General features: G+C 34.5%; 50 protein-coding genes. 23 read left to right on the top strand and 27 right to left on the bottom strand.

The window, feature by feature from the left end:
• Positions 1-494: 494 nt before the first annotated feature.
• On the top strand, positions 495-1,415 hold the full coding sequence (locus O9307_RS05115) for a mechanosensitive ion channel domain-containing protein (RefSeq protein ID WP_298295990.1): 921 nt from the start codon (positions 495-497) through the stop codon (positions 1,413-1,415).
• Between the two features lie 251 nt (positions 1,416-1,666).
• Positions 1,667-1,963 carry a hypothetical protein gene (locus O9307_RS05120; RefSeq protein WP_298295991.1) on the top strand — a complete coding sequence of 99 codons (297 nt, stop codon included), beginning with the start codon at positions 1,667-1,669 and terminating at the stop codon, positions 1,961-1,963.
• Positions 1,964-2,055: 92 nt separating this feature from the next.
• Here O9307_RS05120 and uvrA read toward each other — a convergent pair whose 3' ends face one another.
• Entirely contained in the window at positions 2,056-4,866 is a 2,811-nt protein-coding gene (uvrA, locus tag O9307_RS05125; protein WP_298295992.1) for an excinuclease ABC subunit UvrA, read from the bottom strand.
• Between the two features lie 191 nt (positions 4,867-5,057).
• On the opposite strand from uvrA, the gene O9307_RS05130 reads away from it, so the two are divergent.
• The 8 genes from O9307_RS05130 (at position 5,058) to O9307_RS05165 (ending at position 20,068) form a co-directional block, all read left to right on the top strand.
• On the top strand, positions 5,058-7,865 hold the full coding sequence (locus O9307_RS05130; protein ID WP_298295993.1) for a triple tyrosine motif-containing protein: 2,808 nt from the start codon (positions 5,058-5,060) through the stop codon (positions 7,863-7,865).
• 241 nt (positions 7,866-8,106) lie between these two features.
• Entirely contained in the window at positions 8,107-11,151 is a 3,045-nt protein-coding gene (locus O9307_RS05135) for a TonB-dependent receptor (protein ID WP_298295995.1), read from the top strand.
• A gap of 11 nt (positions 11,152-11,162) precedes the next feature.
• Positions 11,163-12,641, top strand: a complete 1,479-nt coding sequence (locus O9307_RS05140) for a RagB/SusD family nutrient uptake outer membrane protein (RefSeq protein ID WP_298295997.1) — start codon at positions 11,163-11,165, stop codon at positions 12,639-12,641.
• A 12-nt stretch (positions 12,642-12,653) separates the two neighbouring features.
• Positions 12,654-14,243 (top strand): hypothetical protein, encoded by a 1,590-nt coding sequence (locus O9307_RS05145; RefSeq protein WP_298295999.1) that lies wholly within the window; start codon positions 12,654-12,656, stop codon positions 14,241-14,243.
• A 13-nt stretch (positions 14,244-14,256) separates the two neighbouring features.
• Positions 14,257-15,897: a family 16 glycosylhydrolase gene (locus O9307_RS05150; RefSeq protein ID WP_298296001.1), complete on the top strand. Its 1,641-nt coding sequence runs from the start codon at positions 14,257-14,259 to the stop codon at positions 15,895-15,897.
• Between the two features lie 95 nt (positions 15,898-15,992).
• Complete coding sequence (bglX, locus tag O9307_RS05155) at positions 15,993-18,257, top strand: beta-glucosidase BglX (protein ID WP_298296003.1); 2,265 nt, start codon at positions 15,993-15,995, stop codon at positions 18,255-18,257.
• A gap of 206 nt (positions 18,258-18,463) precedes the next feature.
• Entirely contained in the window at positions 18,464-19,222 is a 759-nt protein-coding gene (locus O9307_RS05160) for a glycoside hydrolase family 16 protein (protein ID WP_298296005.1), read from the top strand.
• A gap of 261 nt (positions 19,223-19,483) precedes the next feature.
• Positions 19,484-20,068 (top strand): sigma-70 family RNA polymerase sigma factor, encoded by a 585-nt coding sequence (locus O9307_RS05165; RefSeq protein ID WP_298296007.1) that lies wholly within the window; start codon positions 19,484-19,486, stop codon positions 20,066-20,068.
• Positions 20,069-20,374: 306 nt separating this feature from the next.
• Here the strand turns inward: O9307_RS05165 and nth are convergent, their stop codons facing one another.
• Positions 20,375-21,028, bottom strand: coding sequence for an endonuclease III (gene nth, locus O9307_RS05170; RefSeq protein WP_159683440.1), 654 nt, complete (start codon positions 21,026-21,028; stop codon positions 20,375-20,377).
• A 393-nt stretch (positions 21,029-21,421) separates the two neighbouring features.
• Between nth and bcp the strand changes: the two genes are divergently transcribed.
• On the top strand, positions 21,422-21,874 hold the full coding sequence (gene bcp, locus O9307_RS05175) for a thioredoxin-dependent thiol peroxidase (RefSeq protein WP_298296011.1): 453 nt from the start codon (positions 21,422-21,424) through the stop codon (positions 21,872-21,874).
• A 151-nt stretch (positions 21,875-22,025) separates the two neighbouring features.
• On the top strand, positions 22,026-22,484 hold the full coding sequence (locus O9307_RS05180) for a YciI family protein (protein WP_298296013.1): 459 nt from the start codon (positions 22,026-22,028) through the stop codon (positions 22,482-22,484).
• A 42-nt stretch (positions 22,485-22,526) separates the two neighbouring features.
• Here the strand turns inward: O9307_RS05180 and O9307_RS05185 are convergent, their stop codons facing one another.
• A complete protein-coding gene (locus tag O9307_RS05185; RefSeq protein ID WP_298296015.1) occupies positions 22,527-23,984 on the bottom strand; it encodes a TonB-dependent receptor in 1,458 nt (485 codons plus the stop codon).
• 97 nt (positions 23,985-24,081) lie between these two features.
• Here O9307_RS05185 and O9307_RS05190 point away from each other — a divergent pair, with 97 nt between their 5' ends.
• The 3 genes from O9307_RS05190 to O9307_RS05200 are packed head-to-tail and all read left to right on the top strand — an operon-like array spanning position 24,082 to position 25,848.
• The gene (locus O9307_RS05190) at positions 24,082-24,846 is read left to right on the top strand and encodes an MBL fold metallo-hydrolase (RefSeq protein WP_298296017.1); all 765 of its coding nucleotides are present in this window, start codon (positions 24,082-24,084) and stop codon (positions 24,844-24,846) included.
• 15 nt (positions 24,847-24,861) lie between these two features.
• Positions 24,862-25,362, top strand: a complete 501-nt coding sequence (locus tag O9307_RS05195) for a hypothetical protein (protein ID WP_298296019.1) — start codon at positions 24,862-24,864, stop codon at positions 25,360-25,362.
• Positions 25,363-25,380: 18 nt separating this feature from the next.
• The gene (locus tag O9307_RS05200) at positions 25,381-25,848 is read left to right on the top strand and encodes a GNAT family N-acetyltransferase (RefSeq protein WP_298296021.1); all 468 of its coding nucleotides are present in this window, start codon (positions 25,381-25,383) and stop codon (positions 25,846-25,848) included.
• 52 nt (positions 25,849-25,900) lie between these two features.
• On the opposite strand, the gene O9307_RS05205 is transcribed toward O9307_RS05200, so the two are convergent.
• From O9307_RS05205 to O9307_RS05220, 4 genes are read right to left on the bottom strand one after another with little or no spacing between them, the layout of a single operon-like run.
• A complete protein-coding gene (locus tag O9307_RS05205) occupies positions 25,901-26,542 on the bottom strand; it encodes an alpha/beta fold hydrolase (RefSeq protein WP_298296023.1) in 642 nt (213 codons plus the stop codon).
• A 17-nt stretch (positions 26,543-26,559) separates the two neighbouring features.
• Positions 26,560-26,883, bottom strand: a complete 324-nt coding sequence (locus tag O9307_RS05210) for a hypothetical protein (RefSeq protein WP_298296025.1) — start codon at positions 26,881-26,883, stop codon at positions 26,560-26,562.
• 22 nt (positions 26,884-26,905) lie between these two features.
• A complete protein-coding gene (locus O9307_RS05215; protein WP_298296027.1) occupies positions 26,906-28,159 on the bottom strand; it encodes a dihydroorotase in 1,254 nt (417 codons plus the stop codon).
• Positions 28,160-28,190: 31 nt separating this feature from the next.
• Positions 28,191-30,119: a BatA and WFA domain-containing protein gene (locus tag O9307_RS05220; RefSeq protein ID WP_298296029.1), complete on the bottom strand. Its 1,929-nt coding sequence runs from the start codon at positions 30,117-30,119 to the stop codon at positions 28,191-28,193.
• Between the two features lie 361 nt (positions 30,120-30,480).
• Between O9307_RS05220 and O9307_RS05225 the strand changes: the two genes are divergently transcribed.
• Positions 30,481-31,596, top strand: coding sequence for a lactonase family protein (locus O9307_RS05225; protein WP_298296031.1), 1,116 nt, complete (start codon positions 30,481-30,483; stop codon positions 31,594-31,596).
• A gap of 79 nt (positions 31,597-31,675) precedes the next feature.
• On the opposite strand, the gene O9307_RS05230 is transcribed toward O9307_RS05225, so the two are convergent.
• The 4 genes from O9307_RS05230 to O9307_RS05245 form a co-directional block, all read right to left on the bottom strand.
• Positions 31,676-33,028, bottom strand: a complete 1,353-nt coding sequence (locus tag O9307_RS05230; protein ID WP_298296033.1) for a DEAD/DEAH box helicase — start codon at positions 33,026-33,028, stop codon at positions 31,676-31,678.
• Between the two features lie 64 nt (positions 33,029-33,092).
• Positions 33,093-34,130 (bottom strand): hypothetical protein, encoded by a 1,038-nt coding sequence (locus tag O9307_RS05235; protein ID WP_298296034.1) that lies wholly within the window; start codon positions 34,128-34,130, stop codon positions 33,093-33,095.
• A gap of 69 nt (positions 34,131-34,199) precedes the next feature.
• Positions 34,200-34,964, bottom strand: a complete 765-nt coding sequence (locus O9307_RS05240; RefSeq protein ID WP_298296036.1) for a TIGR02757 family protein — start codon at positions 34,962-34,964, stop codon at positions 34,200-34,202.
• A 29-nt stretch (positions 34,965-34,993) separates the two neighbouring features.
• Complete coding sequence (locus O9307_RS05245; protein ID WP_298296038.1) at positions 34,994-35,659, bottom strand: ABC transporter ATP-binding protein; 666 nt, start codon at positions 35,657-35,659, stop codon at positions 34,994-34,996.
• 156 nt (positions 35,660-35,815) lie between these two features.
• Between O9307_RS05245 and msrA the strand changes: the two genes are divergently transcribed.
• From msrA to O9307_RS05260, 3 genes are read left to right on the top strand one after another with little or no spacing between them, the layout of a single operon-like run.
• Positions 35,816-36,343, top strand: a complete 528-nt coding sequence (gene msrA / locus O9307_RS05250) for a peptide-methionine (S)-S-oxide reductase MsrA (protein ID WP_298296040.1) — start codon at positions 35,816-35,818, stop codon at positions 36,341-36,343.
• Between the two features lie 13 nt (positions 36,344-36,356).
• A complete protein-coding gene (folE, locus tag O9307_RS05255) occupies positions 36,357-37,025 on the top strand; it encodes a GTP cyclohydrolase I FolE (protein WP_298296042.1) in 669 nt (222 codons plus the stop codon).
• A 40-nt stretch (positions 37,026-37,065) separates the two neighbouring features.
• Positions 37,066-37,368: a hypothetical protein gene (locus O9307_RS05260; RefSeq protein WP_298296044.1), complete on the top strand. Its 303-nt coding sequence runs from the start codon at positions 37,066-37,068 to the stop codon at positions 37,366-37,368.
• A gap of 40 nt (positions 37,369-37,408) precedes the next feature.
• On the opposite strand, the gene O9307_RS05265 is transcribed toward O9307_RS05260, so the two are convergent.
• From O9307_RS05265 to O9307_RS05290, 6 genes are all read right to left on the bottom strand, one after another.
• Positions 37,409-37,711 (bottom strand): DUF6787 family protein, encoded by a 303-nt coding sequence (locus tag O9307_RS05265; protein WP_298296046.1) that lies wholly within the window; start codon positions 37,709-37,711, stop codon positions 37,409-37,411.
• 32 nt (positions 37,712-37,743) lie between these two features.
• Positions 37,744-38,175 carry a DUF6146 family protein gene (locus O9307_RS05270; RefSeq protein ID WP_298296048.1) on the bottom strand — a complete coding sequence of 144 codons (432 nt, stop codon included), beginning with the start codon at positions 38,173-38,175 and terminating at the stop codon, positions 37,744-37,746.
• A 359-nt stretch (positions 38,176-38,534) separates the two neighbouring features.
• Positions 38,535-39,092 carry a DUF937 domain-containing protein gene (locus O9307_RS05275; protein WP_298296050.1) on the bottom strand — a complete coding sequence of 186 codons (558 nt, stop codon included), beginning with the start codon at positions 39,090-39,092 and terminating at the stop codon, positions 38,535-38,537.
• Between the two features lie 98 nt (positions 39,093-39,190).
• Entirely contained in the window at positions 39,191-40,141 is a 951-nt protein-coding gene (locus tag O9307_RS05280) for a D-2-hydroxyacid dehydrogenase (RefSeq protein ID WP_298296052.1), read from the bottom strand.
• 191 nt (positions 40,142-40,332) lie between these two features.
• On the bottom strand, positions 40,333-41,403 hold the full coding sequence (serC, locus tag O9307_RS05285; RefSeq protein WP_298296054.1) for a 3-phosphoserine/phosphohydroxythreonine transaminase: 1,071 nt from the start codon (positions 41,401-41,403) through the stop codon (positions 40,333-40,335).
• A 90-nt stretch (positions 41,404-41,493) separates the two neighbouring features.
• Positions 41,494-42,555 carry an acyl-CoA reductase gene (locus O9307_RS05290; protein WP_298296056.1) on the bottom strand — a complete coding sequence of 354 codons (1,062 nt, stop codon included), beginning with the start codon at positions 42,553-42,555 and terminating at the stop codon, positions 41,494-41,496.
• A 142-nt stretch (positions 42,556-42,697) separates the two neighbouring features.
• Between O9307_RS05290 and O9307_RS05295 the strand changes: the two genes are divergently transcribed.
• A complete protein-coding gene (locus O9307_RS05295) occupies positions 42,698-43,048 on the top strand; it encodes a 4Fe-4S dicluster domain-containing protein (protein WP_298296058.1) in 351 nt (116 codons plus the stop codon).
• Positions 43,049-43,280: 232 nt separating this feature from the next.
• On the top strand, positions 43,281-44,444 hold the full coding sequence (locus O9307_RS05300) for a hypothetical protein (RefSeq protein ID WP_298296059.1): 1,164 nt from the start codon (positions 43,281-43,283) through the stop codon (positions 44,442-44,444).
• Positions 44,445-44,464: 20 nt separating this feature from the next.
• Here the strand turns inward: O9307_RS05300 and O9307_RS05305 are convergent, their stop codons facing one another.
• A complete protein-coding gene (locus tag O9307_RS05305) occupies positions 44,465-45,211 on the bottom strand; it encodes a class I SAM-dependent methyltransferase (protein ID WP_298296061.1) in 747 nt (248 codons plus the stop codon).
• Between the two features lie 91 nt (positions 45,212-45,302).
• Positions 45,303-47,957 carry a TonB-dependent receptor gene (locus tag O9307_RS05310; protein ID WP_298296063.1) on the bottom strand — a complete coding sequence of 885 codons (2,655 nt, stop codon included), beginning with the start codon at positions 47,955-47,957 and terminating at the stop codon, positions 45,303-45,305.
• 223 nt (positions 47,958-48,180) lie between these two features.
• On the opposite strand from O9307_RS05310, the gene ychF reads away from it, so the two are divergent.
• The gene (gene ychF / locus O9307_RS05315; protein ID WP_298296065.1) at positions 48,181-49,275 is read left to right on the top strand and encodes a redox-regulated ATPase YchF; all 1,095 of its coding nucleotides are present in this window, start codon (positions 48,181-48,183) and stop codon (positions 49,273-49,275) included.
• 164 nt (positions 49,276-49,439) lie between these two features.
• Entirely contained in the window at positions 49,440-50,138 is a 699-nt protein-coding gene (locus O9307_RS05320) for a DUF1826 domain-containing protein (RefSeq protein WP_298296068.1), read from the top strand.
• A 229-nt stretch (positions 50,139-50,367) separates the two neighbouring features.
• Here O9307_RS05320 and O9307_RS05325 read toward each other — a convergent pair whose 3' ends face one another.
• The 8 genes from O9307_RS05325 to O9307_RS05360 all read right to left on the bottom strand — a co-directional run bounded on the left by O9307_RS05325 (position 50,368) and on the right by O9307_RS05360 (position 57,638).
• Positions 50,368-51,123 (bottom strand): LytTR family DNA-binding domain-containing protein, encoded by a 756-nt coding sequence (locus tag O9307_RS05325; protein ID WP_298296070.1) that lies wholly within the window; start codon positions 51,121-51,123, stop codon positions 50,368-50,370.
• On the bottom strand, positions 51,120-52,130 hold the full coding sequence (locus O9307_RS05330; RefSeq protein WP_298296072.1) for a sensor histidine kinase: 1,011 nt from the start codon (positions 52,128-52,130) through the stop codon (positions 51,120-51,122). The genes O9307_RS05325 and O9307_RS05330 overlap by 4 nt, the downstream gene beginning before the upstream one ends.
• Positions 52,131-52,178: 48 nt before the next feature.
• Positions 52,179-53,279: a HupE/UreJ family protein gene (locus O9307_RS05335; protein ID WP_298296074.1), complete on the bottom strand. Its 1,101-nt coding sequence runs from the start codon at positions 53,277-53,279 to the stop codon at positions 52,179-52,181.
• Positions 53,280-53,291: 12 nt separating this feature from the next.
• Positions 53,292-54,275, bottom strand: coding sequence for a YHYH protein (locus tag O9307_RS05340; protein ID WP_298296075.1), 984 nt, complete (start codon positions 54,273-54,275; stop codon positions 53,292-53,294).
• 145 nt (positions 54,276-54,420) lie between these two features.
• Positions 54,421-54,813, bottom strand: coding sequence for a hypothetical protein (locus O9307_RS05345; RefSeq protein ID WP_298296077.1), 393 nt, complete (start codon positions 54,811-54,813; stop codon positions 54,421-54,423).
• 889 nt (positions 54,814-55,702) lie between these two features.
• Positions 55,703-56,335 (bottom strand): SCO family protein, encoded by a 633-nt coding sequence (locus tag O9307_RS05350; RefSeq protein ID WP_298296079.1) that lies wholly within the window; start codon positions 56,333-56,335, stop codon positions 55,703-55,705.
• Positions 56,304-56,873 carry a toxin-antitoxin system YwqK family antitoxin gene (locus O9307_RS05355; RefSeq protein ID WP_298296081.1) on the bottom strand — a complete coding sequence of 190 codons (570 nt, stop codon included), beginning with the start codon at positions 56,871-56,873 and terminating at the stop codon, positions 56,304-56,306. The genes O9307_RS05350 and O9307_RS05355 overlap by 32 nt, the downstream gene beginning before the upstream one ends.
• The gene (locus tag O9307_RS05360) at positions 56,874-57,638 is read right to left on the bottom strand and encodes a YHYH protein (RefSeq protein WP_298296083.1); all 765 of its coding nucleotides are present in this window, start codon (positions 57,636-57,638) and stop codon (positions 56,874-56,876) included.
• Between the last annotated feature and the right edge of the window lie 33 nt (positions 57,639-57,671).

The following is a 57,671-nucleotide window of genomic DNA, read 5'->3' on the forward strand; positions in this document are numbered from 1 at the left end:
TATTAGGGCTATTTTGATGAAGGTGTTCTAACACTTCAATCTCTTCTTTTTTTAGGTTTACATATCTCATAATGAGATAAATATACAAATTTAACTACATATAAACAATAAAATACGACATTATTTTATTCTGATTACTTAATTGCTGAATCTATTCTAAAAGCCAAAGAGAACAACGCCCCTATTAAGTGGATGAAACGCATTGCGCTAGAATTACTATTTATAGGATGTATTTGTTTGCTCTTGTTTGGTATAAACGTAGTTTTTAGAAAGGTTAAAAATTTTTAAACCGCAATGAGAATAAATATTTCAAAGGCATTTTAATCAAGAATTTTCACATTTTATCACCATCAAACCAGCTTAATTTTACCTTACGTATTATTGGAATCATTCGTTTCATAGTTTTTATTTTTATTATTTACCTCTCTCTTCCTTTGCTTTTCAGTGTTTTTCCATCAACAGTTGGTTACACAACGACGCTGATTCATTGGATTATGAAACCCGCCAAATTCGCTTTGGTGAGTTTTATTGACTTCCTACCTAATCTGTTTTCCATTATCGTTATTGTAGTATTGTTTCGCTATGCTCTAAAAATTATCAAATATTTTGTAGATGAAATCCAAAAGGAGAACATCAACATTGATGGGTTTTACAGCGATTGGGCAAAACCAACGTTTAATATTGTAAAAGTATTGTTGTATGCTTTTATGTTAGTCATCATTTTTCCGTACCTCCCAGGTTCTGAGTCGCCCATTTTCAAAGGAGTTACCGTATTTGTTGGTGTTTTGTTCTCCATTGGTTCTTCGAATGCCATTGCCAATATGGTTGCTGGATTAGTAATCACTTATATGCGTCCTTTTAAAATTGGAGATTTTATCAAGATTGGCGAAGTAAACGGTGAGGTGATAGAGAAAACGGCTTTGGTAGTTAGGGTCCGCACCCCCAAAATGGAAGATATTACTATTCCTAATGCCACTGTTTTATCAAGTTCATCAATAAATTTTTCATCCAATACAAGAACTAATACCAATGGATTAGTAATTCATTCAACAGTAACAATTGGTTATGATGTTCCATGGCGTGAAGTGCATAAAGCCCTAATTGAAGCAGCAAATCGTACAGATTTAATCGAGAAAGAGCCCAAACCATTTGTATTACAAACCAGTTTAGATGATTTTTATGTTTCCTATGAAATCAATGCTTTTACCAAAGAAGCGACAAAACAACCGCTCATTTATTCCAATTTGCATCAAAACATTCAAGATTGTTTTAATGAAGCTGGCATCGAAATTATGTCACTGCATTATAAAGCACTTCGAGATGGGAATCATACGACTATCCCAGAGTCGTATTTATCTAGTGATTATCAATCTACTGTTTTTCAGGTAAATAGTGATATTAAAAATAAGAAATAGATTAAATAGAAGATGGATTTTTAACGGTTTTTGGGTGTCATTTAACGAGTTTTATTGCCTTTTATCTAATGTTTTTTTTATTTAAAAATATTTAATATACTGATATTTAGTTAGTTGTGTTTTTTTATTGTTCTTTTGTAGCAAATATCACTAAAAGTGGGTATTGTACATGCTATTTAACTAAGGTAAATTTGTGAAAAATTAATATCTAAAAATTGGATTAGATTTTGATCTTTAAAAATTAAAAAAGCATGAAAAACAACCAAACTATAAACCACGAGGATTTCACTATTTTTACAGAATCTATCAACTCAAAATTAGAAGAAGGATTTGTCATTGAAGAAAGAAATGACGCTTTACCTTTTGCAGTTTTGTCCAAGAAACCAAAAAGAGTCAATCACAAGTTAAATTTTAAATTATCTTGTGTAACACTAGGCGCTTGGTCTATTGTTTGGCTTTATTTGAGTCATATTTCAAAAGCAAAGAAAATCGTTGTTGGTCTTGACGAAGACGGAAACGTTTTTCAAGAAAATTGTTATATGGGGTAGTTGTAATTCATAGTTTTCCTAAAAAAAAGAGCCACGAATTTCTGTTTTAGTACAGCATTCGTGGCTAATTTTTTAAACATACATTTAGAAGTTTAGTTCAGTTTATTTTTAAGGTATTTTGCGGTAACTGATTTTTTATTTTTGACTACTTCTTCTGGTGTTCCAACAGCTAAGAGCTTACCTCCATTTTCTCCTCCCTCAGGTCCTAAATCAATAATCCAATCGGCACATTTTATCAAATCAAGATTGTGTTCTATAACGAGTATAGAATGTCCTTTTTCAATCAAAGCGTCAAATGAAGCGAGTAATTTTTTGATGTCATGAAAATGAAGACCTGTGGTAGGTTCATCAAAAACAAACAAGGCTTTTTCTTTGGTGGCGCCTTTTACTAAAAAAGAAGCTAATTTGATACGCTGGGCTTCACCACCAGAAAGCGTTGACGATGATTGTCCTAACTGCACATATCCCAAGCCAACGTCTTGCAAAGGCTGTAATTTTTGAATAATTTTACTTTGTTTGTGTTGCTCAAAAAAAGAAATAGCATCATCGATGGTCATAGTGAGGATATCGTGAATGTTCTTATCTTCAAAGGTAACTTCTAGAATTTCTTTTTTGAATCGTTTTCCATTACACGTTTCGCAAGGCAATTGCACATCGGCCATGAAAACCATTTCTACGTTGATGGTTCCTTCACCTTTACACGTTTCACATCGACCACCATCTACATTAAACGAAAAATGTTTGGCTTGATACCCTCGTACTTTGGAAAGCTTTTCTTTGGCAAACAAATCACGAATATCATCGTAGGCTTTGATGTACGTCACTGGATTCGAACGAGAACTTCTTCCTATCGGATTTTGATCTACATATTCAATATGTTTGATATGCGAAAAAGAGCCTTTCATTTCGGTAAATTGTCCTGCTTTTTCACCTACGTTTTCCAACTTTTTTTGCATCGCAGGAAACAGTATTTTCTTAATTAAAGTACTTTTTCCGCTACCAGAAACGCCAGTTATAACGGTAAGCACATCCAAAGGAAAAACAACATCGATGTTTTGTAGATTGTTTTCTCTAGCACCAATGATTTCGATGTAATTTTTATACGGACGTCTTTTCTTAGGAGTTTCAATAGTTTTGGTGCTACTCAAATAATTCGCGGTCAAAGAATCTGCTTTTAGGATTTCTTCGAAAGTCCCTTGTGCGACTAAGTTTCCTCCAAAAGTCCCGGCTTCAGGACCAATATCAATAATCATATCGGCGGCTTTCATGATATCTTCATCATGCTCTACCACAATTACGGTATTTCCTAAATTTCGCAACGAAAGTAATACGTTAATTAAACGTTCGGTATCTTTTGGGTGCAAACCAATACTCGGTTCATCTAGAATATACATCGATCCTACCAAACTACTTCCGAGTGAAGTGGCTAAATTAATACGTTGTGATTCTCCACCAGATAAAGTGGCTGAGTTTCTATTTAAGGTTAAATAATCCAATCCTACTTCTGTCAAAAAAGACAGTCGATTATTTATTTCAATCAATAAACGTTTGGCGATTTGTTGTTCATAATCATCCAATTCAATTTCTTTGAAGAAATCTACTAACTTTTTGATTGGTAAATCTACTAAATCAGAAACGGTCTTATGATTAACTTTCACATAAGAAGCTTCTGATCTAAGACGTTTTCCTTTGCAACTTGGGCATTTGGTTTTGCCACGATAACGCGAGAGCAACACGCGATTCTGTATTTTGTAATTTTTTTCTTCTAATTCTTTAAAAAAATCATTCAGCCCTTGAAAGTATTGATTTCCTGTCCAAATGAGTTCCTTTTGTTCATCGGTTAACTGAAAATAAGGTTTGTGAATCGGAAAATCAAATTTGTAGGCAGCGTTTACTAATTCATCTCTAAACCAACTCATGCTTTCGCCACGCCAAGGATAGATTGCATTTTCAAATACCGAAAGCGTCGTGTTCGGAACTACGAGTTCTGGGTCGATACCAATAATGTTTCCGTAGCCTTCACAAGCAGGGCAAGCTCCATAAGGATTGTTGAAGCTAAATAAATGAACGTTGGGTTCTAGAAAAGCAATACCATCTAGCTCAAAATTATTCGAGAAGCTAAATCTATTTTTTTCGTTAAGTTCTTGTAGAAAACATGTTCCTTTTCCTTCATAGAAAGCGGTTTGAACAGCATCCGCCAAACGATTGTAGAATTCTTCTTCGGTTTTAACCACAATACGATCAATGATGAGTTCGATAGTCAATTTTTCTAACTCTTTGTCTTTTTTGTCTGAAATAGAAGCAATGAAATCGTCTAAACGAAGCATTTCGTGATCGACAAGTACTCTTGCAAAACCTTGTTGCTGTAGTATTTTTAATTTATCTTGTAGTTTTCGTCCTTCTTCAACATGAAGAGGTGCCAAAAGCAACCATTTGCTATCCAAGGCTAAGGTTTTTACAACATTGACTACATCGGTTACGGTATTTTTCTTTACTTCTTGGCCAGAAATAGGAGAGTAGGTACGTCCAATTCGCGCATACAATAACTTGATGTAATCATAGATTTCTGTTGAAGTACCCACTGTAGAGCGCGCATTGGTCGTGTTTACCTTTTGTTCGATGGCAATGGCTGGAGCAATACCTTTGATGTATTCTACTTTTGGTTTATCCAAACGACCTAAGAATTGTCGCGCATAGGACGACAAGCTTTCTACATAGCGACGTTGCCCCTCGGCATAAAGGGTATCAAAAGCCAAACTTGATTTTCCAGAGCCCGAAAGTCCGGTAATCACTACTAATTTGTTTCTAGGAATGACAACATCCACGTTTTTTAGATTGTGAACCTGTGCGCCTTTGATAATTATATTTTGTTTAGGGTCTAATGTAGAAAGGTCAATCGACATAATAAAATGAATTTGCACAAAAGTAATCAATTTTGCCCTGTTTTTGAAGCTTGAACGAATCACAATTTTTGTCTACTTAGTATTGTAAAATCCTTGTTTTTAATTGTTTTTTGTTGGTAATTCCTTTTGTTTCTGTTCATTTATTTAGAATTTATAATATTAAGTTATAGTTTTACATAAACATTCAACCCATGCGATTACAAAAAACTTTTTTACTCGTAGCTTTATTTTCTATTTTCAATTTTTTAGCTCAAGAACTTCCACCAATTGTAAAATATGCTCCCAATACTTACGGAGCAGGCAATCAAAATTGGATGATCTCTCAGGATCAAAATCAATATTTGTATTTTGCCAATAACGAAGGTTTACTCACTTTTGATGGCTCAAAATGGGATTTATATCCTTCGCCCAACGAAACGATAATTCGTTCGGTAAAAGTAATTGGACAGCGAATTTACACGGGCTGTTACATGGAGTTTGGGTATTGGGTACGCCAAAAAAATGGACAATTACGCTATACTTCATTAAGCAAAAAAATTAAAAGCAAAATTCAGGAAGATGAGCAGTTTTGGAATATACTGAATTATGACCAATGGATTATTTTTCAATCATTGAACAAAATTTTTATTTATGATTCCAAAAAAGACTCATTTAAAGTTATTGCACCTAAAAGTGGCATTTTAAAATCCTATCGAACGTCCAATGCAATTTACTACCAAACGGTTTCGAATGGATTATTTGAAATCGTAAGCGGAAAAGAAAGTTTGGTTTCGAATGATCCGATACTGAAAAACAATAAAATTATCAATGTATTTGCTATCGATCAGGGACTTTTGATACAAACGCAATGGAATGGTTTTTATACCTTGATTCAAAATAAAGTTTCTCGATTTACGACAGAAGTAGATCATCAGTTAATTGCAAATAATATCTACAACAGTCAGCAATTATCCAATGGTAGTTTTGCAGTAGGTACCGTTTCTAATGGCGTTTTTATTATCGATACGCATGGAAAGCTTCAACATCATATTTATCAAAGCAAGGGATTGAGCAATAATACTGTTTTGTCCTTGTTTGAAGATATTGATAAAAATTTATGGATTGGTTTAGATAATGGCATCAATTGCATCAATTTGCAATCACCCATTAAGAGTTTTACGGATAATTCAGGGGTTTTGGGAACTACTTACGCCACAAAACTCATTGATGGAAAGCTTTATGTAGGAACGAATCAAGGCCTTTTTTATAAAAAATATGATTCGAATGAGGATTTTAAATTTATAAACGGAACGAAAGGACAAGTTTGGTCTTTGTTTGAATGGAATGGAGAACTCTTCTGTGGTCATGATTCAGGAAGTTTCTTGATACAAGGCGGAATTGCGATTCCTATTTTTAAAAGTTCTGGAACTTGGAAGTTTAGCCCAGTTCCTAACAGGAAAGATCTACTACTACAAGGGAATTATTACGGAATTTCGGTTTTGCAAAAAATAAATAATCAATGGGTTTTTAAAAACAAAATTGCTGGATTTGATTATTCGGTTAAAAGTTTTGAAATCACTAAGCAACTTGAAGTCTATATAAGTCATGAATACAAAGGTGTTTTTCGATTGCAATTGAATAAAGAGTTGACAAAAACAGCTCCTTTTTACACTTATACTTATCCTAGAAAAGGAAAAAATGCCAGTTTAATACAATTCAATGGCGCCATTTATTATGCCTATAAAGAAGGTATTTTTAAGTTAAATCCATCAACCAAGCAATTTGTCAAAGATCCGATTTTGAGTACTATTTTTAGTAAAGATGAATATACTTCAGGTCAAATGATTGTTGATAATTCCAATAGATTGTGGTTGTTTACCAAAAACTATATCCATTATTTGTCTTTAAGTAAATTGAGCAATCAGTTGAAGGATAATGTGATTCCAATTCCAGCTTCCTTGACGAATTCGATGTTGGGGTATGAAAATTGTACACAGTTGTCTAATGCTGTTTTTCTTATTGGTACGGCAGATGGTTATTATACCTTGAATTTGAATGATTTGAGTTTTAAAAATTACAAAGTAGCCATTACTAATATTGCTGTGAATCGATTGAATGAAGGCTCATACAATTACGCAATTCCAGAGGATGGAAAATTCAATTATGAACAAAACAACATCGCATTTAATTTTACCGTGCCTGAGTACAATAAATATATCAATGCTGAGTATCAGTTTTTATTGGAAGGGTTTCAAGAAAAATGGAGTGCATGGAGTTCAAAATCGGCTATTAATTTCAAAAATTTACCTCCAGGAAATTATGTATTCAAGGTAAGAGCAAAATTTTCTAATTCCTTGTTAGAAAACACAGCAAGTTATTCTTTTACGGTTGTAAAGCCATGGTATCTTACCCATTTGGCGGTATTTATTTACCTGGTATTATTTGTTGTTTTGGCTTTTTACATTCATAGAGCTTATCAAAATTATTATGAAAAGCAAGAAGCGAAATTGATCGAGGAGAATAATCTTTTGCTTGAGATAAAAGAGCTCGAAAACGAACAAGAATTAATGCGATTACGAAACGAGCAATTGTCGCAAGATGTAGATTCTAAGAGCAGAGAATTAGCGGTTTCGACTATGAGTTTGAATAGTAAAAACGAGTTATTGGCTTTTATCAAAGAAGATTTAAAGAAAACCGCTCCGAGCGATACTTCGAATATAAAATCAGTGATATCAACGATCAATAAAAATATTACCGAAGAAGATTCTTGGAAAGTTTTCCGTGAAGCATTTGATAGTGTTGATAAAGATTTCCTTAAACGCGTAAAACAAATACATCCATCATTGACTCCAAATGATTTGAGACTTTGTGCCTATTTGAGAATGAATCTTTCTTCTAAAGAAATTGCTCCCTTGCTAAATATTTCGGTGAGAAGTGTAGAGATAAAAAGATATCGTTTGCGCAAAAAAATGGATTTAACGCATGAGCAAGGCCTAGTTGAATACATTCTTGCCGTATAGTTTTTTCAAAAAAAGCATTAATCACCTATACATTACCACAACATTTGTAATTGTTGTGGTTTTTTTTGTTTTTGTTAAACGGTTTTGGCTGTGCTATTTTCGCAATAATTATGCTGTTTTTTTAGGGTTTACTTAAATGAATAAAACTTTTTTTGAATTGTATATTTTTTGTAGAGGTTCTTTTTAAACTATCACGTTGTAGTTACAGTAATTTTAGAATTCAATACAAAACCAAAATGTTATGAAATCTAAACTAGTAGTAATTGCATTCATTTTGCTGGCCTCTCTAGGGTACGCACAAACGAATGAAATCATCGGAAAGGTAATCGATGCCAAAACCGGAACCTCACTTCCGGGAGTAAATGTGAGGGTAAAAAATGGTTCGCAATCTGTGTCGACCGACTTTAATGGAGACTTTAAGTTAGCAAAAGTAGCTGACAATGCTGTGCTACTCTTTAGTTATGTAGGGTATAAAGATACTCAGCTCACAGTTAAAGGGAATCAAAATGTAACCATAAAAATGGAAGAAGAATCCAGTGCTTTGAAAGAAGTAGTGGTGATTGGTTACGGTAGCCAAAAGAAAAGAGAGGTAACGGGAGCTGTTTCGGTTCTAGATGCCAAAGCTCTAGATGTAATCAAGCCAATAAAGGTTGAACAAGCGCTTCAAGGAACCGTTTCTGGAGTAAATGTTACGACTCAGTCGGGTTCTCCAGGTGCCGCTTTAGACATCCGAATCCGTGGGATTGCCACTAATGGTGAAAATAAACCTACCACTATTATTGATGGATATGTTGGTGAATTAGGACTGCTCAACCCTAACGACATCGAAACCATCACTGTTTTGAAAGATGCACAAGCGGCCATCTACGGAACCATTGGTGCTAATGGAGTGATTTTGATCACCACTAAATCAGGAAAAAAGAACGCCAAAACAAAAATCAATTTCAATACTTATGTTGGTTTTCAAGAAACTACAAGAACTTTGCCTACGCTAAATGCTACAGAATATGCTTTGTTATTGAACGAAAGTTATGCTAATGGCGGTCAAACTATTCCTTATCCAAATGTTTCAGGTTTAGGAAAAGGAACCAATTGGCAAAAAGAAGTATTCAATACAGGTGTTCCTATCATTAATCATGATATTTCCATTTCAGGAGGATCTGATAAGGTAACTTATGCAGTAAGTGGTTCGCATTTAGATCAAGAAGGGATTATTGGTGGTGATAAATCTGGATTTTTAAGAAACACGGCAAGAGTGTCTTTAGGTGCGGATTTAAGTGATAAATTGAAATTAAAAACCAATGTTATCTATACTTATTTCAATAGAAAAGCATTAAATGAAAACGGATTGGGTTCTGTCTTGTTTAATGCTTTGAACGCTCCAGCTACTCTAAATCCGTATGATACAAATGGTAACTATACTTTAGTACCAAGTACAACTGGTTTAGGTACTGAAATCATTAACCCACTAGCTCAAATAGATAATACTTATAACGATTATAATTATAAGAAATTGAACGGTAATTTCGGATTAGATTATAAACTGTTTGATGGTTTTGTGCTTTCTAGTACCATTGGTTTTAATACTTCTAATAGTAAATCTAGAGATTTTGCTAAGCAAGTAAATTATGGAGGGAAAGTTTTTGATGTACAACGTAGCTCGGTTACACAAGGAACGGTGAATGACAACAATTACTCTTTCGATATTTTTGGAACTTACACCAAAAAAATCGGAGAAAACCACAGTTTTGTAGGAACTATTGGAAATACCATTTTCAAAGAATGGGGCAATGGACTTTATGCAACAGGTTATGATGTGCCAAATAATTCTTGGGACTTTGCCGACATCTCATTGACCACAGGAACATTAGATGCTAAAACCAACAGCTCTTATGCGTATGACGAAAGAAGATTGTCTTACTTTGGTAGAATTCAATACGATTTCAAAGGAAGATACTTATTATCAGCCATGTTAAGACGTGATGCTTCTACTAAATTTGGACCCAACAACCGAGTAGGATATTTTCCATCATTTACCGCAGGTTGGATTGTTTCAGATGAACCTTTTTATGGAGAATCCAAAACACTTAATTTTATGAAATTAAGAGCGAGTTATGGTACTTTGGGGAATGACCAAATTCCAAACAATGGGTATGTTGGTCAATTAAGAGGCGAAGCAACTTATGTGTTTAATGGCGCATTGGTAAACGGAACAGCGGTTGGACAAACGCCAAATCCTGATTTGAAATGGGAAGAAGCTAGAAAATTTGACGTTGGTTTAGATTTAAAATTGTTCGACAACAAAGTATCTATAGTGACAGATTATTTCATCGATACTCGTAAAGACTTATTAATCCCAAACATCCCTGTTTCGGGTATTAATGGTATTGCTGCACCAGGAGCTGGAGCGCCGACCTTGAATGCAGGAACAGTACGAAATTCAGGAGTTGAATTTTCGATGGATTTCAAACATACTTTTACTAATGATTTATCATTGAGTTTAGGATACAATGTGACTTTCCTTAAAAATGAAGTTTTGGCTGTTGATAATGGAACAGGATTCATCGAAGGAGGATCTTTTGGTGTAGGGCAACCCGCGCCTTCAAGAATGGAAGTTGGAAAGCCAATTGGATATTTCTTTGGTTACAAAACAGATGGAATTTTTCAAAACCAAGCCGAAGTCAATGCGCACCCTTCTCAAATTGCTTTAGGAGCTAATGCTGCCCCAGGCGATATTCGATATGTAGATACCAATGGCGACGGCATCATAAATGCCAATGATAGAACCAATATTGGCGATCCAATTCCAACCGCTACAATGGGTTTCAATATGCAAATGAATTATAAGAATTTAGATTTTGCGATTTACACTTTTGCTTCGGTGGGGAATGATATGGTTCGTAATTACGAAAGAACCTTGTCCGATGCCAACCGCTTGAATTATGTTTTAGATCGATGGACAGGCGAAGGTTCTAGCAACGCAACACCTAGAGTAACTACAGGAGCTACTTCAAATAATGTATTCTCGGATTATTTTGTAGAATATGCTTCTTACATTAGAATTCAAAATGTTCAATTAGGATACACTTTAAGTCCAAGCGTTTCTGAAAAAATTGGAATTTCAAAATTCAGAATTTATACAGGGGTAAACAATTTATACACTTTCACTAAATACAAAGGTTACGATCCGGGAGCGTCGAATGGAGCACCAATTGGAGGTGGAATTGATTATGGATTTTATCCTGTTCCAAGAACCTATTTGTTTGGACTAAACATTAATTTTTAATTGCAATTACAATGAAAAAGTATCTTTTTTTTACGATAGCAACCGTATTTGTTACCGCACTTACAGTTACCTCTTGCTCGGATGATTTTGTAGATCGTTCCCCTGAATACTCTATAGATTCGGAAAATTATTTTAATTCTAAGGATGATTATGACAAAGCACTAGTAGCTGCTTACGATTTATTACAATCATCGTATGTGAATGTGTTGTTGGGAGAAATCGCCTCAGATAATACGCTAGCCGGTGGAGAAAGTCCAACCGATGTGATAGGTTTTCAACAAGTAGACGATATGATTCATACGCCCGTAAATAGCAATTTACGTGATTTATGGAACTGGATGTTTGCTGGAGTGCAACGCGCCAATTATATTTTGGAATTCAAAGACAAAACTGATTTTTCAGGTAAAAACCAGATCATTGCCGAAGCTCGTTTTTTACGTGCTTACTATCAATTCGAATTGGTTAAATGGTTTGGAGGTATTCCAATGAAAGGGGATGCTCGCTTCAAAATTGGTGATGAAAAAACCATCAAAAGAGCCACAATTCAAGAAGTATATGCTTCTATTGAAGCGGATTTGATTTTTGCTTCGGCTAATTTGGCGGCTGTACCTTCTCAAAAAGGGCGCGCTACCAAAGGTGCAGCATTGGCTTTGCTTGGAAAAGCGTATTTGTATCAAAATAAATTCACGCAAGCTGCAACTACTTTGGAAAGCGTTATTACCGCTAATACTTATTCTTTGGTTACAGACTATAATTCTATTTTTGAAGAAGCTGGCGAAAACAATGCAGAATCTGTTTTTGAAGTACAATATACAGATATTGAAGGAGCTGGATTTGGATGTTTACAATGTAGTGAAGGGAATGTAGCAGTTGGGTTTAATGGTATTAGAAACTATTCAGGTAGTGTTTTTTCTTCTGGATTTAGTTTTAATGTCCCTACCAAAGAAGCGGCTAGTGCTTTCGAAATTGGTGACCGTAGAAAAGATGTAGCTATTCTAGACATTGAGGCATGGGCAGCTAGCACGAGCGCTACTTTTGGTAAAGGAAACGAACACACAGGATATTTCAACAGAAAATATTTACCAAGAAAAAGAAGTGCCAATGCAGCTGGAGATTTGAATTTGACCAATCCAAACAACTACAGAGCCATTCGTTATGCTGATGTACTTTTGATGGCTGCCGAAGCCAATAGCCGCGGCGGAATTGATGATACTAAAGCCAGATTGTATTTGAATCAAGTACGTCGTCGTGCTTTTGGCGATACCAATCATGACATTACAGCTTCTGGAGCAGCTTTAACAGATTTTATTTTGGCAGAAAGAAGAGTGGAACTTTTGGGAGAAGGACACCGTTTCTTCGACCTAGTTAGAACGGGTAAAGCAGCTGGGAGAATCCCAGGATTTACGGCTAATAAAAACGAATTATTCCCTTTACCTATTGAAGAAATTCAATTTTCAAACGGAAATTGGCAACAAAACCCTGGATACTAAAACATAAAAAAGATGAAAAAAATAGTATATATACTAAGCATGTTAGCGCTTATTTTAGGAGTAAGCTGCTCTAACGAAAATGACCTTATAGATGTGAGTAGTGTCGCTGCTCCTAGTAATATAGCTGCTTTAACAACAGTTACACAAGATAATACTGGAAAAGTTACTTTCTTGCCAAAAGGCGAAGGAGTTACTCGTTATGAAATTTTTTATGGTGATGGAACAACTACTCCAGGATACGTTTCTCCGGGAGGTACTGTAGATCATGTTTATAAAGAAGGAGTCTATGATGCCAAAATTGTAGGTACTACCATTGACGGGAAAAGAACGGAGGTAATCCAAAAAGTAGTAGTGGCCTTTAGAGCACCAGAAAATCTTGTGGTTACCATCGAAAATGATTTGACGGTTTCTAAAAAAGTTACAGTAAAAGCAACTGCTGATTTCGCATTGTTTTATGACGTATATTTTGGAGAACCTGGAAAACCAGACCCAATTTCGGTCAATAATGGCGAATCAACTTCATATACGTATCAAGCTGCGGGAGTATATAAAATTCGTGTGGTTTCTAAAAGTGCAGCTATAAAGACTACAGAGTATTCAAAAGATTTTACGGTTACTGCTATAAATAGGCCAAGTGCTTCGGCACCTACGCCACCAAACCGACAAGCTTCGGATGTGATTTCACTTTACGGATCAAAATATACTAACGTGGCTGGAACTAATTTCTTCCCAGATTGGGGGCAAGCAGGTCAGGGTAGTAGTTGGGCTGAATTTGATTTGAATGGCGATAAAATGCTAAATTATATCAACTTGAGTTACCAAGGAATTGCTTTGGCTGACGGGACAACGATCAATGTGTCAGGAATGGAATTCATTCACATGGATGTATGGACCGCAGATTTGGCTAAAATTGAAACCTCATTGATTAGTAAAACCAATGGAGAAAAACCAGTGGTTAAAGATCTTGTAGCCAATCAATGGACCAGTATTGATATTCCAATTTCAGCCTTTACTAGTCAGGGACTAACCGTAGCCGATATTTTTCAATTGAAATTTGTTGGAACGCCATGGGCCAAAGGCTCGGTATTTATTGACAATATTTATTTCTATAAATCGCCATCTGCATTATTACAATTTCCGATTGATTTTGAATCGACTTCGTTAACGTATGCATGGACTGGTTTTGGTGGAATGGAAGATAAAGCGACTGTAATTGCAAATCCAAATCCTTCTGGTAGTAATGTTTCGAACAAAGTGCTAAAAATGGAAAAACCATCTGGCGCACAAACTTGGGCAGGTGCAACACTACTTTTAGATACAAAAATTGATTTCACAAAAGGAACAAAAATGAAAATTACCGTTTGGTCACCTAAAGTAGGAGCGCAAATTCTTTTCAAAATGGAAGACAAATCCAATTCAGGAATTAATTTCGAAGTTCCTGCGACTACAACAGTTGCTAATGCTTGGGAAGTGTTAACTTTCGATTTGGCAGGAAAATATGACGCTTCAAAGACTTATAATCTAATAGCTTTATTTCCTGATTTTGGTGTAGCTGGAGCGGGAGCTACGTATTACCTTGACGACATCAAACAATCCAACTAAAATTATTCTAAAAATGAAAAATATATTAAAATATATAACAGCGACTTTTTTCCTCCTTACGATGGTCAATTGTCAAAACGATAATGTAGAGTTCGGCTCTTTGGATACACCTACCAACTTAGTCGTAACGGTTGATATCGTTGGTAAGACTGTACAGGCTCCTAATGGAGATGGATCAGGTAAAGTGAAATTTACGGCAAAAGCAGATAATGCAATCAGCTATAAATTTGTTTTTGGTGATGGACTTTCAGAAGTATCTCCTTCTGGTGTTACGGAACATGGTTTCGCAACAGTTGGATTGAATACTTACAATGTTACCGTTATTGCTAATGGTAAAGGAGGTGTTAGTTCTTCCACCGTAGTAGAAGTTAAAGTATTCAGTAATTTCAATGATCTAAAATCTACTAACTTCCTAACGGGAGGAACAGCTGCTGGAAAAAAATGGTATATAGCAGCCAATGAAGTAGCTCATTTAGGAGTTGGTCCAAATAGTACCAATAATGATGAAAATTATTATCCAAAATGGTATCAAGCAGCTGCTTTTGAAAAGGCGTCTACTTGTTTTTATGATGGAGAATTTACTTTTGCTTTAGTTAATGGTAAAATTGAGTTCAAACAGGATAATAAAGGAAACACTTTTTTTCAAAACTCTTACAAAAGTGTAGGTGGTGGAACCAATGGTGGAGATGACCAATGTTTGCCATTCAATACTGCTGGAACTAAGATTGTTTCATTGGCGCCATCTACTTCTGTGATTTCCAAAAACCCAAATGTTGCTTCAAAAATAACTGGTACGGTTATGAATTTTTCTGATGGTGGATTCATGGGGTATTATGCTGGTGCTACACAGTACGAAATTCTTTCTATTACAGATAATAGAATGACCGTTCGTTTTGTACAAGCCAACAATGCTGATTTGGCATGGTACCAAACTTTTACAACTACCAAGCCTAGTCAAGCGCCTACAGACGATTTTACTAAATTAGTTTTCTCCGATGAATTCAATTCCGATGGAGCTCCAGATGCAACCAAATGGGGGTATGATTTAGGTGCTGGCGGTTGGGGTAATAATGAAGTGCAAACCTATACTAATAGTGCGACAAATGCTGTTGTACAAGGAGGTGTGCTTAAAATCACAGCTAAAAAAGAAGGAGCTAACTACACTTCAGCCCGTTTGAAATCAGAGGATAAGTACGCCTTTAAGTATGGTAAAATTGAATTCAAAGCTAAATTGCCAGCAGGTGCAGGAACTTGGCCAGCAGTATGGTCTTTAGGAGCAGATTACAAAACAAACACTTGGCCAGCTTGTGGAGAAATCGATTTTATGGAACATAGAGGGAGTGCTCCAAATGTGATTCATGGTTCTTTGCATTTTCCAGGTAATTCTGGAGGAAATGCAAACACAAATACCACAACTATTGCCAACGCAACCACAGAATTTCATGTGTATAAAACAATTTGGACAGCAACTTCGATAAAGTTTTATGTTGATGATAAATTATTTCATTCATTTGCAAATAGTAATTCCGTTCCTTTCAATAAAGACTTTTTCTTGATTCTAAATGTCGCCATGGGCGGAACTTTTGGGGGAACAATTGATCCTGCTTTCACACAAGCAACTATGGAAGTGGATTACATCAGAGTGTACCAATAATTAAAAACTAATTCCAATAGAAGATTGATGCAAAATCAATCTTCTATTTTTTTAACAGCGTGCTTATGATACTAACAAACAAAAAACAACTTGTAATGGCATTATTTATTGCAGGTTTGCATCTCGGTTCTATAACTGCCCAAACTAAACCCGTTTACTCCGCAGTGAGCTTGGATAAAAAAGTTACTTCTTTACTAAAGAAAATGACTTTGGAGGAAAAAGTTGGACAGTTAAACCAATACAATGGTTTTTGGGATGTTACTGGTCCTTCACCAAAAGAAGGACAAGCCGCTAAAAAATACGAAGATTTAAAGAAAGGTTTAGTAGGTTCGATGCTCAATGTTAAAGGAGTAAAAGAGGTGAGAACCTTACAAAAAATCGCCGTAGAACAAACCCGATTGGGTATTCCTTTGTTATTTGGTTTTGACGTAATTCACGGCTATAAGACCATTAGTCCAATTCCGTTGGCTGAAGCGGCTAGCTGGGACTTACAAGCCATTCAGCAATCGGCAGCTATGGCAGCTGAAGAAGCTGGAGCAGTGGGAATCAATTGGACATTTGCACCAATGGTAGATATATCTCGAGATGCACGTTGGGGTAGAGTAATGGAAGGTGCTGGCGAAGATACCTATTTAGGAAGCTTGATTGCAAAAGCTAGAGTGCTTGGTTTTCAAGGTGATTTAAGTTCCAATAAGAATATTTTAGCTTGTGCCAAACATTTTGCAGGTTACGGTTTTTCCGAAGCGGGTAGGGATTATAACACGGTCGATATTGGTGAATCTACTTTACAAAATATCGTTTTCCCTCCTTTTAAGGCCGCAGTCGATGCTGGAGTGAGAACCTTTATGAACTCTTTCAATGAATTGGATGGAATTCCTGCAACAGGTAATGCCTATTTGCAACGAAAAATCCTAAAAGGAGATTGGGGATTTCAAGGTTTTGTGGTGTCTGATTGGGGTTCTATTATGGAAATGCAAGTGCATGGCTACGCAAAAGATTTAAAACATGCTGCCGAGTTGGCGATCAATGCAGGTTCTGATATGGATATGGAATCTAGTGCTTATGTAGAGCATTTGGTACAACTTGTTCGCGAAGGAAAAGTAAAAGAAAGCACCCTCGATGAAGCGGTAAAGCGTATCCTTAGAACCAAATTCGTTTTAGGCTTATTCGATAATCCTTATAAATATTGCAATGAGGAATATGAAAAAACTACGGTTGGTAAACCAGAATTCCATCAGCAGGTTTTAGAAATGGCCAAAAAATCAATGGTATTGTTAAAGAACAAAGACGAGATTTTACCACTTAAGAAATCAGGACAAAAAATAGCATTAATCGGAGCACTCGCGGCTGATAAAACAAGTCCATTGGGCAGTTGGCGACTTGCAGCTGATGATAATACTGCTGTTTCTGTTTTAGAAGGATTACAAGCCTACAAAGATAATCAATTGACGTATGCCAAAGGCGCTGATGTAGCTTTGGGAGAACCTAAATTTGTTTTTGAAACCAAAATCAATACAACAGATAAAAGCGATTTTGAAGAGACAATTACAGCAGCCAAAAATGCGGATGTTGTGATAATGGTGCTTGGAGAACACGGTTTGCAATCTGGAGAAGGACGCAGTAGAACTGATATTGGTTTACCTGGCGTGCAACAAGAATTGCTTGAGGCGGTTTATGCTGTAAATCCAAAGATTGTTTTGGTACTAAATAATGGACGACCACTGGCTTTGCCTTGGGCTGACGAACATATTCCAGCGATTGTAGAGGCTTGGCAATTAGGAACGCAAAGCGGCAACGCAATTGCCCAAGTTTTGTACGGCGATTACAATCCTAGCGGAAAATTACCCATGACCTTTCCTCGAAATGTAGCCCAAGTTCCTATTTATTATAATCATAAAAATACAGGAAGACCAGCTGCAAACGAACCAGAAAGTGTTTTTTGGTCGCATTATATCGATGAAAAACACACGCCTCTTTATCCGTTTGGCTTCGGATTGAGTTATACCAAATTTGACTATTCAGATTTGAAGTTATCATCTTCTTCATTTAAAACAAATGGTAAAATTGAAGTTTCGGTTACAATTACCAATACTGGTAAAGTGGCAGGTAAAGAAGTGGTTCAAATGTATATCAGGGATTTATTTGCTAGTGTAACTCGACCAGTTTTAGAATTGAAAGGTTTTGAAATGATTGAATTACAGCCCAATGAATCTAAAAAAGTAGTTTTTACCATTGATGAAAAAACAATCGAGTTCTATACAGCCAATGCAAAATGGGAAGCTGAAGCTGGTGATTTTAAAGTATTTGTGGGCGGAAGCTCAGCACAAACGGTACAGGCAGATTTTCAATTTAATAATTAAAAAGTAATAGTAGTTGGTTTAACTTGTATTTTGTTTTCATTACTGCTGCAAGATGAATCAATTTTTAATGGTGTTTTTTTTTACTTCGAACGTATACTCTTTAATGAGGATACCTGAAAAAAATTAGAAATACAAGTTTAAATCAACGCTTTATATTTTATGATTTGCCCTCTCTGGGTAAAAAAATAACGAATTAATTTTTAGGGATGAAAAAGTATATACTACTAATAGTAGGAGTGGTGAGTTGCAGTTTTGCTCAGCAAACACAACGAAAACTAGTCTGGGAAGAAAATTTTAACGGAAAAACCCTTGACGAAAAAGTTTGGAATATCGAAATTGGCGATGGTTGCCCTAATTGCGGTTGGGGAAACAACGAACGACAATTGTACACCGATTCGAATCACGCGATTGAGAAAGGGAATTTGGTAATTAAAGCCAAAAAAGAAGGCAATAAATATACTTCGACTAGAATAAATACCAAAAGCAAAAAAGAGTTCCAATACGGACGATTTGAGATTAGAGCCAAATTACCCGTGGCTAATGGTTTATGGCCTGCCTTCTGGATGTTGGGTTCTAACTTCAAAGAAGCAGGTTGGCCAAAATGCGGTGAAATTGATATATTGGAGTACGTAGGCCGTGAACCTCACGTTATTTTCAATTCATTGCATACACAAGACAGTCACGGAAATACCATAAATACCAAGAAAACTACGATTCCAGATATCGAAAAAGGTTATCATTTGTACGCCATCGATTGGGATAAGGACAAGATTGCTTTTTATGTAGACAACCAATTGACTTACACTTTTCAACCCAAAGAAAAGAATGAAAACACTTGGCCGTACAATCAACCGTTTTATTTTTTAGCCAATTTGGCGATAGGTGGTAATTTTGGTGGCCAAATTGTAGATGATGCGGCACTTCCGGATTATTTTTACATTGATTACATCAAAGTATATCAATAATTTTTAAGAAATAACTTTTTCCAAAAACAAGTTATATCCAAAAATGCTGAACGAGGAAAGCCTGGTCTTATTTTTAAGAATTCAGGCTTTTTTTTATTTTTATTTAATGATAATTCTTAATTTTTGTATTTTTTATTTGTTTATTAAGATAATTATTTGTTAAAATTGCTCATTAACTAACCAAAACCAATAAGGCCTATAGTTTAAAACTACTTTTTAGAGAATTTCCCCAAATTTAAAACTAAACTAAAAGGTAAAACTATGGCTAATAATCAATTCACCGACGCGTATTTAGTTCAAGAGTATGTTTCTGGTAACGAAAAAGCACTAGAACTATTAATTAAACGCCATGAATCCAAAATTTTTGGATTCATATATTCCAAAATTCCAGATCGTGATGTAGCAAATGATATTTTTCAAGATACATTCATCAAAGTAATCCGAACCTTAAAATCTACTTCTTATAACGAAGAAGGTAAGTTTTTACCTTGGGTAATGCGCATTGCCCACAATTTAATTATTGACCATTTTAGAAAAAACAAAAAGATGCCACTTTATAGAGAAACTGAAGAATTTTCAATTTTCTCAATAATGTCAGATGATTCTTTGACTGTCGAAAACCAATTGATTGCTTCTCAAGTCGAAATAGACCTTCGTCGCATCATCCACGAATTACCCGATGATCAAAAGGAAGTGTTGATGATGCGTATGTATCAAGACATGAGTTTTAAAGAAATCTCAGAAATTACAGGAGTAAGCATCAATACTGCTTTAGGAAGAATGCGTTATGCGTTGCTTAATTTGAGAAAAGTTATCGACAAACATCAAATTATTTTAACGAATTGACACTAAATAGTAAATTTTGTCGTTGTATTTTGATATCAAGCTTATCATTAACTATATTTAAATTACATGGCCAAAATTTACTCTAAAAAAAATGCATTTTCAAAAGAATTAAAACCCAAAAAAGAAGTAGTTTCTTTTCTTTTAAATTATTCCAAAGCCTTAGCAGTCTTAAAAACAAAGACCAATAGTTTTGAAATTATAGCCAATTAGGCATTGCATTAGACAATTTTAGTACTTCACTAAAAGAACAAGCCCAAAATCATTCTCGATTTTGGGCTTTTTATATATATTTTTTTGCTGAGTTATTTACTTCCCTTTATAATAGTCGTCAATAACAGACTTTCTACCAATGGTTTTGGTGATGATATCTTTCTCGATATCCCAACCTCTCGCAGGCGAATATTCTCTGCCATACCAAATAATTTGCAGGTGCAAGTCGTTCCAAAGCTCCTCAGGAAACAATCGCTTGGCATCTTTTTCAGTCTGAACTACGTTCTTTCCGTTCGTTAAATTCCAGCGATACATCAACCGATGAATGTGTGTGTCAACCGGAAAAGCAGGTACGCCAAAAGCTTGCGACATCACTACACTAGCCGTTTTGTGTCCCACAGCAGGCAATTCCTCTAGCGCTTCAAAACTCTGTGGCACCTGACCATTATGCTTTTCAATTAAAATCTCAGACAAACCATAAATTCCCTTTGATTTCATAGGCGACAAACCACACGGGCGAATGATTTCTTTAATCTCCTCTACCGATAATTTCACCATATCATAAGGATTATCCGCTTTGGCAAACAACAGCGGTGTAATTTGGTTTACCCGCACATCTGTGCATTGTGCTGAAAGCAAAACAGCAACTAATAAAGTATAAGGATCCTTATGATCTAAGGGAATCGGAATCGTTGGGTAGAATTCTTTTAACGTATTTATAACAAATGTTACGCGCTCCTGTTTGGTCATTTTACTACTTTTATAAAAGGTAAAAATAGCCTATTTTTTATAATGTGCCTAATCCAGCTGTACGTTGCAAGTCCTCCTTCAAAACTGTATTTTTCTAAGATAAAAAAGGAGCTTCCGTTGGTCGCTCTTTTTCATCAAGAAAAAATAACAGTTTTTCAGTCCGGGCTTTCCACTACCATCTGGGGCATAACGCATTTCTTTAACGATTACGAATAGCTAAAACAAACCAGAAATCGGAAGGCAGATGGCAGAAGGCAGAAGGCAGAAAGCAGAAGGCAGAAAGCAGAAGTCATCCACAACAACTTTAAACTTTTAACAATAAACAACAAACGACAAACCACAAACGACAAACCACAAACAATAAACTATAAACCACAAACCATAAAAAAAGTTATGATCACATTACAAAAAGGAGACCAAGCTCCATCATTTTCAGGAGTTGACCAAGACGGAAAAACACATCAATTAGCAGATTATGCTGGAAAGAAACTAGTTGTTTTTTTCTACCCAAAAGCCAATACGCCAGGTTGTACTGCCGAGGCTTGTGATTTAAGAGATAATTACGCCCGATTTGAAGCGCAAAACTATGCGTTACTTGGTGTTAGTGCGGATAGTGCCAAAGCGCAAGCTAAATTCAAAGACAAATACGAATTTCCATTCCCATTATTGGCAGACGAAGACAAATCTGTGATTCAAGCTTTTGGCGTTTGGGGACCTAAAATGTTTATGGGAAAAGAATACGATGGCATTCACCGAACTACTTTTGTCATCGATGAAAAAGGAATCATAGAAGAAGTAATCACTGACGTAAAAACAAAAGTACACGCGTCACAGATTTTGAAATAAGAACAAATTTAGTTGTAGCTAACAAGCCAAATGATTAGTGTCATTTGGCTTGTTGTTTTTCGTTCTTGATCGTATAGAAATCAACAAGAGTAAATAATGTTTATATTTGATATATACTTTAAAATTCACTCTTTCTTAATGCTGTTAAGTTATGAAAAAAGCACTATTACTTTTTACAATACTTCTGTCATTTACATCAAGCTATGCTCAAAATGATAATTCAAAATATGATGCTAGATTGGCCCAACAACTTGGTGCCGATGAATATGGAATGAAAAACTATGTTTTTGTATTGCTAAAAACAGGAACCAATACCACTGCAGATAAGCAATTCATAGAGGATTGTTTTGCTGGTCATATGACCAATATTGCTAAATTAGCAAACGCTAAAAAACTGATTGTGGCTGGGCCAATGGGTAAAAATGAAGCCAATTTGAGAGGTATTTTTATCCTGAATGTTGCCACGATTGAAGAAGCAAATCAATTATTAGAAACCGATCCAGCTATTAAGGCAAAATTATTAAGTGCCGAGGTCTTTCCTTGGTATGGTTCAGCGGCATTACCTGGATACTTGCCATATCACGATAAAGTTTGGAAAAAGAACCATTAATAATACAAAAGCCAAGTCTGAAAACTTGGCTTTTGTTGTTTCTTATGCTTGTAATACTTTTTCTGGATCGTAACCAAATAAGCGTTGTTTTTTGATGATTTCTGCCACACCAGAAGGCAACATAGGTTCCCAGCCTGGTTTTCCTTGACTAATCATTTTGAGTACTTCTCTAGAGAATACTTCTAAAATAGTTGGGTCGTAATCTGTAATATCTACCACTTTTCCGTTGAATTTAAAGAATTTGTACAATTCTTTCATTCTTGGATGTACTTTAAGATTTTCTGAATTAATTACCTCTTTTTCTTCACCAAGCATCGGATACAAGAAAACTTTCATATCTCGGTAGAATAATTTACCAAAAGCTTCTAGAATTCCTCCACTCAAATGACGGTAGTATTTCTCGTCGAAGATGTCGATCAAGTTGTTTACTCCTAAGGCTAATCCCATACGAGCTTTGGTGTAATTGGCAAAATATTCTACCACTTTGTAATATTCTTGGAAATTAGAAATCATTACAGTTTGTCCCAATGAACATAATAATTCGGCTCTGTCCATGAAATCTCTCTCGTCAATTTCACCGTCGGAACGCAAATTCGATAAGGTAATTTCAAAAATAACTTGGGTATTTTCTTTCTCTACTTTGTTTTCTTCTAAGAACATTTTTATAGAGGTTTCATACATGTCCATATTTACTTTGGTAACCGGACGAAAGCTACCTCTAAAAGCGAGAATGTTCTTTTTGTATAAAATAGCTGCTGGCAAGATGTTTTTTCCTTCAGGATTGAACATCACCGCATCGGTCATTCCGTTTTTTACCAATTGTAAACTCATTAATCGGTTGTCAACTTCAGCAAATCGTGGTCCAGAAAAGTTAATAGTGTCAATTTCTAATTGATCTTTATCTAGGTGATCGTACAAATAGCGTAATAATTTCTTAGGGTCGTTGTATTTATAAAAAGCGCCATAAATTAAATTTACCCCAAGAATACCCAGAGTTTCTTGTTGTAAACGCGAATCGGTTTCTTTAAAACGAATGTGAATGATGATTTCGTTATACGCTTCCGAAGGGTCCAACTGATATCGAATACCCACCCAGCCGTGACCTTTGAATTGCTTTGCAAAATCAATAGTCGCCACAGTATTAGCGTAACTAAAAAATAATTTATTGGGGTGTTTTACTCGGCTTAAACGTTCTTCAATCAATTCTCCTTCAAAAGTCAACATTTTTTTAAGACGACTTTCGGTTACATATCGTCCATCTTCTTCGATTCCGTACACTGCGTCACTAAAATCTTTATCATAAGCCGACATCGCTTTTGCAATGGTTCCTGAAGAACCGCCAGCTCTAAAAAAATGTCTTACCGTTTCTTGTCCCGCACCAATTTCAGCAAATGTTCCGTAAATATTTTCGTTGAGATTTATTCGAAGGGCTTTATCCTTGATTGATGGAATTTGTTCAATGACTTTGTCTCCCTTAAGTTTTATTTTTTTTGTATCCATTTCGAGTCTAAATAGTGGTGTTTAGTGGCAAAGTTAATTAATTCGATTTCGAAATGAATCATAAATAATTCTATTTTTGTAAAAAAATAACACTCTTTTGAACATCTATTTTTTAGGCACTGGCACTTCTCAAGGAATTCCAATCATTGGGAGTACTCATCCTGTTTGTAAAAGCATTGATTATAAGGATAAAAGGCTTCGCGTTTCTTTGTGGATATCATGGGAAGATCATTCTTACGTTATCGATTGCGGCCCCGACTTTAGACAGCAAATGTTGGCATCAGATTGTCAAAAAGTAGACGGAATTTTATTTACTCACGAACATTCAGACCATACTGCTGGTTTAGACGATATTCGTCCGTTTAACTTTAGACAAGGCGAAATGCCAATTTATGCGCATCAACGCGTAATCGAAAATTTGAAAAAGCGTTTTGATTACGTTTTTGAAACCGAAAACAGATATCCAGGCGCTCCTTCGGTAAAAACGTTTGAGGTGATTAATAATGTACCTTTTGTATTGGCGGGTAAAACAGTCATTCCAATTAATGCCTTGCATGGTGATTTGCAGGTTTTTGGATATAGAATTGATGATTTCGCGTATTTGACGGATGTGAAAACGGTAGCTCCAGAAGAAGTAGAAAAATTGAAAAATTTAGACGTTTTGGTCTTGAATGCTTTACGTATAGATCCGCATAACACACATTTTAACCTCCAAGAAGCACTCGATTTTATTACTTTAGTTAAGCCCAAAAAAACATATCTGACGCATATTAGCCATTTATTGGGTTTTCATGAAGAGGTACAAAAACAATTGCCAGAAAATGTCTTTTTGGCCTACGATAATTTAACTATTACCCTTTAATATTTTATTTAGAAAATGAAAAAATCACTCCTACTTTATGGTTTTATATTGGCTGTTTTGTTCAATATCTATACGTATATGTTTTTGAGCAAAGAAGTAAAATTCGAGCAAGAAAAATTCACTAAAGTCACCACAAAACTTAGAGATAGTATAAAAAAAGTAGAACTAAAATTGGATGATGCCAATTACTTTTCTTTGGGTAAAAATGAAAATGCGCAAAATTATTTTGAAGCAACTAATCCAAATAAAACGATTTTAATAGAAAAATTGATTCCTGTTGTAACTGAAAAGTTATTAGATTATAATAACAATTCTAAAGGGAATCCGTACACAGGACAAGATCCAATTGGTCCTAATAAATTTGTGATCAATAAAGTCAGAATTTTGAACCACCGATGGATTATTGCTGATTTTAGCGATGGCGAATATTGGGGAGAAGTTCTTATAAAATATTTTGTAAATACGGACGAATCGATTTCATTTGAAGTCAATCAGTCGTTATTGTATCAAAAATAACTACTATACCTGTAATAGATGAATATAATTCCCACGATAGAAAGAGTAACCTTAAATGATGCTGTTGAAATAAGTGATTTGATTATAAATAATGCCTCATTTTATTTAAAATCACATTATTCTGATGCGCAATGGAGTATATTCAAGAGTTATTATTCAATTGAAACCATTCAGGAAAAAATCCAAAAACAGCAAATATTTTGTGCTAAAATAGAGGATAAAATAGTGGGAACAATTGCATTGGATCACGATTATATTGTAGGTTTCTACACTCATATTGCTTATGCTAATAAAGGAATTGGATCAAAGTTGCTTAGTTATATTGAAAAGGAAGCACAACAAATCGGGCATCCTGAAATTTATTTGGCTTCCTCACCAGTTGGACTTGATTTTTACCTAAAATTTGGTTGGCAAATAGTAGAAGAACTAGAAATTGATTATTTGGGAGTCCCTTTTGTAGAAACGATAATGAAAAAGCGGCTTTAAATGTTGTGTTAAAGCCACTTTTTTTTTGGTACTTGAAAGTTAGGCTATTCGTTTATTTCAACCAATTTTTGAAGTCATAAAAATTTTGCGGCGAAACACCATGCCCAATAGGATATTCTTTATAAGTTATAACAACGCCTAATTTTTCCATAAAAGGAGTTGTTTTTCTAGCCCATTCTACTGGAATTACTTGATCTACAGTTCCGTGAGAGGCAAAAATGCGTAACGAATTTAGATTGTTTTTTAAGTAATCTTCAGTAATGATATCAGGATTCAAATAGCCGCTCATAGCCACAATCTGTTTTACTTTTTCGGGATAAGAAAGTGCTACAGCATAGCTCAGAATGGCGCCTTGGCTAAATCCAATAAGTGTTACTTCTTCTTTGTTGATAGGGTAATTTTGTGTTAATTCGTCGATAAAGTTCGCAATGCAATCACGAGATTCTCGTGCTTGGTCATTATCTGAAAATTTGTTTTGATCGGCATCAAAATTAATCGCATACCAAGCATAACTACCGTATTGTAAATCATAAGGCGCTCTAGCTGAAATGATATAATAATGCTCTGGTAATTCTGATGCAAAAGAGAATAAATCTGCTTCATTACTGCCGTAACCGTGTAATAAAATCAATACTGGATTTTCTGCTAAAACAACTTTAGGCTCTCTTATCTTGTACTCTAAGGATAAATTCATGAAATGTATTTGATGTGTTATTCTATATTTTTAAAAATCTTTTGAAACTGTTCTCCCAAAAGCGGAATAAGTTTGGCTTCTCCTTGTAATGCCGCTACAAAACCGTAAATCCAAAGGATAAAATAGAATACATAAAAGGCTGACGAAATCATCCAACTATCAAAATAGCCAATGAAATAGCCAATTAAAAAGAAAGAAACAAAAATGCCTAGCGCTTGACGAATGTGGAAAGCTGCAAAAGAATCTTTCTTTTCGGAGTTCATAAAAATGGCGATAATGGCGCCAATAATAGTAATATAACTTACAATGGCTATATTTTTTCCGTTGTCTGAAGTGCTCATTTTTTTTGGTGATTTAGGATAATTATTGATTCAAAATCATTTGACCTTGGCTGATACAACCATACACTTTTCCTTGTAATTTTTGTCCAAGAAAAGCGGAGTTTTTAGATTTTGACAAAATAGTTTCTTTGGTAAAAATACTTTCTCCTTCGGTAGTAAAAAGAGTCAAATTGGCTGGCTCTCCTTCGTTGATGGAGTGAGACGGAATTCCAAAAGTTGTTTTTCCAGCGGTTAATTTTTCGATGATTACCGCTGTTGGTAATACAGTAGACAACGCTCCAAAAGCACTTTCTAATCCAATAGTACCGTTTTTAGCGCCGTCAAATTCCATTTTTTTATGCTCAATGTCTATAGGATTATGATCAGTTGTAATCATATCAATTGTTCCATCGAGAATTCCTTCTAGTAACGCTTTTCTATCCGATTCGCTTCTGAGCGGTGGTGTTACTTTGTATCGAGTATCAAAACCATCGAGTAGGTCTTCGTTTAGTACTAAATGATGTACGCTAACACTACAGCTTACCTGTAAACCTTTGGCTTTGGCTTCTTTTACTAACGCAACTGATTTTTGTGTTGAAATGGTTGGGATGTGTAATTTACCTCCTGTGTATTCTAATAAAAATAAGTTTCTTGCAATATGTAATTCTTCGGCAAGCGTTGGAATACCTTTTAATCCTAATCTTGTTGATGCTAAACCTTCATTAGCGACACCATTTCCTTTTATTTTTTCATCTTGCGTAAAAGCAATCACTAGTCCGTCAAAATCTTGTACATATTGCAAAGCGATTTTCAACAAGTTAGCATTGTCTAAACTCTTGTTATAATCCCCAAAGGCAATTGCACCTGCTTTTTTCATATCAAAAAGCTCCGCCATATCTTTTCCTTCGCTACCCACAGTTAGAGCACCAATTGGATAGAGTTGCGTTAAGGCATCTTTTGCTTTGTTTAGCACAAAATTAATTTGCGATTGATTATCAATTATTGGATAAGAATTAGGTTGTAACGCGATGGCTGTGAATCCACTTTTTGCGGCAACAGTTAGTCCGTTGCTAATGGTTTCTCTATCTTCAAAACCAGGTTCTCCCAAGGATACGCTGCTATCAAACCATCCCGAAGAAACGTGTAATTGTGGCAATTGGATTTCTTGTGCGTCATCAGTTGGGAGTCCAACTCCTATTTTTTTGATGGATCCGTCATGGATTAAAATATCCATGGTTTTATGGTGAAAAGGACTTTTAGAATCGATGATTGTAGCTGCTCTAAGGAGAATTTTCATGGGTGTAGAAGATAAGTTTTTTTAAACTTTGTTATTTTACAAATCGGATGATGGCCATTTCTGCAAGCAAAAATGCAAGGGCAAAGATAAGAAACCATTTCCAAAGTTGTTGATCTGTTCTGTTGGTTTGTAACGTATTGAAAACGTTTTTGATGCTGTCAATAGCTTCGAAATTCGAGGCTAAATTTGTATTGACCTGACTCAAATCACTTTCGGTTCGTGCATAATTGAAAGAGAGGTTTTCGATGCTTTTTTCTTTATTGAAAATGGTATAATTTCCAGATTTTTTGGGAAGATCGGCAAAAGTTAGTTTTACTTTATTGTCGAGCATTTGTTGTATGGGAATGAACTGTTCTTCTTTTCCTTTTACAGTTAGCACAGCTTCTTTGGTTAATGTAGTATTGACCCAAAAAGGGGAATTGTTGCCAATAGTTGCGGCATAGAGCAAAGCGTTTTTATTAGTTACTCCCATTTTATAAAATACAGGAACAATCAAAGGGGATTGTTGAAAGTTGCTGTTTTTTGTATTAAGAGGAGCTGAGAAAACGAAAACTGCTCCAACAGATTTTGGTATGGCCGTAAGGAAAGCTGTTTGATCTTCAAAAGAAAGAATGCTTGGATAAGCACTTTTGACTACTATTGATTTTTCGACTTTTGGATATTGAAAATTAGTGATTTTACTTTCAAAAACGCCACTAAAGAGGGGATGTTCAAAATTGATTTTAGTGATTTGTTTGGCGTTGTTTTCAGGAGCTATAAACTGAATATTTCCTAGGTTTTTTAGAAAGGAATTGGTTGTTGTTATTGAAGTGTTTTCCGATGGAATAATAACTAAATTCCCGCCTTTGCTAACAAAAGCTTGTAAGGTAGTTTGCAAGGCTTGTGGGATTTCTGGAATTTCGTTGAGTAGGATGGTCGCCTGTTTTTCGATAATGTTGTAATCCAGTGCGCGCAATTCAGAATTGCTGTAATTGAATTCGTCTTTTGTGAAAATTCGAGATAAAAAGTTGCTTTTTATGGATTCGCCAATACTTAAAACATTGATTTTTTCGTTTTTGGTGATGCTAAAATAATAGTCATTATCATAAGTCAATCTTTTGTCGTTTATCGTAGCATAACCATGAAATTCTTGTTTTGGGATGGTAAAATTTACGGTTTTCTTTTTAGTGTCTAACTTCACCATTGTTTTTGCAATCAGTTTATTTTGATTGAAAAGCGCAATTGACATAGGTTCAAAATCTTCTCCAAAACCTTTGATAGCAACGGTTATCTCATAAAAGTTATCAAGTGTTTGACTAATAAAAACGCTATCGATAGCGGCGTTGTTTTTTTGTTCGGCTTCTGGTTTTATGAAATAAATAACTTCTTGATCATCAGTTTTTTGTTCGGATTTTTGTTGTACTCCAACAGCATCCGATAGGATTACGATGTCTTTTTTGAATGCAGATTTACGTGTGTTTATTTTGGCTAATTGGGCATCTATTTCAAAAGGTGTAGCGGAATAATTTAGATTTTGTAGTTCTCTTTGAATGGATTTAATATCGGTGTTCCAAAAAGTTTGATCGTTGGTTACAAGCGAAAAGGTGCTGTTTTCCGGTGTTTCTTCTAGCAATTCTTGAATGGCTCTTTTGAGTAGTTCGCCGCGATTGCCTTTGGCTTGCATACTGAAGGAATTGTCGAGAATAATGTACAATTCGTTGTTGGCATTTTTGTGGTCTTTGGCTTCGAAAAAAGGCTGTGCAAAGGCTATAATTAAACCAGTAAGTAGCAATAAACGCGTGGCTAATAAAAGTCTTTTTTTGATTTTTGAACTTTTTCTAGATTCAATTGTTAGCTTTTTTAAGAAGCGAACATTGGTAAAATATTCTGTTTTGAATTTTCTTAATTGGAATAAATGTACCAAAATAGGTACTAGTAAAAGGAATAAAAAGTATAGAATTTCGGGGTGTTTGAAGTGCATTCTATGGTTGGTTTACTTTATGTTTTGATTTTTTTTTTTTTGATGTTTCCTGAAAAAGCCTTTTGCTGCTCTCTAGCCCCGATCGCAGTGGCATCCTTTTTTTTTATGGCTGGCAGGTTTGCAAACCTGCCAGCCATAAAAAAAAAGATATAACGGAGAGCGGGACGATGTGGGCAAGAGCACCTTTTGTTTCTGCTCCTAAATAAAATAAAAGAACAGGGATTGATGGTTCAAAAATACGAATTTGTACCTATGATTGTTAGCTGATGTTTGGTTTTTTCAAAAAGGGGGTATTTGTTTTGGGGTATTGAAATAATGAGTATTTTCGCAGGACTAATAAAAATCAACTAAATATTTATTCATGAAAAACAAGATTTTAGCGCTACTTTTTGTTTCTTTTTTTACAACAGTTCATGCTCAGCAGGATCTTTACCACTTATTGGTAGGTACTTATACCAATAAATGTGAGAGTAAAGGGATTTACAATTATAAATTTGATGTAAACTCTGGGAATTCTTTGTTGCACGGAACTACAGTTAATATTCAAAATCCGAGTTATTTGGCGCTTTCTTCAGATAATAAACATTTGTATGCGGTGAATGAAGCGGGGGCAACAAGTACGGTAACTTCATTTAGTTATGATGGAAAAGCGGGAAAAATGATTGTGCTGAATAAGCAAGCGACTAAAGGAGCTGATCCATGTCACATTATTACGGATGATAAAAATGTGATTACGGCCAATTATTCTGGGGGAAATATTACTGTTTTTTTTAAAAATGCTGATGGTAGTTTGACCGATGCTAAACAAGTGGTGCAACTATCAGGTAGTGGTCCGAATAAAGAGCGTCAGGAAGCTTCTCACATGCATATGGTGGCGTTTTCTCCAGATCAAAAATATGTTTTGGCTGTTGATTTGGGTACTGATAAAGTTTATGTTTACAGCTACAATGCTGATGCTAGCAAGGATATTTTGACATTTAAAAGTAGTGTGAGTGTTAAGCCTGGCGGAGGACCACGTCATTTAACGTTTGACAAAGACGGAAAATATGTTTATGTTTTGAATGAACTAGATGGTGGTTTGTTGACGTATAGTTTTGCTAAGGGAGAGCTGACTTTGGTAGAAGATACCTCGGTAATGGCTAGTGATTACAAAGGTGACTTTGGTTCAGCAGCTATAGCGTTATCCCCAGATGGTAAATTTTTGTATGCAACAAATAGAGCAGGGGCTAATACCATTTCAATTTTTAAAGTATTGAAAAACGGAAAATTAGAATTTAAAGAAGCGGTAAGCACTTTGGGGGGAGGCCCTAGAAGTTTTGTAATAGATCCTACAGGGAATTTATTATTAGTAGCGAATCAATCGTCTAATGAAGTAGTGGTTTTTAGAAGAGATAAAAGCACAGGCGGTTTAACAGATACTGAAAAAAGAATTTCGGTTTGTCAACCTGTTTATTTGCTTTTTGAAAAGCGTTTGTAATCTATTCAAAGCAAAAAAAATAAAGCCACGAATTCATCAATTTTATTAATTTTTGAATTCTTGGCTTATTTTTTTGTTCTTATTTGTTGGAATCTTTACGTTTTTTATCTCTTGTTTTGAGCATGTTTCTATTTACAGAACCATGTGTTTTCTTTTTTGTTTTTGATGGGCCGCCAAGATTGACTTTTTTGTTTTTTTTGCTTTTTTCATGAAAAGCCCCATCTCCCTCTAATTTCACCTTTTTCATTAAAAACTTAACGGGTTGACGGTCTTTTTCGGGTTCGATTAATTTGGTAGAAACCTCAACCTCTTCTGGGAAAATTGCAATTGGCAATTCCATGTTCATTAAGACTTCGACTTCAATTTTTGCTTCTTCTTCACGAGGTGTTACAAAACTAATCGCGGTTCCGGTAGCATCGGCTCTACCCGTTCTACCAATTCGATGCATATACAGTTCTGGTAACTCAGGCATTTCGAAGTTGATGACATGAGTAATATTCGAAATATCTAATCCTCTTGCCATAATATCCGTAGTGATCAATCCTCTTAAGTTTCCTTCTTGAAATGCTGCCATCGTACTCAATCGATAGTTTTGAGATTTATTAGAATGGATAATTCCAAATTGACCTTCGAATACTTCATCAATTCGATTGAAAAGCATGTCAGATATTTTTTTGTTGTTCACAAAAACCAAAACTCTACTCATGTCTTCATTCTTTTCTAATAAATGTTGTAAAAGATTGATTTTGGTGTTAAAATTGGGAACGTTGTAGGTGATTTGTTCAATATTCTCCAAAGGTGTTCCTGAGGCGGCAAGGGTTACTTCTTCAGGAAAATCAAAATAGTCATTCAGTACCGCATCCACTTCATCGGTCATGGTGGCCGAGAATAAAATGTTCTGACGCTTGTTTTTCATCATGGCTAGCAAAGCGGTTAATTGCGTTCGAAAACCCAAGTTGAGCATTTCGTCGAATTCGTCAATGACTAATTTTTGAGTTTCGTCAAAGCGAACCACTGCGTCCAAAGCCAAATCCATAGTTCTACCCGGAGTACCTACTAAAATATCGACACCTTCATAAACCGCTTTCTTTTGGGTATTAATGTTGACACCTCCGTAAATTCCGAGTGTTTTAACCGACATATAGCTGGTTAATTTTTCTACTTCTTCAACGACTTGAACCACTAATTCTCTCGTGGGAACAAGGATGACGATTTTTGGTGTATTGGTATTGGTGAATTTATACAGTTTTAATAATGGAATTAGGTAAGCAAAGGTTTTACCGGTACCAGTTTGCGCAATTCCCATCATATCTCGCCCTGACATAATTACCGAAAAAGTTTTTTCTTGTATTGGAGTAGGAGAGGTAAATCCTATTTCATCAATTGCTTTTTGTAAAGATTTAGGAAGGTTGAATTGCTCGAAAGTGCTCATTTGCATTATTTTTTTGGCAAAGATACTAATATAAGCTGTAAATACTATTTTCTTGAAGGGTTCCTTAGTGGGCTAGGGCTTGGTAATAGAATTGTGAAGCTACATTTTTTTCTTTAGTGACTAACGTTTCTAAGCAATTAATTGCAGTGTTTTTTAGTTCTATGGTGTCAAAAAAAGACATTCTGTTTTGAATATATTCTATTGTACTTGTAGATCCAATGACTTTTAGAGTTTGTAAACTTTGCTCCTGGAGTTGCGGTGTAAATTGATTTAGGATAGATAGGATTTTTGTTTCAGCTTCTTGCAAATGAAGTTTTCTTATGGTGATAAGTGCTTCATTTTTTACACTATTATTTTTGAACGAAAGTAAATCAATAATGGCATCGGTATCATCACCCTTGCTTTCATGAGCAGCAATTTTTAGTCCTAACAATAAAATTGATGGTTTTTTTGCTTTTAACCAAAAATTAATATGGTTATTGTAGGGATATTTTTGGATATAAAATAGGTTTTCTATTTTTTCTTTATGTTTAATTATTGTGTTTTTTCTTTGATAAAGGGTATTTCCAGTAGAAATATTAGTTAGCGAGAGATAAGCTGCACTTGCGTTGGATTTGAGTTGCTGGTTTTTGCTTTTTAAATAAGGTATGATTTTTTTTATTCCTTTAGAATAATGCATGGTTTGGTAATGATAGAAACCAAGACATTTTTTATATATTTTAGTATCATTGATGAGTCTAGTGGAGTATTTATATAGTTTTAGGGTTCGATAAATGAGTGTTATAGTTTGTGCTTCTTCTGGACTTAAATTCTTCTTTATAAAGATCATTTCATCAATCAACATTTCTTTGCACCAATTTGCTTTAATGGGTATTTTCTTTTTTAATTGTTTTATATGTAGTCGAATATGCTCCTTTTGGTCTTGATTTTTGACAACATCTATTAAGAAATGTTTGATAATTGGGAGTGCGTTGTCTTGATTTTTTTGAAGATTTTTTTTGTGAATTACGGTAAATAATGTCAAAGTGATGACTAAAACAATTGCAGTAATTGCGAGTACTGGCAGTGCATTAGAAGTTATATTGGACAAGAATTCTTTCATAAGAAAAGATTTTTGTTGTCTCAAATATATGAAAAAAATATAAGTATCTGATGATTAGTGTATTAAAAATTAAAATCTTTCAAAAACGCCTAGCCCAAATAACGCAAAATCATATTTTACAGGATCGTTTGGATCTAGAATTCTGAGTTGGGTGTCTAATTCATTTAGCGCTTTCGCATCGTTTTGTTTTCTTGTCAAAAGACCTAATTTACGCGCTACATTGCCTGAATGTACATCCAAAGGACAGGATAATTTTGAAGGAGAGATGTTTTTCCAGATGCCCAAATCTACGCCTTTGTTGTCTTGGCGGCACATCCATCGTAGGTACATGTTGATTCTTTTGGCTGCCGAATTATTTAACGGATCCGAAATGTGTTTTTGACTTCTTTGGGATTGATTTACTTCAAAAAATATTTTTTTAAACTCATGAATGCTTTTTTGAAGGCTATTTTCTTCTTGGTGTTTAGAAAATACGGCTTCTAATCCACCGTGATGGCTATATACATGCTGTAATCCTTTGATAAATGCTCGAAAATCTTGACCGTTAAAAGTTCTATGAACAAATGAGTCTAAAGCTTCTAATTGATTTTCGTTGTGCGATACCACAAAATCATAAGGAGAATTGCCCATCAAATCCATCATTTTATGACTGTTTTTGATGATCATTTTTCGGTTGCCCCAAGCGATAGTGGCGCTTAAGAAACCAGCAATTTCAATATCTTCTTTTTGAGTAAATAAATGCGGAATTTGAACCGGATCACTTTCGATAAAATCTAGGGTGTTGTATTCTCGTACTTTTTGGTCTAGAAAATCTTTGAGTTCAGACTCGGTCATGTTATGAAATTTAATTGCGATAAATTAGATTATTTACTACTAATTTGTCCATCTACCATTACTAATTTTCTGTCAGCCATGTTAGCCAACTCTTCATTGTGTGTAACAATTACAAAGGTTTGTCCCAACTCGTCTCGTAGTTTAAAAAAAAGTTGATGCAAATTTTCGGCAGAAACCGTATCCAAATTCCCTGAAGGTTCGTCTGCAAAAATAATATCGGGTTTGTTAATCAGGGCTCTAGCGACCGCCACACGTTGTTGTTCTCCACCTGATAATTCGTTTGGTTTATGATTGAAACGATGTGATAAGCCCAAAAAATCTAATATTTTTTTAGCTTCTAGTTCTGTTTCTAATTTGTTTTTACCTGCAATGAAAGCAGGAATACATACATTTTCTAATGCGGTAAATTCGGGTAATAACTGATGAAATTGAAAAATAAACCCTAGGTTTAAATTTCTAAAACGTGACAAAGCTTTGTCGTTCATTTTCAAGACATCTTCACCGTTGATTAGTAAACTGGCATTTTCTGTTTTTGTAGGTCTATCCAAGGTACCCAAAATTTGAAGTAAAGTGGTTTTTCCTGCTCCAGATGCGCCAACGATGGACACAATTTCTCCTTTGGTGATATGTAGATCAACTCCTTTCAAAACCTCAAGCTGATCGTAGAATTTATGTATGTTTTTCGCCTGTATCATTCCAATCTATTTTTACAAAGAAACAAAGATTTTATTTGCCACTCAACTATTATAAAATTTCTTTATAGTAACATTTATTAATATTTAGTTAAAGGATCTTTTTTGTTTAATTAATTACTACATTTGTTAAACAAAAATATAAATAATTATTTAGATATGAGTCATGCAACTTTTTCTGGAGGCTGTTTTTGGTGTACTGAGGCTGTTTTTTTGCAGCTCAAAGGAGTAGAGACAGTAGTATCAGGTTATATTGGGGGTACGATAGAAAACCCAACTTATGAACAAATTTGTACTGGAAGGACTGGTCATGCAGAAGCGATACAGATTACTTTTAATGAGGATTTGATTTCTTTTGAAACTCTTTTGGAAGTGTTTTTTGCAACACACAATCCAACAACACTTAATAGACAAGGCGCCGATGTAGGAACACAATACCGTAGTGAAGTTTTTTATCATTCTGAAAAACAAAAGACACTTTCGGAGGCCTATATTCGTCAATTAGATGAGGCTAAATTTTTTGATTCCCCTATTGTTACCCAGCTTTCTCCAGTTTCAAAGTTTTATCCTGCGGAAGCGTACCATCAAAACTATTATCAACTCAATAAAGAAAAGTCATATTGTCATTACGTTATTACTCCAAAAAGGAATACACTTTCTGAATCGTTTTCTAAATTATTAAAATAAATACACCTAAAATATGAACGCAGTATTAGATAGAGAATTAATTGAAATTTTAGGTGATAATCACCAAGCCACTAGTGCAGATACACCTCTTAGAGCTGATGCTTTTGTGAAATCGGATGCCCAGAAAATGGAACGAATTGAACATCATTTTCACGCCATTATGGAAGAAATGGGATTGGATATGACAGATGATAGCTTGAGCGGTACCCCGTTTCGTGTAGCTAAAATGTATATTCAAGAAATTTTTAGTGGTTTAGACCCTAAAAACAAACCCAAAATTTCGGTTTTCGAGAATAGCTATCATTATGACAAAATGTTGGTTGAAGCCAACATTAATTTCAACTCTACTTGCGAACATCATTTCTTGCCAATTGTGGGTAAAGCGCACATTGGTTATGTCTCTAGCGGAAAAGTGATTGGTTTGTCAAAATTGAACCGAATCGTTGATTATTATTCTCGTCGTCCCCAAGTTCAAGAGCGCTTGATTATGCAAATTTTTAACGAATTAAAAACTGTTTTGGAGACGGATAACGTTATCATTGTTATGGAAGCCAAGCATTTGTGCGTTTCTAGCCGTGGAATCAAAGACGAAACTAGTTTTACCTCTACTATTCAATATGGAGGAATTTTTAATGAAAAAGAAAATAGAAATGATTTCTTCAATATGATTAAGCAAGAATAAAAGGCACTATTTTTGTTTGGACTTTTTCAAAAATTAAAAAATGACAAACCAAGTAGAAAGTAGCGCTGAAGCTTCTCTGAAAAGAAGGCATTTATTTTTAAGTATCTTGTTTGATGCTATTGGGATGCTCTCTTTTTCCATTCCATTGATTGGTGAATTCTCAGATGTTATTTGGGCACCTTTAGCGGGTTTTCTGATGACCTGGATGTACAAAGGAAGTGTAGGCAAAGTAGCGGGAGCAATTACATTTATAGAAGAAGCTTTTCCTTTTTCAGATGTTATTCCCACGTTTACTTTGACTTGGATATACACTTATCTCATCAAGAAACAGAAAAATTCTTAATTAATACCAACAAAAAAAGCTTCAGAAAGGAAGCTTTTTTTTATGTTTTGAAAAGAAAACCGAGTCCCATATTTCGGAGCATTTTTTTTTCGAAAGCCCAAAAAAATCGAAATTGCCCAAACAAAAATCCAATTAAAACCAAAAGTACTTGATAAATAGGAAAAATAAGTAAGAGACGAATAGGAGTGAACCAAAATCCCATATCAGCTTTGGTAAGACCAAGCCAAACACAAAACGGTTTAGATAACCATGCGGATGTTGTACCAGTGATTGCAAAAACAATAAAAATTATGGTAAACTGAATGTTACTTTCTATGCCCCAACGTTCTTTTAATTTTTTCATTCTTAAGTTTCAATGCTGCAAATATACTAAGATTAACGTATTGGGACATTGCCAAATAATCTTTGCTTGTACCTATTTTGAAAATAAATCATATAATTGTAGATTAAATAATTCACTTCGTATCCATAATTGATTTGTGGATTGTAATCAATTGTCATTTCATATAAATTAGGATCAAATCGCAACGGTTGTTGTGCTCTATTGTTCCATTCTGTAATATAAAATCGGTTCTTATTTTCTAAATAGGATTGAGAATAATAGCCTCTTGGAAGTGCAATAGAATTCAACCAAGTGCTAAAACCTGGATCAATAATGATAACCTCGTATTCAAGTGAATCATTTGCAATTCTTACCGTGTCTCCTTTAACGGAAGCGGTGGCAGGAAGAGAGGGGATATTGTTTTTTGGAGTCGAACAAGCGCCAAGTATTGCAATAAGTACGATTATAAATGCGATTTTTTTCATGGCTTAACTATTAAAATCGGTTGGATGATTTTTTTTCCACACTTTGATACCTAAATGCAGGCTAGAATCAAAGAATTTGTATTTTCTTAATAGAAATAAATAGACAATTTATTATTCACATAGCTAATCTATGCGAGAAATAGTGCTATTTCTTTTTTTTTTTTTTCTTTTTTTTTTCTATGTTGATTTACTATTAATCTATGGTTCTATGTGGTTTATTTTATATTTTATTTTGAATTTCATCCAGCGAGTTATTGAAATTGAAATTTACAAAATCTGAACCTGAAAAATGTAAATTCTATCATAAAAAAGCGTCATTTCTTTTAAGGAAATGACGCTTTTCTCTATGTTTTTAGCTTTTATTTGCCAAATAATTTACCGAGTATTCCTCCAATTCCGCCACTGCCTTTTGCTAAATCCATGGCGTCACTAATATCTACTTTACCATCTGCATTTTGGTCTAAACCAAATTGTGTTCCGTACTTAGAAATAGTATCCATAATACCGCCAGCTTGTTCACTATTACCAGCAATTGCGCCAATAATATCCGAAATTTGAAAACTATCGTTTGGGTCATTGGCTTTGCCTATCAATCCTCCTAGTATTTTCGGAATCATATCTCCAGCAACACCAGAAGCAGCTTCTCCGCTTATTCCGAATTTCTCACTCAAACTTCCAGTCAGTTGTTGCGTAATTTGTTGGACTGCAGGATTCGAACTATCCTGAGCAGTATTGCCTTGCAACAAACCTGCCAATTGCGCAACTCCTCCTTCATAAGCCATGTTTTGTAAACTTGAAAAAATTGAAGATCCAGCTTCTTGAAGGATAGCTTCGTTTTGCTCATTCGGAATAGCACTATTTTTTACAACAGCATCCTCTCCAAATTGCTGCACTAATTGTGTTAATTGTTTAAACATAGGATTTTAGATTTAAAGTATTCTCAAATTTAAATAAAAAAGGGTAATTTATAACTACTGTTAATAAATTACCCTTTTGGTATATTGGAGACTTAAAATTATCCTAACAATACAATAATTTGTGAGGCTAATTCTGTTCCAATTCTGTCTTGAGCTTCTCCTGTAGCTGCACCAATATGTGGTGTCAACGAAATTTTAGAATGCATCAAAATGGCCATTTCTGGTTTTGGTTCGCTTTCAAAAACATCTAAACCTGCAAAAGCAACTTTTCCACTGTCTAAAGCTTTTACTAAAGCTACTTCGTCAATTACACCACCACGAGCACAGTTTACAATTCCTACGCCATCTTTCATAGTAGCCAATTGCTCCTCACCAATGATGTATCCGTCTTGCGCTGGTACGTGTAAAGTAATAAAGTCTGCTTCTTGAAACAATGATTCCAAAGATTGAGAAACAATAGTAGTAGTGATAGATTGCCCATCAAAAAATTCTACTTTCACATCTACTTGAGGAATAAAACTATCGGCTGCAATAACTTTCATACCTAATCCCAAAGCCATTTTTGCAGTAGCTTGACCAATACGGCCAATACCTACAATTCCTAATGTTTTTCCTCTTAGTTCAGTACCATTAGCGTAGGCTTTTTTCAAACCTTCAAAATTGGTATCGCCTTCAAGAGGCATATTTCTGTTCGAGTCGTGTAAAAAACGAACTCCTGTAAACAAATGTCCAAAAACCAATTCCGCTACCGATTCTGATGAAGAAGCAGGAGTGTTGATTACGTGAATCCCTTTGCTTTTTGCATAGTCCACATCAATATTATCCATACCAACACCGCCACGTCCAATAATTTTGATACCAGGACAAGCATCGATAATGTCTTTGCGCACTTTGGTAGCACTTCTTACCAAAATAACGCTTACGTTGTTTTCATTAATAAAATTGGCTACTTGTTCTTGCGCCACTTTTGTAGTGATTACTTCAAAACCACCTTTTTCTAAAGCTAGAATTCCACTTTTTGAAATTCCGTCATTGGCTAATACTTTCATTTTGTTTTTATTTTGTTTCTCTAATTCCTTGTTTGTAGCAAAGAATTAACTATACTATATTTTTATTTTTTTTAGGAGCTAATCCCGCTATCCGTTCTTATCTTTTCTATTTTTAAAGAAAAAATAGAAAAGGATATCCACTGCTATCGGGGCTAGGGGAATGTGCTTTTAAGAAAATTTAGTTTAAGCGATTAAACCGCTGCTTCCAACGCTTTCATAACATCAACCAAAACTTGAACACTTTCTATTGGCATCGCATTGTAGATAGACGCTCTATAACCTCCTACAGAACGGTGACCTGGAAGACCAGATATGTTAGCAGCTTTCCACATCGAGTCAAAAGTATCTTTATGTGCTTCGTCGTTCAATAAGAAAGTTACGTTCATATTCGAACGGTCTTCTACAGCAGCTGTTCCTTTAAACAATGGATTTCTGTCGATTTCATTGTACAATAAAGCCGCTTTTTCATTATTGATTTTTTCGATGGCAGCTACACCTCCCAAGTTTTTCAACCATTGCAAAGTCAATAGCGAAGTGTATACAGGGAAAACAGGTGGAGTATTGTACATACTCTCTGCTTTGATGTGTTTAGCATAATCTAACATACTTGGAATCACGCGACCGTTTTTGCCAAGAATCTCTTCTTTAACCACTACTAAAGTTGTTCCTGCTGGTCCCATGTTTTTTTGAGCACCTGCGTAAATAATATCAAATTGAGTGAAATCTAAAACACGTGAAAAAATATCCGAACTCATATCACATACAACTGGAATATTTAATTTTGGAAATTCTTTCATTTGCGTTCCAAAAATGGTGTTGTTGCTCGTACAGTGAAAATAATCTGCATCTTCCGGTACAGTATACTCTTTTGGAATATGATTGTAGTTTTGTTCTTTGGAGGATGCCACGATTACCGTTTCTCCAAAAGTTTTAGCTTCTTTAATAGCAGCACTAGCCCAAGTTCCAGAATCTAAATAGGCCGCTTTACCTCCTTCTTTCATTAAGTTGTAAGGCGCCATAATAAACTCTAAACTAGCTCCTCCGGCCAAGAATAAAGCTTGGTAGCCTTTGCCTGTTAGATCTAATAAGTCTAAAGCAAGAGCTCTCGCTTCTTCCATTACGGCAACAAAGTCTTTACTGCGGTGTGAAATTTCTAAAATGGATAATCCTGAGTTGTTGAAATCTAAAATGGCTTGAGCCGATTTTTCAAAAACTTCTTGAGGTAAAATACTGGGTCCTGCGCTGTAGTTGTGTTTTTTCATGGTTTGTAAGTATCCGAAAAATTAAAAATGCAAATTTCGACAATCATACTCGAAAACAAGCTGAATTATTCGAAATAATTATACAATTTTCTACTTTATTGTTAGTAAAAATGAAATTGTATCTATGTTATCTGCATAATCCCATAATTCAGGGCTTTGAGTTTGCCCAAAGGGAATACTGTTGGAGATTAAATTATTAGAAACTATACATTGAATGTGCTCATTTTCATCTTTTAAGCGTTGCAATACATCTCCAACGTTTTCGTAATATTCGTAGAAAACACTAGATATTGGAGAACCATAACCTTGATCTTCTTTGATGGTCAAAAAGCCATTGTCAAGCAACTTAAAATTGCTCATCAAGAAAACAGCTTTATTGTAATCGTAATTATTGGCGTATTTTTCATATTCAATGACATCTTTATATGTGAAGATGGCTTCAAAAAAAGGAACAAAAGAATAGTCTTTGGGAACAAAAAGTTTGGAGACGTTGCGACAACCTAAACCAAAATAGCGAAAAATATCTTCTCCTAAAGCTTCCAATTGTTCGCGAGTTTCCTTACCAGTTAAAATTGCCACCGAGTTTCTGTTTTTTCTAATTACCGAAGGTTTGTCTTTGAAATAATATTCAAAATAGCGAGCCGTGTTGTTGCTTCCTGTTGCGATAACGGCATCAAAATTTTCTAATTTTCCTTCGACAAAAGTGATTTTCTCTTTGAATTCAGGAGCAATGTGGATTAGGTATTTCGCTATAAACGGAAGTAAATGCTGGTCATTCGAAGAGGTTTTTACTAGTACATTATGACCTGAAATCAGTACCGATAGAAAGTCATGAAATCCTACCAAAGGAATATTTCCTGCCAATATTAGCGCAATTGTTTTGGGTTGTACTCCTGAAAAATCATACTTAGAAAGCCATTGGTCTAGTTTTTCTTTCGTTAATGCTTTCGCCCAAGATTGAAAGGCAAAACAGACTTGTTCTGGGGTATACCAACCGTTATGCGACTGAGAAAGAGCAATTAGATTAAGACATTCGTCAAAAAAGAGATCGTTGCCCTGTACTTCATTTTTGATGGGGTTTTCTAAAGAAGAAAATTGACTTAAGAATTTACCCAATTCAACAAATTTACTTTTTTTTGTTTCTAATGTCATATTGCTTGTGTATGAAATCTTTTGATTGTAATTTTGCACAAAAATAAGCTTTTTAGAAGCTAAAGACAACAGTTGTTTTTTTATTGTGAAAATCGAAAACAAAGACAACTACTTTAAATTTTAATTAAAAATTTAGTCAAAGATGGCAATTATTATTACAGACGAATGTATCAACTGCGGAGCTTGCGAACCAGAATGTCCAAATACAGCAATTTATGAAGGCGCAGACGATTGGCGTTATAAAGATGGAACCAAACTAAAAGGGAAAGTAATTTTACCAGATGGTACTGAAATTGATGCTGAAGCACCACAAACTCCAATTTCTGACGAAGTGTACTACATCGTACCAGGAAAATGTACAGAATGTAAAGGTTTTCATGATGAACCACAATGTGCGGCTGTTTGTCCTGTTGATTGTTGTATTCCTGATGATAATCACGTAGAATCTGAAGAAACTTTGTTGAACAGACAATCGTTTTTACATAACAAATAGTATAAATAGTTTTTTATTATCTATAGACCCGAGCAAAACTCGGGTCTTTTTGTTTTGTTTTTTGTTGGTGTCTTTTCTGTGTTTTTTATTTACTTGATGTTCAGTGTTTTGGTTGTTTTTGGGCTTATTTTAGGAATATATTTTTCTTTTTTTGCTTTTTTTCATCAACTAATTTATACTTTTATGACAACCAGTAAAGTTTTAAATTAAATAAGTAACAAAATCACTTCACATGAAGAGAATATTTTTATTCTTTTTAGTAATGGCTAGTACTTTAGTTTTAGCGCAGAAAGTAGAAAGAACTTTAATAGTTAAAGATATAGACACGCAACTTCCTATAGAAGATGTTACCGTTTTGGTTGCGAAAACCAATCAAATCCTAATGAGCAATAAGGAAGGGGAAGTTAGTTATATGGTAAACGGAAATTCAAATATTCAGTTTTCTCATCCTTCTTATGTAAGCATTACGGTTCGTCCGGCTATGCTCAAGCAAAGTGGTAATGTTGTTTATTTAAAAAGCAGCTTAAATAAACTAGACGAATTGATAGTTACTCGTCAGCATCCTCAAAAAATATTAAAGTCTTTGGTAGCCAATTCTATAAAAAAATTCAATGTACCAGCACGTTTGAAGGTGTTTTGTCGCGAGTTTTTCAAACTCAACGGTGTTTATTCTTACTATACAGATGGTTTGCTGAACTTTCAGATCGTAGGCGATCAAAAAAAGTTAAATTCAACAATTCTGGTAGAACAAAATCGTTCTTTTGGGGTCGTAGAAGAAGAGGTTAGTGCTGATTTGTTGGGATATAATCTCAATAACATCATGGAAAACTATTATACTTTCAAGTATTTAGCGCCAATTTTAGATCCCAAGGCTAAAGATAGTTACTATTTCTTGGTCCGTGCCTATTCTGAGAATGATACCTACTATGTTTTGACAGCTACCCCTTTGGATAATTCCAAAGGCTTGCTGGATGAATTTAAGATTATTTATGACAAACAGAAAAATTTGATCATTGAAGTGAGTTCTAAATTATCTGAAATTAGTTTAGCAAAGACTGAAAATGCTACAAAAACTGGTGCTAAAAATATTTATATGTCAAATTTTAAGACTACCTATAGGGTAGAGGATGCTAATTATTTTTTGGTAAGTTCTAAAGAAGAGATAGGTTTTGAAAAAGTTTATAAAAAAGAAACTAAAAACATTCAGGTTAGTAATTATCTAGTTACAACTAATTTTAGTAATCAAAATTATACCTATCGAGAACCTCAAGTTTTTAAAAATAAATCACTGATTAATAAAGGAAATAGTATTTTGACCAACTATTGGGACTTTTCAGGTTTGACGGCTACTGATGAAGAGTTGCGTATTATTTCAATTATTGAAAAAAACATGTAATTTCTGTTGTCTCTATAAGTTTAGATTTTTTTCTTTTTTGCTACAATCACATAAGTGTCGTAAGCGTAGGTTTTTCTGTCGATGATTTCAAGGATTTCGAACCCTTTCATGTAAAGAAAAAGCTGTATTTCATTTAGAGTAAAGACTCTAACCGTAGAAAAATCTTCTGCAATTACTTCCTTTTCATTATTGAGAAGCGTATAATAGGTCGCGGTCCATTCCATCAAAAAATTATCTGAGGTGGTAAGCTTCCAATTGCTGTCTCGGTAATGAATAATTCCATCACAATTGGCTTCATGCAGTATGTTTTTGTGGTTTTCGGTATATGGAATGTACCGATTTGCATCAATAAAGTCAAAAACAAATATACCTTCGTGATTTAGGTTTTGATGAATAGATTCAAAGCAATAATATACATCTTCATTGGAAATCAAATAACTAGTAGAACGCCCCGTGATAAGAATAGAATCAACGGGATTTTCTAAGGTAAACTCTCTCATGTCTCCATGAATAAAAGTACTTTTTGGAGTTCTTTTTTGTGCAATTGCAATCATATCTTCACTCACATCCAAGCCGATATAATTAAAGCTATTTTGCGAAAAAAATTTGGCCAGGTTACCAGTTCCGCTTCCTATTTCCAGAACGGATTGGCAATGATGTTTTTCTAAAAGGCTTCTGTAGAAATTGTACTCTTCGGTATAGTTTATAAATGTTTGATACATGGCGTCATAAATGCTAGCCATTTTATCATTGTATAAGTCTGCCATACTATTTTTTTTGAATCATAAATATAATGATTTTTAAAAAGAAAAGGGTTGTCATTTTGACAACCCTTTTTAATCTGCACTCTATAATTTACTAGAACTTGTAATTCAATGATAAATTAAACATAGTTCCTAATTGGCTAAAATGGTATCCATCATACGTCATTTGAGAATAACGACCATTAAAAGTAATTAAATTGTATTGTGTTTTAGTTTTAGCAGGATCATTTAAAATGGCTTGCCCTGCTGCATTTTCTGCTTTAAACTTCCATTCTGGTAAAACATTCAATAAATTATTTACATTTAAAGCCAAAGTCAATTTGTCTGTAGCATTGAAATTGATTCCTAAATCGGTAACAATTTTTGGAGTAAATTCTGTTCTCAAATCATTGCTCATACCGTCTTGTTTGAAAGTGGTTTTTCCAAAATAAGTATTGTTTAGAGAGAAGCCAAATTTTCCAATTTCATAGTTTGCACCTAAAATCCATTTTGTGTTAGGTCTTGAGGTAAATGTTAAAGCGTCTAAAATTGGTCCGAAACTATCTCCTTTTCTTACGTCAGAAATTCTTTCATTTTGTAAAGTGATATTTCCAGATAAATTGAAACCTAATTTTCCTGCGCCTATTTCTAAATTATTGTAATTGGCTACTACATCTAATCCTGATGTTCTTGAATCAAAGGAGTTAGAAAACCAAGCTACATTTCCAAATTGAGTGTCTTGTCTGTCTCCTAAAACAATTCTATCTTCTACCTTAATGTTGTAGTAATCAATGGTGAAGTTGAAGTTTTTAGTTGGTTTAGCACCGATTCCAATAGTGATATTTGTTGAGTTTTCTGCTTTTAAAGAAGGAATTCCTAAGATACGGGCTTGTGGTGAAACATTATTGATAATACCGCTCAATTGAATTCCTTGACCAGCTACAAATGAATATTGAGCTTTTTGAGTATAAATTTGGTGCAAAGTTGGTGCTCTAAATCCAGTAGAGACTGATCCTCTTAAAGTAATTTTGTCATCCAAGAATTTGTATCTTGTGCTTAATTTCCAAATTGTTGCGCCACCAAAATCACTGTATTCTTCATGGCGTAAGGTACCATTTAGCAAAAAGTCTTCGGTAACATCATAAGCGATATCGGCATAGAAACCCAAGTTGTAACGGTTCCATTTTCCAGAATTTTCAGGACGATTACCAGCAAATGAGTCAGCTCCTAGACCTTCCCATGATGCTTTGTCTCCTTCTACAACTTCAAAAGTTTCAGTTCTGAACTCTGATCCAAAACCAATACTTACTTTGTCAGATAGATTTTTGGATACATCGATGTTACCTACGATGTGGTTGAATTTAGTTCCTCCAGGTTTGAATGTAATAGGAGAGTTTTCTTTGTATATATTATTTCCATTAGCATCTTTCAAGTCAGATCTGTTTTGAGAGTTTTCTACGGTATAGATTTGGCTATTTCCACCAACAGTGATACTTCCGTCAGTATTCCAGCCATTGGTTTGGTTTTTGAATCCAAGGGTAGCATTGTAATCGTTTAGGTCTCCAACAAAAGTTGGTACATATCCCTTGTAAGAAGCTGCTGTTCCATCACCAAAAAAATCGGCTAGATAGGGATTTGTTGGGTCTAAAGTTCTCCAATAAGGCGTTCTGTAATTGGCGAATGAATTTACTTTTTTGTAAACATACGCAGCATTATAGTACATCTGCGTGTTTTCGCTTAAGTCTTTTCCTCCGTTAACTAAAAATTTTGCTGCAAGTGTTTCTGGTGAGCCGTTTATGTTTCCAGCATCAGGGTATTTTGCTAAAAAAGATTGAACATCAGATAGACTTGCTCCAAAATCTCCCGCTTCTCCTGCTGCATCAACAGTCCCAGGACGATTGGCTAAGCTTACTTTAGAAAAATCTAACGTATAGTTTAAAAAACCTTTGTCACCTACCGTGGTACCATTGTTAATGCTTACACCAAGCATTTCTCCATCACCTTCAGAAGTTATACCTGTTCTTAAGGTAGCCGATCCAGTGTTACTGTTTTTCTTTAAAATAATGTTCATTACCCCTGCAATTGCATCAGAGCCGTATTGCGCAGAAGCACCATCACGTAAAATCTCCACCCTTTCGATAGCGTCAGTAGGAATAGCTGAAATATCCGCTCCTGTTTCTCCACGTCCTGGAGAAGTTTGAACGTATACTAATGAACTTAAATTTTTACGTTTTCCGTTAATTAAAATTAATGTTCTACTCGGTCCCATATTTCTAATTTCATAAGGGTCAAGTAAGGAAGTAGCATCGTTTACAGGAGTTTGTACGGTGTTAAATGATGGGATTTTATACTGTAAGGCTTTGTCGAAAGTGGCTTGACCAGTAGATACTAAATCTTTAGAGGATAAGACATCAATAGGAAGCGCTGAGGTGGTGTTACTTCTTGGAGCCGTTCTAGTTCCAGTTACTATTACTTCTTGTAGGTTTTGTCCACCTTCTTCAGATAAAGTGATATTTAGTACTGTGCCAGAAGTTGTTTTAGTTACCGTGTTATATCCAACATAACTAAAAATTAAAGCAGAATCTTCGTTGATTCGGATTTTGTACTTCCCATCCATATCGGTTGAAGTACCATTTGAAGTTCCTTTTTCGATTACATTTACTCCGGGTAGTGGATTTCCTTGATTGTCTTTTACCATACCGGATACTTCTTTTTGAGCTACCATGATAAAGGAGCATAAAAGAAAAAATAATAAGCTTAGTTTTTTCATAAATTAATAAGTTTTTGGTTATTGTTTGGTTTTATTTTGGATAAATATAGTAAAATTTAACAACAAAATTAAAAATGTTGATATTTTTGGTTTTTTTGTTAACTTTTGATAAATGTTAGAATCTTCTTCGACAAGGATATTATAAATCTTATATTTGCAAACTTTAAAAAAATATAATAGCTAAAAAGAGGATTGTTTTTAAATTCTCGGAAAAATATAAACTATGAAAGCAGGAATTGTAGGCTTACCGAATGTTGGAAAATCAACTTTGTTCAATTGTTTGTCAAATGCCAAAGCGCAGAGTGCAAACTTTCCTTTTTGTACCATCGAACCAAATATTGGTGTGGTGAATGTACCCGATCCTAGAATTGAAAAATTGGAGCAATTAGTAAAGCCAGAACGTGTACAAATGGCTACAGTAGATATTGTAGATATTGCTGGTTTGGTAAAAGGAGCAAGCAAAGGAGAAGGTTTAGGAAATCAATTCTTAGGAAACATTAGAGAGTGTAATGCTATTATTCATGTTTTACGTTGTTTTGATAATGATAATATTGTGCATGTTGATGGTAATGTCAACCCAATTCGTGATAAAGAAACTATTGATATTGAATTGCAATTAAAAGACTTAGAGAATGTTGAAAAACGTTTGGAAAAAGTAAATCGCGCGGCCAAAACTGGGAATAAAGAAGCACAAACCGAAAAAGCATTATTGGACCGAATTAGAGAAGCACTTTTGCAAGCCAAATCCGCAAGAACTATTTTTCCTCAAAGTAACGATGAAGAAGTTTTGTTGGAAAGTTTTCAATTGATTACGGCAAAACCCGTTTTATATGTTTGTAATGTAGATGAAAGTTCGGCTGTAAATGGCAATAAATATGTAGATCAAGTTCGCGAATTGGTTAAAGATGAAGAAGCTGAAGTAATCGTACTTTCAGTAGGAGCAGAGGCTGATATTACAGAATTAGAAAGCTATGAAGAGCGCCAAGTGTTTCTTGAAGATATGGGATTACAAGAGCCTGGAGCTTCTGTTTTAATTCGTGCGGCATATAAATTATTAAAACAACAAACCTATTTTACCGCTGGTGTAAAAGAAGTTCGCGCTTGGACGATTAATATTGGTGCAACCGCTCCACAAGCTGCGGGTGTTATTCATACCGATTTTGAAAAAGGTTTTATTCGTGCCGAAGTAATTGCTTATGAGGATTTTGTGCAATACGGATCAGAAGCAAAATGTAAAGAAGCAGGGAAATTTAGAGTTGAAGGAAAAGAATATGTAGTAAAAGATGGCGATGTGATGCATTTTAGATTTAATGTATAGTTTAGCGTTATTACTATAATGAGAATAGGAACCGAGCAATTTGCTCGGTTTTTTTTGGTGGTTTTTGAGGGGGATTGCATGATGGAAAGTAATAATGCTTAGACTAGTCCAAGAATTTCATAATTTTGCCTCTCATTCATTTACTCGCTTTTTTATTTACTATTATGAGCAATATATTTTCTGAAAACAACCAAATTGGTACCGTCTCGTCTTTTACGGATCTAGTGGAAACGGAGTTTAAAGATGAAATGAATGCCTTATGTTGGTACCGGAATTTGGAAGGCGATTTTGCAGCCCTTGTAAGTCAACTGCAACTGAAAGAAAATATAACTGAAATTTTTCCTAAGGATTTAATAGCGCTTCAGTTATCAGAAGATGGAAATAAAGCGAGAGAAATTATCTTAAACGATTTACGATTATTGACTTATTTTGGAGCTTCTCCCTCTCTAAATTTATTGAAATGCTATGACCGTGACGATGAATTTGATTTTATCGCTACGGATGTGTATTCTTATCATGTGGATCGTTCTCCCATCGCTACGGATACCTTTTTATGTACGTATCACGGAGCGGCCAGCGATATTATTCCAAATGACCAAGCGGAGCAGAAAATTCTAATTCCAGAAATCAGAAAAAAACTAGAAGCTTTGCATGAAGGTCCATCCGAGGAATTTGAAGATTTTTTGAAAGAAAATTATTTTGATTTGCATTATCAAGCTAAGCCCAATGCTCAACCGATTAATTTGGGGAATGGTCATCTTTGGCGTCTAGCGGTAGATCATCCCAAACAACAAGTCTTACCATGTATTCACAGAGCACCCGTAGAAAATGAAGGTGAATTTCGCTTGTTGTTGATTTGTTGATATTCAGTACGTCTTTTTTTCTTCAAAGCCGAGAATTTTTTTAAGAGCTTTTAGTTTTAGAGGCGTTCAAGATACGCTCCGCTTGGTTCTCCAATGTTTACTTTCAATTAGAAAAGTACTGCATCTTCAAAAAAGATTCGTGAATCCTTGCTTTTGTTGAACTATTCAGTTTGGCCTCGAAGTATAACAAGTAATGACGATTACAAACCTGTTTTCTTCCGTATGAATTTTAATTATCCAACCATTTTTTAAAATCATTAACCCTTTCCCTGCTTACAATTTTGGCATCGGTATCTAAAAATTTCGTTGAAATGGACAAACGACTATTGAAATAAGTATTCACTTTTTCAATAGATTGTATGTGTAAAATTATTTTTCTGTTGATGCGGAAGAAATTTTTGGGTTGCAATAGCGTTTCGAGTTGGTCTAAGGTATAATCGATTAAATGTTGACTGCCCTTATTGGTTACCAAAAAGGACAAACTTTCTCTGGTTTCAAAATGATGAATTTCTTCGGTCTTTATGGTATCGATCGTTTGGCCTGATTTGACTAAAAAACGAGTTTTATACTCTTTATTTACTAGCTGATAAGCTTTGGCAATGCTCGAAATAATGTCTTTATGTTCTAATTGTTGCTGTTTTTTGAACTTCTCCATTGCAAATTGCAATTCTTGTAGAGCAATGGGTTTCAATAAATAATCAATGCTGTTTTGTTTGAAGGCCTGAATAGCATAATTATCAAAAGCTGTGGTGAAAATAATAGGAATTTCGAGTTTTATTTGATTAAAAATTTCAAAACTATTGCCATCTGCCAAATGAATATCCATGAAGATTAAATCAGCATCTAACCCTTCTTTAAAAGCAGTGACGGAAGCCGTAATGGTATCAAAATACTTTATCACAATAATTGAGGAATCAATTTTTTGTAAAAGAACGGTTAAATGTTCCGCCGACAACTTTTCGTCTTCAATAATTACAACTTTCATTTCTTTTGAATTAAAGGCAAAGTTACCTTAAAAATCACACCGTTGTTTTCAATAATCACTTTTTCATCGGTGAAAAAGGAATAGCGTTGTTCTATATTTTTCAAGCCTGTTTTAGTACTGTTTGTAACGTTGCTTCTAGGCAAAATTGGATTTTCGATGATTAATGTATTGTGATGCGTATAAATTAAAACTTTCAACGGATTGGCTTGAGAGGTTTCGTTGTGCTGAATCGTATTTTCTACCAACATTTGCAAACACATTGGTAATAAGAAATCATTTTTTTTATGCTCCTCGACATTAAATTCGAACAAAATACTGTCTTCAAATCGTATTTTTTGCAAGTAAATATAATGATTTAAAAACGCTAATTCTTCTTGCAAAGGCACTAATTCGGCATTTTTTGTATCCAAAACATAGCGATAGACTTTGGCAAGTTCATTGATAAAAAAAGCAGCTTTGTCTTGATTTTTATACACTAACGAAGTTAAAACACTCAAATTATTGAATAGAAAATGAGGATTAAGTTGGCTTTTCAAATTTTGCAATTGAGCGTTGATGCTTTCGGTTTTGTATTTTTCGACTTCAAATAAGCTGTTTTTCAGAGCATTAAAAAATTCAATACCAATCTTGATAGCCAAAAGAGCAAGGGTAAATAGAATTGCTGGAGGAAAAATTTCTATCATTTTACGATTGATAACCCGACCATCTCCAAATCGTAATTGATGCAATATATACATCAAAGCAAATAGGGTGATTGAGGTATAGACCACCGTTAGCATACTCTGAATAATCAGCCTTTTTTTTGCATTTACAATCCAAGGGTTGCTCTTGTTGAGTAATTGGTCTATACTTTCATTGCCTTGCCAAATGATTAGTACAATTGCGGCTATAAATAGTAAGTCCCAATCAAGAAATTCATCTAATCGAAAAAAAACGATTTTGAAAAAAAGGGTGATTGCAATTGTAATCCCTAATTTGTTGACGATTTCAATTCTTGAATTTTTCATTAAATATGTAATTTATAAATAAAATTTGTAAAGAAATCAATTAGTTTGCTATGTATCTAACATTAAAATAGTTCTTTGAAACGTATAAATAAGCGCGATTAGTCCTATTACAATGGAAACTATTTTTGTAAAATATTTTTGATACCAAATTTTAGTAATGAACCATTTTGTAAATAAAAAAAATACGGCAAGTATTATAAAGACTTGTGCCAGCTCTATTCCAAAAGTAAAGGCCAGCAAAGCATTTATTGTTGACTTTTCGGGTAGATGTAAATTCAAAAAGGCACTTGCAAATCCAAGACCATGCAGCAATCCGAATAAAAAAATCAATAGCAATCGTGTATGATTTATTTTGGGGTAAAAAATGTTTTGTAACGCCATTACAACAATGGAAAAGGTAATAAGTGGCTCGACAATGTTTAGGTTTGGATTAATCCATCCAATGCCTGTTAAAATCAAGGTTATTGAATGTGCTAGTGTGAACATACTGGCCTGTATGATACTTGATTTTAAATTTGAATTCAAAAAAAATAAAGCCAAAATAAATAGAATATGATCCAATCCCAAAGGTAACACATGCTTGAATCCCTCTACTGTAAATTGATAAAATGTGCTAATTGTAGCAGCAAATGAATGGTCAATTGTTGTATCCATTAACCATTTATTATTAGTTAAAGTTAGCTTAACTTCTTGGTTGTTAAAATTGTTTAGAACACACTGATATTGCGGGAAATCTTTCCATAATAAAATAAATTCGCATTGATTGTTGGGTGTGTTTTTAAAAAATGTGTTTTTAATGTAGAAAGATTTAATATCTGTTTGTTTATACTTTAATTCTGCAAACAAGGTGGTTTCATGTCCAAGAATAACGCTCAGATTTGTAAGATCTACGGTTTCATTATTAATAGTTATTTGGCAATTATTTTTGAAATGTTTGATAACTAGTTGGATGAATTCTTCGGGAGTTTTGTAGGCTCCTTTTTTAAAATAGAAGTCCACCTCACCTTCAAATGCGGTGAGGGAACTTTTTAAGACTACTATTTTTTTACCATCTTTCTCATAAATCATCAAATTAGAGAAATCTGGTTGATGTGCATAAGCAACATTTATAAAAAAAAACACGATCAATAAATGAGTGAATTTCATCATTTTAAAAGTATTTTAATTTACGTAAGCGCCAGCTAAACTATTAATAAAATTATTTGCCCCTGCTTTATCTACATGGTAATGATACCCTCGCGTAGCATCTGTATGCCCGCGACTTGCGTCTAAATCAGTATATTCTGCTCCTGAAGCACTTAATCTTTCGTACATTCCAAAACCGTCTAATGCGTAACCTATCATAGCAGCATGACCATCGGTTTGTAATTTTTTTGTTGTCATTCCTGTTGCAGCATGATAGTGATACCCTGCACCCAAATTGATATGTCCTCCTGCATCATCAAACGGTGCTAACGTATAAGCACCTAAAATTGCATTTACAGGTGCTGGAGCATCAAAAATTACCCCATTGAATGCAATTCCTCTAGTAGAAGGACCTGTTGATCCTGGTCCTGCACCAAAACTGATAGGAGAGGTTAATTTTATTGGTTTGACAGGAATATAAATTGTTTTTGTTAACGTAGAAACGTAAGACGGTAAACATTCTACGCAATAGTTTTTATAGGCAGCACCCACATTTGGGTTTGCAGCCGCTTGACAATCTGCTTGCGTTAGCGTTTTGGTTATAGCTCCAGTAGTAGTATTGTACATTTGCCAAGTAGTATTTTTGTAAAAAGTGGCTAAGTTTTGGATAAATGCGCCATCCACATCGTATACGTTACCACCTTCTAACCAAATTCCTCCTTTGCTTTTATCATCGCTAATATTTGACGGGCACCAAGGGCCTTGCGCATGGTCAGTTGGGGTACTTTTGGTTACAATTTTATAGCAATCAACAGTTGATCCGTTGGATAACGTTTTAGAAACTACACTAATAGGTTCCGATAATCCCCCAGCTAGAAAATTTGTAGGATCTACATTTACCACTATAGAATTGGTATCAGTGATTTGATCCTCATCATTGCTTTTACTACAACTTAGAATAGTTGTCATTAGGAATAAACACACTGTAAAATGGTTTATTTGAAATTTTTTTACATTCATTTTAATTTTTTTTAATGGTTAGTGAAGCGATCATAATCTCTTTGTAAAAACTTTATTCAATACTATTTAAAGAACAAGGATTTAAGTTTCAATACTTATTTCATGATAGCCACCTTGTACGAATAGTTGTTTATTTTTTTTTTTTTTAGTTCATATGAGGATTTCCTTCTCGAGGTGGACGAGTCGTTTTTTCGAGTTCGAGGTATTTGTCGAATAAATTTTCTGGAATTATTTTTTTAATTTTATTGTCCCTTATTTTTGCTAGTGCTTCTACTTTTGATTTTTCGGGCATACGAGGTGGATTCGTTTTTGAATCAATTGACTTATCCATTTCTGTAAAAAAATCTTTGAATACATCACCTACTTTTTTTGTTTGGTTTTTGTCTAGTTTGAGCGGTAGGCATATTTTTTCCGAAACCATTTTTAACCGTTGTTCTAGGGTAGGAGGTCTGAGTCCTTTGCTATCGTGAGGTTGAGCCAAGCAAATACTGGTAAATAAAAGACTAAGACAGACGGTTACTACATTAACTAATTTCATAATTGTTTAAAATTTAATTACTTCTAATTTTTCTGTTTTCCTTTGATTTAAAACTGAATTTTCTACAACAAATTAGGAAAGCGACCTAGTTGATACGTGTATCGTACCGTTTTTTTTTTTTGTCTACCATAAGTTTGTGAAAACACATGGTTTTGATTAATAGCGTTTTGAACGTCAAGAGATGTGGTTTGGGTAACTTTTTATTTTTACTCTATAAGTACAAAACCTCCTTTACTATCTAAACGATAATAATTTTTATAAAAATCAGAATAGGCATCCGATGATAAGACTACCTTACCAGAAGCTTGCGAACTGGCTAAATCAATCCGTGTATATGCGCTACCAATGTCATTAAGTTAAGGAATAAATGATAAAATGATTGCTGATTTTTGATTAACGATTTTTGATTTCTGATGTATAAGATGCTGAAAAGCATGTAATTTTTTACTCACTTGCTACAAAATCTAAAATGCTTCGCCAGTTCGCTGCCAATGTCATTAAGTTAAGGAATAAATGATAAAATGATTGCTGATTTTTGATTAACGATTTTTGATTGCTGATGTATAAGATGCTGAAAATCATGTAATTTTTTATTCACTTCCTCCAAAATCTAAAATCAAAAATCGTTAATCTTCAATCTAAAATCCCTTAACTTAATGACATTGAGTTCGCTGCCGCTCGGGTCAAGAATCGTTAATCTTCAATCTAAAATCTCTTAACTTAATGACATTGTATGCGCTCCCGCCCGCATTTGTAAAACATCTAATTTTAAAAACGCTTCTTCCATGGCAATAGCTACAATACCCTCTTTACCCAAGCAACTACGATAGTAGGCATTACTAATTTTTTGTAAACCAAATAAGTGATGCTAATGTCATATCTTTTTGGTTCATTCTTTTTCTAAAGACTTAATATCTTCTAGCATTTGTTGCATTTCTAATGTCAAAGTGCCATTGTATATTCCTCTTATTCTTTTGGTTTTGTCGACCAAAATAAAGTGTTCGGTATGCAAAAATTCGGAACTGTCTTTGCTGAAGCCAATATCTTCTTCGGCAAAATATGATTTACGCGCTAAACGATAAATATCATTTTTAGCACCTGTCAAAAAATGCCAATTGGGGTTTGCTATTTTATTTTGTTTTTTATAGTTTTTTAAAACCGTTGGCGAATCAATCCAAGGCGTTACAGAATAAGAAAGTAAAACGATATCGGAATGATTTTTTAAGCTATCATTTACGATTTTAAGGTTAGTGGTCATTATGGGACAAATACTTCCGCACGTGGTAAAAATAAAATTAGCAACGTGAATTTTGCCTTTAATATCTTTTTGAGAAATGAAAACGCTATCTTGATTTAAAAATCTAAAATCAGCAATTGTATGCGTTATTTCAGAAGTATCTGTAATAAAAAGAGGCGAAAAAGTCGGTTCGTTGTAATAAGGTAAATGAATAGCTACGTCATTTTTCTTTGAACAACTTAATAGCATAACGCTACTTAACACTAAAAATACTATCCGATACATTTTTGCAATTTTTTGTTCCCAATAATCCATATCTTTTTCCATTTATAATGACATAATTGGCTCTAATTTTGCCTGTATCATACCATAATTTTTGTGCACCTTCTTCTTGCCCGTTTTTGAAATGTCCCAGATGACTTAATTTTCCATCAAAGGTCCATTCTCTTAATTCGCCTTCATAAGCATCATTGACTGCCATGAACTCAAATCGTTTCTTTCCGTTTACCCAATAAGCAATTTGTTTCCCATTTTTTTTTCCTTTAGAATAATAACGTTCTTCCAAAAGTTGCTTATTGGGATACCATTTTTTGCAATTACCTTCTAGTTTTCCATCAACAAAACCTTCAACAGCAATAGTGTCTTTATTCGGATAAATATCAAATAAATAGCCCGAAAATCTATCCTTATTAAAGTAAACTACATCATTTACTATTCTAATTTCAGTTGATGATTTTAAAACATATTTTTTAGGAACCTTTGACTCATTATTTGAGCAGGAACAAACAAAAAGCAATAAAAAAACCTGAAGAATAAATTTCATTTACTGAGAAATCGTTCCGGGTGTTCCATAAAAGCCGTTTCCATTTAAATAGGGTGCTTCGTCTGTAAAATGGTAATGATAAATTCCGTTTGGATAATCAACCGTTGCATGAGTATGACCGTGATAAACATCTAAAATGGCATTAGTGACTGTAGCTCCACTTTCCTCTTTTGGTCCATAAACAGGAAATCCATCCAATAAAAATCCCATCAATCCTGATTTCGTAGATTTTACAGTTGTTAAATACAATGGTTCCACATGATAATGATACACCCCTTGCTGTTGTGGATGTCCGTAATATTTGTCGAAAGAAGCAATTTCGCTTGTCAAAGCTTGATTGTTTGGCCCTGCATATTGATTGAACAAGGCAACTCCGTTTAAAGCAATTCCCATTGCTCCCAAAGGCGTTGCAGCATGAGTAGCAGCAACCGTAGGATTCAAAGGAATTTTCAATGTAGCCGTTTGTTCAACAATTGAATTTGGATTTTTAGCAAAAGTAGTTCCTCCAAAGGTAGTTCCACTGTAGGCTTCGTATAATGCGTTTGTTGTTGCATAATAAGGGCTTTTGTGATCCGGAAGGTTTTTAGTTTTAATATAAATATAGGTTCCATCACTGGTGATACTGGTTGCTCCGTATATTTTTTTATAAACAGCCGGTACTTCAAAAGTGTTAGAAGAATCATCGGAAGAACTGTCAGAACTACAACTAGTTTGGAAAATGGCAATTCCGAGACAAACCAAAATACTTGTTTTAAATTTTTTCATAGCTTATTCATATTAAGTTTTTTCAAATGTATA

This window comes from Flavobacterium sp. (assembly GCF_027531905.1).
In the GTDB taxonomy this organism is placed as follows: domain Bacteria; phylum Bacteroidota; class Bacteroidia; order Flavobacteriales; family Flavobacteriaceae; genus Flavobacterium.

Excerpts from the sequence above, each read along its gene's own strand:
- O9307_RS05115 (WP_298295990.1), top strand. The coding sequence starts at position 495 with ATGAAACCCGCCAAATTCGCTTTGGTGAGTTTTATTGACTTCCTACCT.
- O9307_RS05120 (WP_298295991.1), top strand. The coding sequence starts at position 1,667 with ATGAAAAACAACCAAACTATAAACCACGAGGATTTCACTATTTTTACA.
- uvrA (WP_298295992.1), bottom strand. The coding sequence starts at position 4,866 with ATGTCGATTGACCTTTCTACATTAGACCCTAAACAAAATATAATTATC.
- O9307_RS05130 (WP_298295993.1), top strand. The coding sequence starts at position 5,058 with ATGCGATTACAAAAAACTTTTTTACTCGTAGCTTTATTTTCTATTTTC.
- O9307_RS05135 (WP_298295995.1), top strand. The coding sequence starts at position 8,107 with ATGAAATCTAAACTAGTAGTAATTGCATTCATTTTGCTGGCCTCTCTA.
- O9307_RS05140 (WP_298295997.1), top strand. The coding sequence starts at position 11,163 with ATGAAAAAGTATCTTTTTTTTACGATAGCAACCGTATTTGTTACCGCA.
- O9307_RS05145 (WP_298295999.1), top strand. The coding sequence starts at position 12,654 with ATGAAAAAAATAGTATATATACTAAGCATGTTAGCGCTTATTTTAGGA.
- O9307_RS05150 (WP_298296001.1), top strand. The coding sequence starts at position 14,257 with ATGAAAAATATATTAAAATATATAACAGCGACTTTTTTCCTCCTTACG.
- bglX (WP_298296003.1), top strand. The coding sequence starts at position 15,993 with ATGGCATTATTTATTGCAGGTTTGCATCTCGGTTCTATAACTGCCCAA.
- O9307_RS05160 (WP_298296005.1), top strand. The coding sequence starts at position 18,464 with ATGAAAAAGTATATACTACTAATAGTAGGAGTGGTGAGTTGCAGTTTT.
- O9307_RS05165 (WP_298296007.1), top strand. The coding sequence starts at position 19,484 with ATGGCTAATAATCAATTCACCGACGCGTATTTAGTTCAAGAGTATGTT.
- nth (WP_159683440.1), bottom strand. The coding sequence starts at position 21,028 with ATGACCAAACAGGAGCGCGTAACATTTGTTATAAATACGTTAAAAGAA.
- bcp (WP_298296011.1), top strand. The coding sequence starts at position 21,422 with ATGATCACATTACAAAAAGGAGACCAAGCTCCATCATTTTCAGGAGTT.
- O9307_RS05180 (WP_298296013.1), top strand. The coding sequence starts at position 22,026 with ATGAAAAAAGCACTATTACTTTTTACAATACTTCTGTCATTTACATCA.
- O9307_RS05185 (WP_298296015.1), bottom strand. The coding sequence starts at position 23,984 with ATGGATACAAAAAAAATAAAACTTAAGGGAGACAAAGTCATTGAACAA.
- O9307_RS05195 (WP_298296019.1), top strand. The coding sequence starts at position 24,862 with ATGAAAAAATCACTCCTACTTTATGGTTTTATATTGGCTGTTTTGTTC.
- O9307_RS05200 (WP_298296021.1), top strand. The coding sequence starts at position 25,381 with ATGAATATAATTCCCACGATAGAAAGAGTAACCTTAAATGATGCTGTT.
- O9307_RS05205 (WP_298296023.1), bottom strand. The coding sequence starts at position 26,542 with ATGAATTTATCCTTAGAGTACAAGATAAGAGAGCCTAAAGTTGTTTTA.
- O9307_RS05210 (WP_298296025.1), bottom strand. The coding sequence starts at position 26,883 with ATGAGCACTTCAGACAACGGAAAAAATATAGCCATTGTAAGTTATATT.
- O9307_RS05215 (WP_298296027.1), bottom strand. The coding sequence starts at position 28,159 with ATGAAAATTCTCCTTAGAGCAGCTACAATCATCGATTCTAAAAGTCCT.
- O9307_RS05220 (WP_298296029.1), bottom strand. The coding sequence starts at position 30,119 with ATGCACTTCAAACACCCCGAAATTCTATACTTTTTATTCCTTTTACTA.
- O9307_RS05225 (WP_298296031.1), top strand. The coding sequence starts at position 30,481 with ATGAAAAACAAGATTTTAGCGCTACTTTTTGTTTCTTTTTTTACAACA.
- O9307_RS05230 (WP_298296033.1), bottom strand. The coding sequence starts at position 33,028 with ATGAGCACTTTCGAGCAATTCAACCTTCCTAAATCTTTACAAAAAGCA.
- O9307_RS05235 (WP_298296034.1), bottom strand. The coding sequence starts at position 34,130 with ATGAAAGAATTCTTGTCCAATATAACTTCTAATGCACTGCCAGTACTC.
- O9307_RS05240 (WP_298296036.1), bottom strand. The coding sequence starts at position 34,964 with ATGACCGAGTCTGAACTCAAAGATTTTCTAGACCAAAAAGTACGAGAA.
- O9307_RS05245 (WP_298296038.1), bottom strand. The coding sequence starts at position 35,659 with ATGATACAGGCGAAAAACATACATAAATTCTACGATCAGCTTGAGGTT.
- msrA (WP_298296040.1), top strand. The coding sequence starts at position 35,816 with ATGAGTCATGCAACTTTTTCTGGAGGCTGTTTTTGGTGTACTGAGGCT.
- folE (WP_298296042.1), top strand. The coding sequence starts at position 36,357 with ATGAACGCAGTATTAGATAGAGAATTAATTGAAATTTTAGGTGATAAT.
- O9307_RS05260 (WP_298296044.1), top strand. The coding sequence starts at position 37,066 with ATGACAAACCAAGTAGAAAGTAGCGCTGAAGCTTCTCTGAAAAGAAGG.
- O9307_RS05265 (WP_298296046.1), bottom strand. The coding sequence starts at position 37,711 with ATGAAAAAATTAAAAGAACGTTGGGGCATAGAAAGTAACATTCAGTTT.
- O9307_RS05270 (WP_298296048.1), bottom strand. The coding sequence starts at position 38,175 with ATGAAAAAAATCGCATTTATAATCGTACTTATTGCAATACTTGGCGCT.
- O9307_RS05275 (WP_298296050.1), bottom strand. The coding sequence starts at position 39,092 with ATGTTTAAACAATTAACACAATTAGTGCAGCAATTTGGAGAGGATGCT.
- O9307_RS05280 (WP_298296052.1), bottom strand. The coding sequence starts at position 40,141 with ATGAAAGTATTAGCCAATGACGGAATTTCAAAAAGTGGAATTCTAGCT.
- serC (WP_298296054.1), bottom strand. The coding sequence starts at position 41,403 with ATGAAAAAACACAACTACAGCGCAGGACCCAGTATTTTACCTCAAGAA.
- O9307_RS05290 (WP_298296056.1), bottom strand. The coding sequence starts at position 42,555 with ATGACATTAGAAACAAAAAAAAGTAAATTTGTTGAATTGGGTAAATTC.
- O9307_RS05295 (WP_298296058.1), top strand. The coding sequence starts at position 42,698 with ATGGCAATTATTATTACAGACGAATGTATCAACTGCGGAGCTTGCGAA.
- O9307_RS05300 (WP_298296059.1), top strand. The coding sequence starts at position 43,281 with ATGAAGAGAATATTTTTATTCTTTTTAGTAATGGCTAGTACTTTAGTT.
- O9307_RS05305 (WP_298296061.1), bottom strand. The coding sequence starts at position 45,211 with ATGGCAGACTTATACAATGATAAAATGGCTAGCATTTATGACGCCATG.
- O9307_RS05310 (WP_298296063.1), bottom strand. The coding sequence starts at position 47,957 with ATGAAAAAACTAAGCTTATTATTTTTTCTTTTATGCTCCTTTATCATG.
- ychF (WP_298296065.1), top strand. The coding sequence starts at position 48,181 with ATGAAAGCAGGAATTGTAGGCTTACCGAATGTTGGAAAATCAACTTTG.
- O9307_RS05320 (WP_298296068.1), top strand. The coding sequence starts at position 49,440 with ATGAGCAATATATTTTCTGAAAACAACCAAATTGGTACCGTCTCGTCT.
- O9307_RS05325 (WP_298296070.1), bottom strand. The coding sequence starts at position 51,123 with ATGAAAGTTGTAATTATTGAAGACGAAAAGTTGTCGGCGGAACATTTA.
- O9307_RS05330 (WP_298296072.1), bottom strand. The coding sequence starts at position 52,130 with ATGAAAAATTCAAGAATTGAAATCGTCAACAAATTAGGGATTACAATT.
- O9307_RS05335 (WP_298296074.1), bottom strand. The coding sequence starts at position 53,279 with ATGATGAAATTCACTCATTTATTGATCGTGTTTTTTTTTATAAATGTT.
- O9307_RS05340 (WP_298296075.1), bottom strand. The coding sequence starts at position 54,275 with ATGAATGTAAAAAAATTTCAAATAAACCATTTTACAGTGTGTTTATTC.
- O9307_RS05345 (WP_298296077.1), bottom strand. The coding sequence starts at position 54,813 with ATGAAATTAGTTAATGTAGTAACCGTCTGTCTTAGTCTTTTATTTACC.
- O9307_RS05350 (WP_298296079.1), bottom strand. The coding sequence starts at position 56,335 with ATGTATCGGATAGTATTTTTAGTGTTAAGTAGCGTTATGCTATTAAGT.
- O9307_RS05355 (WP_298296081.1), bottom strand. The coding sequence starts at position 56,873 with ATGAAATTTATTCTTCAGGTTTTTTTATTGCTTTTTGTTTGTTCCTGC.
- O9307_RS05360 (WP_298296083.1), bottom strand. The coding sequence starts at position 57,638 with ATGAAAAAATTTAAAACAAGTATTTTGGTTTGTCTCGGAATTGCCATT.